The following is a 55911-nucleotide window of genomic DNA, read 5'->3' as shown; positions in this document are numbered from 1 at the left end:
GGATCGTGCTCGCGCGATCGGGGATCACCCGGGTCGCCGAGCCTTCGAACCGCGGATCGTCGACCCGCACACCCCTCACCTTGAGGGCGATGTCGGACCCGTTCGCGACGCGCACCTGCGCCTGCCGCGGCGCGACGTCGGCGCGCAGCTGCGCGAGCTCGACGGTCACCCCCTCCGGCAGGGTGGATGCGGGGTCGGGGCTCACAGCGGGCGGAAGGGTGGATGCGGGGTCGGGGCTCACCGCGGGCGGTCCGGCGCATCCAGAGAGCACGAGGCCTGCCGCCACCATCGCCCCCGCCGCGATGCGCCGGGTGCGCGCCGTGACCCGTGCCGTTCTCAGGGCCGCGGCGAGCTGTGCCCCCGGCGAAGCGGCCGGCCGCGGCATCCGTTCCGCCTTCCTGGGAACGGCACTCACGGCGGACATCACGGGGGCTCCGGCGGCTACCGCGTCAGCGTCTCGCGGGCGACGGTGAAATCGTCGAGCGCCACGGGATCGATCTCTACGCCGAGGCCGTGGCCTGTCGGCACGCGCACGTGACCGTCCTCGAGCACCGCAGGCTCAGTCACGATGTCACGCGTGTAGAAACGGCTCGACGCCGACACGTCGCCCGGCAGTGTGAAACCCGGGAGGGCGGCGAGCGCGGCGTTGGCGGCCCGCCCGATGCCGGTCTCGAGCATGCCGCCGCACCACACCGGCACTCCGGCGGCGAGGCAGCGATCGTGGATGCGGACCGCTTCGAGGTAGCCGCCGACCCGTCCCGCCTTGATGTTGACGACGGATGCCGAGCCCAGCGCCAGCGCGTCGGCCGCGGCCTTGTCGGACACGATCGACTCGTCCAGGCACACCGGCGTGCGGAGGCGCCGGGCCAGCGTCGCGTGGTCGACGAGGTCGTCCTCCTGCAGCGGCTGCTCGATCAGGAGGAGGTCGAAGCGGTCGAGCTCGGCCAGGGTGTCGGCATCCGCCAGCGTGTAGGCCGAATTCGCGTCGACCTGAAGCGGGATCGTGCCGAAGGCGTCGCGCACCGCCGCCGTATCGCCGACGTCGCGACCGGGCTTGATCTTGATCTTGATGCGCACGTACCCCTCGTCGAGATACCCGCGCACGGTGTCGACGAGGGCTGCGGGGTCGCGCTGGATGCCCACGGAGACCCCGCTCGGCACGCGGTCGCGCACCGCGCCGACGTACTCGCCGAGACTCCGGCCCTCGGCACGGAGGGCGGCATCGAGCACCGCCAGCTCGAGCCCGGCCTTCGCCATGCGGTGACCCTTGAAGGGCTCGAGCACTCCCGCGACGTCGTCGGGGGCGAGCAGGCCGGGCTCACGGACGGCACGGTCGCCCACGGCACCGTCGAGCAGCGCCGGCACGAGGAAGCGCAGCGCGACGTCCCACGCGCCCTGCGTGTACTCGCTGGAGTACAGCGGGTCGGCCTGTGTGACGATCTCGCCCCACCCGTCGCCACCGGACGTCAGCGCGCGGACGACGATCACCTCGCGCACCGTCTCGGTCCCGAACGACGTCGTGAAGGGGGCGACGAGCGGCAGGTGCAGCACCCGCAGCTCGAATCCTTCGAGGGCGACGGATGCCGCAGGCCGGGCGATGGGCATGCGCTCAGCGTACGCCCGGCCGCCGCCCCCACGGCGGCCGGGCGCACGGCCCTCAGCGGAAGCGCGGGTCGTTGCGCGGTGCGGTGTCGACCTTCAGCCCGAGCGCGTCGGCGATCTCGCCCCACGAGACGTACGCGAAGTTCGTGGCTGACGGGGTCAGTGGGCGAAGCGCGCGTCGACGACGTCGCGCCGGACCGGGATGTAGGTCGACCGTGCGATGCGGGGCCGACGGCGTCGGGGCTCCCGCGGTGCGGTGCGGTGCTCCGTGTGCCGCCACCCGTCGCCTAGGGCGATGATCAGTGTCTCGATGTGCTCGCGCATCTCTTCTCCTCGTTCCCACGAGAAGAGGCCCGCATGCCGGGGCTGATACGTCACACGTACCGCGTCCATGTCTTCACGGTACGAGGGGGTTCCGACATCCGGAATCGCGAAAGGGTAGATTTCCGCGCGCGCGGGCGTGAGGAAATCTACCCTTTCGCGATTCCTGACAGGTCAGGCGGGGAGCTCGGCGAAGGCGCGCACCGGGAACGTGCCGAAGCCCTCGACCGCGGGCGGGGCCGCGGTGAACCGCGCGCCGCGCGGCGGCAGTGCCGCAAGGTTCGTGAGGTGCTCCACGACGTGCACACCGGCGCCGAGCAGCAGGCTGTGCGCGGGCCGCTCACCTCCCGACTCGGTGTCGTCGATGTTGACCGAGTCGATGCCCACGAGCACCGCGCCGGCATCGACGAGCCACTGCGCGGCCTCGCCGGTGAGGTACGGCGCGCCGGTCCCGTACTCCGGCTGCCCGAACCACCGGTCCCAGCCGGTGTGCAGCAGCACGGCGGCTCCACGCACGTCACGATCGGCGAGCGTGGACGAACGGATGCCTCGGCGCCCGACATCCCACGCGTCCTCGAGGTGGAACACCTCGGCGCGAAGGCCGACGAGCGACGAGATGTCGAGGCCTGCCAGGTCGGGGCCGGCGGCGTACCGGTGGAACGGCGAGTCGAGGTACGTGCCGGTGTTGCCGATCATGTGGATGACGTCCATCGCGAACTCGGTGCCCGGCGCGTAGCGGGCACGCGAGTCCTCACGGGTGAGGTGGGGTGTGATTGTCGGCGCGGGGAGCCCCGGGTACGTCACGAGACCGGCCCGGATCGGATGGCTGAGATCCACGATGCGGGTCGACGAGCCGTAAGCTGCGGCATCCGGAACCGTCTCGACGCCGCGGCTGCCACGGTGCGCCTCCTCGACGACCCGAAGGCCGCGCAGCTCCACCTCGTCGACGAGCGCGAGCCCGAGGTGCACGATCAGCAGGCGCGCGATCTCGTCCTGCGTGAGCTCGGGCGAGGGCAGGTCGAGCCGGAACCCCGTGCCCGACAGGCCGCCCCCGTTGGCGAAGCGGATGTCGAAGTCGAAGTGCGCGCGGTACTCGGGTGCGGGAGGCATGGGCGAGAGCCTACGACTGCAGGGGTTGTTGCGCAGGAGATTCACGCTTCCGCAGGACGAAGTGGGCAGGATTCCGCCTGCGGAAGGGCAGTTCAGCTGCGGTGCGCCCGGCCGCGCCACCCGGCACCGCGGGGTGCCTCGCCGGCGGTGTGCGAACCGCCCGTAAGCGCGCCGAGGACCAGTAGCCGGTCGTCGTCCCGATGGCAACCCCGTGCGCGCTCTCCGAGCACGCTCGTAGCGTCGGGCGCATGGACACCTTCGACTTCGCCCCGCGGCACGCGATCGTGACCGCCTCGGACTCGGGCATCGGGCAGGCGACCGCGCTGGCATTGGCCGACGCGGGGCTCGACGTCGGCATCACGTGGCACAGCGACGAGGAGGGCGCCGAACGCACTGCCGCCGCCGTGCGCGAGCGCGGGCAGCGGGCCGAGGTGACGCGGTTCGACGCCACCAGGCTCGACGAGGTCGCGGGCACGATCGACGGGCTCGTCGAGCGTCTCGGCGGGCTCGACGTCTTCGTGAACAACGCGGGCGGCGGTTCGGGCGGACCGTTCCTCGAGGTCTCGATCGAGGACTGGCGTCAGGTCGTCGCCCTCAACCTCGACGGCGCCTTCGCCGGACTTCAGGCGGCCGCCCGGCACATGGTGCGCGCGGGCGCCGGCGGGCGCCTCGTCGCGATCACGAGCGTGCACGAGACGCAGCCGCGCGTGGGGTCGGCGGCGTACGTCGCCGCCAAGCACGGCCTCGGCGGCCTCATCGAGACCATGGCTCAGGAGCTCGGCGAGCATGCGATCACCGCGAACGCCGTCGCTCCGGGCGAGATCGCGACGCCGCTGACCGATCAGGAACCCGAGGACGCCGAGCGCACCCGCCGCCCGGGCATCCCGCTCGGGCGCCCAGGAAAGCCCGACGAGATCGCCGCGGTCGTCGCGTTCCTCGCGTCTCCGGCGGCCAGCTACGTGACCGGCGCGAGCTGGACCGTCGACGGCGGGATGCTGCAGATGGGCCCGCAGGCAGGTTCCCACCTGAAGAGCGACGAGTGGCGGAAAGGATGACCATGAACGCCCCTGACAACACCGACGAGACCGACGGCACCGGCATGACCGACGAGGAGAAGCGGCGCGACCAGCTGACCTCGGCACCGGACGCGGTGGAGTCCGACGCCGACCCGCGCATCGACGTCACGCACCGCGACGGCGTCACACGCATCGACATCCGCGACGACGCCGACGTGCGACCCGGCGACCCCACGAAGGAGCCACCCGGTCGTTGAGCGAGCGAAGCGAGACGAAACGTCTTCGGCGTGCTCGAGGCGTTTCGTCTCGCTCGCTGGCGCTCGCTCGCTCAACGACCGGGGATCGGAGTCCGCGCGCGCTCGCTCAACGACCGGGAATCGGAGTCCGCGCGCGCTCGCTCAACGACCGGGAATCGGAGTCCGCGCTCGCTCGCTCAACGACCGGGGATCGGAGTCCGCGCGCTCGCTCAACGACCGAGAACGAGCAGGTAGCCGCGCGCGTCGTCGAAGCCGCCGATCACGAGGCCTTCGGCCAGGTGCCCGGTGAGCTCTTCGCGTACCCGAAGGCGCCAGGATGCGGCATCCGTCGGCGCTTCGCGCCTCATCGCCTCGATGTCGTGCGGGATCCCGACCGACGCGACCACGCGGTCGTCGCCGGGTGTCGGCACGGGCGGCGCGGCGAGCGCCCACGACACCATGATGCGGTCCGTCTCGTCGCCGCGGTTGACGCCGTCGTCCATCGGACCGTAGTGGTTCACGAGGTACTCGGTGACGCGCGTGCCGAGCACCCGGAGGTTGAAGTGCGCGTTGCGGGCGACGAGCGGGTCGAAGGTCCAGGTGATGTGCCCGACCTCGCGGGAGAGCGCCCACTCCCGCTGATGCTGCTTCAGCACGCGGCCGAGCCCCTGAGACTGGTGGTCGGTCAGCACGCCGGTGATGTGGCTGTGCATCGAGCGCGCCGAGGGCACGGCGAAGAAGGCGACGGATGCCCCGACCATGCGATCCCCGTCGTACAGGCCGACCGCGTAGTTGCCGGAGTGCGCGAGGGCCCGCAGCAGGTTCGGCGGCATGCCGCCGCGGTCGCCGCCCCACACTTCGGCGAGCACCTCCGAGGCACGGTGGACCTCGTCGACGGTGTCGAGCGGGCGGATGTCGATGCCGGGCGGCGTCGCGGTCTCGGCCATCCCTTCACGGTACTCCGGTGCAATCAGACGTCGTTGCGCGAGCGAGGAACGCGGTCGTTGAGCGAGCTTGCGAGTCGAAATGCAGAGACGAAACGCCTGAGCGCGGCGCTGACGGCACACCCACGCGTTTCGTCTCGCTTCGCTCGCTCAACAACCGGATGCCGCGGCGCACCTGCCCCGGAGCCGATGCCCCGGAGCGCCGATAGCCTGAAGCGATGGGCACGGGTGATGAGGACGCGAGAAGAAGACTCACCCGGATGCCTCGGCAGGGCGCCATCGTCGCCGTCCTGGCGGTCGCGGGCCTGTGCTCGTCCTTCATGTTCACCCTCATGGTGCCCATCCAGTCCAAGCTGCCGGAGCTGCTGAACTCCAGCCGCGAGGACACGGCGTGGGTGGTCACTTCGACGCTGCTGGCGGCCGCCGTGATCACCCCGATCTCGGGGCGACTCGGCGACATGTACGGCAAGCGCCGCATCGTGCTCGTGCTCGTCGCAGTGATGGTCGCCGGCTCGGTCGTGGCGGCACTGTCGCCAGGGATCGTCGGCATCATCGTCGGACGCACGCTGCAGGGCGCCATCGTCGGCGTGGTACCGCTCGGCATCTCGATCATGCGCGACGTGCTGCATGAGGACCGCGTCGACTCCGCGATCGCCTTCATGAGCGCGACGCTCGGCGTCGGCGGCGCGCTCGGCCTGCCGATCAGCGCGCTCATCACCGAGCGCAGCGACTGGCACCTGCTGTTCTGGATGGCGGCCGGCCTCGGCGTCGTCGTGTTCGCGCTCGTCCTCTGGATCGTGCCGGTCAGCGTGCTGCGCACCGCCGGCCGATTCGACTACCTCGGCGCCGCTGGACTCGCGGTCGGCCTCATCGGCATCCTGCTGGCGATCTCGCGCGGCAACGAATGGGGCTGGGGGTCCCCGCCGGTGCTGGTGTGCGGACTCGGTGGTCTGGTCGTGCTGCTGCTCTGGGGATGGTTCGAGCTGCGCATCGACGAGCCGCTGCTCGACCTGCGGGTCGCCGCCCGGCCCGCGGTGCTGCTCACGAACATCGCCTCGGTGGCGATGGGGTTCTCGCTCTTCGCCTCGAACGTCGTGTACCCGCAGATGCTCGAGCTGCCCGTTGCGACCGGCGCCGGGTTCGGGCTGTCGCTGCTGGTCGCGAGCCTGATCGTCATGCCCTCCGGGATCGTCATGATGCTGCTGTCGCCGATCGCCGGTCGCATCGCGTTCCGCACCGGACCCAAGCTCCTGCTGCTGCTCGGCGCGCTCTCGCTGATCGCGGCCTACGGCTTCACGCTGCTGTTCTCCTCCGAGGTGTGGCACATCCTCGTCGCGAACATCCTCATCGGTGCCGGCATCGGCTTCGGGTACGCCTCGATGCCGATGCTCATCATGCGCTCGGTCCCGCAGAGCGAGACCGGCGCGTCGAACGGCCTCAATGCCCTGTTCCGCTCGCTCGGCACCAGCACCGCCGCGGCGGTCATCGGCGCGGTGCTGGCCACCTACACCGTCGACTTCGAAGGCGTCCCGGTCCCGACGACGACCGGCTTCACCCTGTCGCTGATCCTCGGCGGGGCCGCCGCGATCGTCGCCCTCGTGGTGGCCCTGTTCATCCCGCGCCATCACGCGCCCGAGGAGCGGCATCCGTCCCTCCGCGAGTGACCTCCTGACGTGCGCGCACCCGGCCGGGGTCGCGTAAGCGCCTGAGCCCGTCAGGACGTACCCGGGTCAGCCCCGCAGGCGCGCGAGGCGGAGGGAGTCCGGGGCGAGCCGCTCGGCGACGGCCACCGCCGACAGGATCGCGCTCTCGTGCGAGTCGGCGTCGGCGGTATAGAGCCCGGCGAGCGAGATCCCGTGGCGCCCCTGGAGCGGGCGCAGCCGCCGCTGGGCGTCGAAGTAGGCGGTGTCGATCAGGCCGTGCTCGTAGGTCGCGGTGGCATAGAGGGGCTCCGGAAGCACGTCGTCGTACGTGACCCAGCTCTTGAAGACCGGGAGCCCGCGCGCCGGATCCCAGATCGACAGCGAGCTGTGCGCGGCATCCGCGCGGATGTTCACCACCGACCACGCCGCCTCGTCGCGCGGCATCAGCCTTCGGTCACCGTGGATCGCGATCGTCGTCGTGAAGTAGTCGAACCTCGCAAGCTGCTGCGTCAGCTCGGCGACTTCGGGAAGGTGAGCAAGCAGCGCATGGGCTTGGCGGGCGCTGCACGCGAACACGAGATGGTCGAACGGATGCCGTACCCCGCCCGCCTCGATCCCGAGAGTGCCGTCGCCTTCCCGCGTGACGGACTCGACCGGTGAGCCGGAGTGCAGCGTCGCCCGCTCGAAGGAGGCGATGAGGGCCTCGACGTAGACGCGGAGTCCGCCCGGGATCTGGCTCTGTACCGGCGGCCGAAGACCCCTCGGGAGGTTGGCTCCGAGGTAGTAGAGCGCGTTGTAGGCCGAGAAGCGGCGGAAGTCGGCGAGGTCGACGCACCAGAATGCGAGCAGGAGCGGGAGCAGGAAGCCGTCGACGAACGACCGAGGCAGCCGCTTGCGCTCGATGTACTCCGCGATGGTGACGGTGGTGTCGTGCTCGGCGAGGAACGCCGGAATCCCGGCGAGGAACGATCGGAAGCGCAGCAGCCGGCCGATCGCTTCGGGACGCAACGACGACCGCACCGGACGCACCCCGCGGAACGGCGGCATCGCGGTCGGTCCGGTGCCGTCGCTGCCGGCCACGGTGAGGGTCGCCGGGTACGACTCGCGGCAGACCTGGAGCGCGTCGAGCAGCCGGTTGAAGGTCGCGTAAGCCGCACTCGGCGCGAAGAACTGGAAGCCCGCGTCGACGGGGATCCGCTGCCCGTCGACCTCGATGTCGACCGTGTGCGCATGACCGCCGAAGCGGTCGTCCCGCTCGAACAGCGTCACCTCGTGATCGCGCTCCAGCAGCCACGCGGTCGCGAGTCCCGCCGCTCCCCCGCCGATGATTCCGATCCGCATGTGGCGCCGTCCTGTGAGGGGTCGTGCTCAGACTAGGGCCCGAGGTGGGTCTATCGGCTCGTGCGCCCGGTCGCTAGCCTGACGTCACCGGGGCGACGGGAGCGGGCGATGAGCGGGCGTGATCAGGGCTTTCAGGACGACGACGGGACTCGACCCGGCAGTGGCGAGCCCGAGCAGGTGCCCGTAGGGCCGCCGGACGGCGCGACGGCGGCGGGCGACGCCACGAGGACCGGCACCGTCGCTGCGGCGAGCGGAACTGACGCAGCGGGAACCACCGCACCGGACGACGGGGCCGACCACGACGCGAGGTTCTTCGGACAGCCCTGGGCGCTCGCGCACATCTTCGGCGTCGAGATGTGGGAGCGGTTCAGCTTCTACGGCATGCAGGGCATCCTGCTCATCTACATGTACTACTCCGTCGCGGACGGCGGGCTCGGCATCCCGGAGGCGACCGCCACCGGCATCGTCGGCGCGTACGGCGGCACGGTCTACCTGTCGACGATCCTCGGCGCGTGGGTCGCCGACCGCCTGCTCGGCTCGGAGCGGGTGCTGTTCTTCAGCGCCTGGGTGATCATGGCCGGTCACATCGCGCTCGCCCTGCTCCCGAGCGTGTGGGGGCTCGGCGTCGGCCTCATCCTCGTCGCCGTCGGATCGGGCGGCCTGAAGGCGAACGCGACCGCGGTCGTCGGCACGCTCTACTCCCCGAAGGATCCGCGACGCGACGCGGGATTCTCGCTGTTCTACCTCGGCATCAACCTGGGTGCGTTCCTCGGGCCGATCGTCACCGGGTTCCTGCAGAGCAACGTCGGGTTCCACTGGGGCTTCGGCGCCGCCGCGGTCGGCATGGCGATCGGCCTCATCCAATACTCGTTCGGGCGCAAGCAGCTTCCCGCGTCGTCGCGTGTGGTGGCGAACCCCCTGCCCGCCAACCGCCGCGGCGTGATGATCGGCATCGGCGTCGCCGGACTGCTGCTCATCGTGGTGCTCGTGCTGACGGGCGTGATCCGTGCCGACAACCTCGCCGGCATCGTGATCCTCGTCACGCTCGCCGCGGCGATCGCCTACTTCTCCGTCATCATCTCCTCGCGCGCCATCACCGCCGACGATCGCTCGCGTGTCATCGGCTTCATCCCGCTGTTCGTCGTGAACGTCGGATTCTGGTCGCTGTACCAGCAGCAGTTCACGGTGCTGACGATCTACTCCGACAAGCAGCTCGATCGGACGATCCTCGGCTGGGAGATGCCGGTGTCGTGGGTGAACTCGATCAACCCGATCTTCGTGATCATCCTGTCGGGCGTCTTCGCCGCCGTCTGGACCAAACTCGGCGACAGGGCACCCTCAGCGCCGGTGAAGTTCTCCCTCGGCGCGATGATCATGGGCGTCGCCTTCCTGCTGTTCCTGCCGTGGGCGAACGGTGCGCCGAACTCCACGCCGCTCCTCGCGATCGTCCTGATCCTCCTGGTGTTCACGATCGCCGAGCTGTTCATCTCGCCCCCGGGGCTGTCGGTGACCACGAAGCTCGCGCCTCAGCGGTTCCACACCCAGATGGTCGCGCTGTACTTCCTCTCGATCGCCCTTGGCACCGCGATCGCCGGCTGGCTCGCGCAGTTCTACGACCCCACGAACGAGGTGCCGTACTTCACGATCCTCGGCGGCATCGCGATCGTGCTCGGCCTCGCGCTCCTCGCCGCCGCCAAGCCGGTGCTGAAGATGATGCGCGGCGTGCGCTGAGGCTCGGCGCCGCCGCGGAGTGACGCTGTCCAGGAGTTGCCGAACACGACCCGCTGCACCGCGCCGACGCACGCGATGTGCCGGGCCGCGGCGAGCGAGATCGGCTCGTCATCGTCGGGCCGGTGTGCGCGGCCGCGGCCGGTGGACAGGTCTTCCTCGCGCACTGACACCACCAGAGTGAGGGCGGCGGCGAGGTTCGTCATGCACCCATTCTGATGGGGGCCTCCGACATTTGAACCCCAGATCAAAGCTCTTTTCTCGCCTGTGGATAGCGCCGTCTGCACAGAGCGCACGACCGCCCTGTGGAGGAGGTGCGCGAGCTATCGGGCGATATCCGCCGGCGGTGTCACGATCCGCCGAGCTCGATCGCGTGGGTGCTGCGCCCCGGCGGGAGCGCGACGTCGACACCACCCGCGACGAGACGGGCCGTGACGCCGAACGGCACGTCGACGGTGACGGTCCCCACGCCCCCTCCGCGTGCCGTCCCCGCGGACCCCCCAAGCGCCGACCCCGCTGGCGAGTAGAGCGGAGCCTCCGGCCGCGTGCGCCCAGCAGCAGCGCCCGCCGTGCTCGTCCACTCCACAGCCAATCGGCCGAAGGGCGTGCCGACATGGGCGCGCACCTCGTCCACGCCCGCATCGAAATCGGGCTCGATCACCGCGGTGCGGTAGCCGGGCGAGGTGGAGCGGATGCCGGCGACCCGGCGGTACAGCCAGTCGTCGACGCTGCCCGGCGCGTAGTGGTTGAACGACATGGGCCGGATCTCGCCGTCCGGTGAGATCGCATCCCACGTCTCCCAGATCGTCGTCGCTCCGCGGTCGATCTCATAGAGCCACGACGGCATCTCGGACTGCCACAGCAGCGTGCGTGCGACGTCGGAGTAGCCGTTGTCGCACAGCACGTCGAGCAGGTACGGCGTGGAGAGGAATCCGGTGTCGAGCCGGTTCCCTCGCTTGCGGATGAGCTCCACGAGCCGCGCCGCCGTGCGGGCACGCAGCCCGGGCGGGACCATGTCGAAGGCGAGCGCGAGGACGTACACCCCCTGCAGGTGCACGGGGAGGACGCCGTCGGCGTCGATGTACTCGGCGGCGAAGGCCGCGCGCACCTCGGCAGCACGCGCGGCGAAGGCTGCGGCTTCCGCATCCCGTCCGAGAACCGCTGCAGCGCGCGCGGCGATCGTCAGCGTCCGCGCCTGGAACATCGGCGCGAGATACTCGCTGGTGAGCGCCGGGGCGATCCCGATCGCCTCGTGCACCGGGCGGCCCTCCATCGTGCTCGGAGTCAGCCAGTCTCCGAAGTGCAGGCCGGTGTTGTAGAGCGATGACTGCGCGCGCCTGCGCTCGTCCGCGAGTTCGGTGCCGGCGAGCGCCTCGGGCAGCTCCGCCGCGGCGGTCGCGCGCTGGTACTCGATCCAGCGGAGCATCGCTTCGTAGTTCTCCTCGAGCACGCGACGGTCTCCGGTGCGCTCGTACAGGGTCCACGGCACGATCGCGATGGCGTCGCTCCAGCCGGCCGCCGCGACGATCGAGCCGATGCCCTGCGCCGCGGCCGCCGCCTCGGCGTCGAACGGCGAGCGCGGCGAGAAGATCGGGATCCGCCCGTCGGGCAGCTGGTCGGCGCGCACGTTGTCGAGCCAGCGCGAGAGGAACGGAACGACCTGCGCGTTGTCGGTCGCGGTGCCGACGAACGCCTGGATGTCGCCCGTCCACCCGGCCCGCTCCCGCTGCGGGCAGTCGGTGGGCACCGAGAGGAAGTTGCCGCGCTGACTCCACACCACGTTCTCGTGCAGGCGGTTCAGGCGCGGATCGGATGACGCGAACGAGCCGGTCTGCTCCAGGTCGCTGGCCAGCACCACGGCGACCACGTCATCAGCGACGAGCGCGGCCGTCAGCCCGCTGATCCTCGCGTACCGGAAGCCGTGGAACGTGAACTCAGGCTCCCACTCCTCGGCGCGTTCTCGACCCCCTTCGCTGGCGCCGCCCGCGGCGACATAGACATCGGTCTGCTCCTTGTTGATGCCGACGATGTTCTCGAACCACGAGCCGTCGGCGGCGAGCGTCTCGGTGTGCTCGAGCACGATCTCCTGCCCCGGCGCCGCGTCGCGCAGCCGCAGCCGCAGGCGTCCGACGAGCACCTGGCCGAAGTCCACGATCGTGCCGTCCGCTGTCTCGACGAGGGCGACGGGAGCGACCTCGAGCACGCGGCGAACGGGCTCGCCGCGGAAGGGCACGAGAAGCCGGTGGTCGGCGCCGGCCTCGGCCACCGGCATCCATTCGCCGTCGTCGAATCCCGGACTGCGCCATCCCAGCGGCTCGGCACGGCGGTCGAAACGCTCGCCGACGAACAGGTCGGCGTACGCCCAGGGCCCCGTCGTGCTGCGCACGTCGGAGCACGATGCCACGACCTGCGTGGTGCCGTCGGCGTAGTCGATGTGCAGCTGCCAGATCGCCGACGTGCGGGTGCCGAACTGCGCGCTCGATCCGGTGAGACCGATGCGGCCGGCCCACCAGCCGTCGGCCAGCGCGACTCCGAGCACGTTCTCGCCCTCGGTCAGCGCCGCCGTCACATCGGACGACGAGAACGAGATGCGCTGCGCGTAGCTGTCGAAGCCCGGCGCGAGCACAGCGTCGTCGGCGCGGTGGCCGTTGACGAACGCCGAGTACACACCGCGAGCGGTGGCGAACAGCCGGGCGCGCACCGCGCCCGGGCCGACCTGGAACCCGTGGCGCAGCAGTTGCGGCGGCCGAAGTCGCTCCTCGGGCGGCGCCTCGGGGCCGAGCCCTCGGACCCAGTCCACGATGCTCCACCGTTCGACGACGGCCTCCTGCTGCGCGGGTTCGACCCATTCCGCCGACCAGTCCGCGGGATCGAGGAGGGACATCTCGAACGTCGACGCCGCCCACTCCGACCAATCGCCCTCGGACGACCTGCTGCGCACGCGCCATCGGCAGGCGCTGTTCGAGGCGAGCCGCTCCCCCGCGTAGGCGACGAGTCCGGCGTTCGAGCCGTCCACCGGACCGCTCGCCCAGACGACCCGTCCGCCGGTGGACACCTCCAGCTCGAAGGCGTCCTGGACGAGGTCGACCAGCCACGAGAACCGGGGCTCGCGGGTGCCGACGCCGATCGGCGCGTGCAGGTACTCGACGCGCAGGTCGTACGGGGTCATGGATCCTCGCAAATCTCGGACGCTTCAACGGGCTCATCGGCCAGGCGGTCGGGAGGTCGCGGCCAGGCGCCTGGGCGGTCAGTCGGCCAGCGGTCAGTCGGCGACGGTGAAGCGTGTGGTGAGCGTGCCGATGCCCTCGATCTCGCTCACCAGCACGTCGTCGGGCGTGAGGAACCGCGGCGGTGTGCGACGGTTGCCGATGCCGGCCGGCGTGCCCGAGAAGACGATGTCGCCGGGCAGCAGCGGGCAGACGGCCGAGAGCCGCACGAGCAGCTCGGGCACGTCGTAGAGCATCATCGACGTCCGAGAGGACTGCATGGTCTCGTCCGACAGGCGGCACGAGATGGCGAGGTCGTCGCGATCGGCGAACTCGTCGGGGGTCACCAGCCACGGCCCGGTGGGACCGAAGCCCGGGAACGACTTGCCGAGGCTGAACTGCGGCGCGGAACCCTGCAGCTGGGTGATGCGCTCCGACAGATCCTGGCCGATGGTCAGCCCGGCGACGTGATCCCAGGCGCTCTCGCGGTCGACCTTGTGCGCCTCGCGCCCGATCACGACGACGAGCTCGACCTCCCAGTCCACGTTGCCTTCAGGCAGCTCGACCACGGCCTGCTGCCCCACGATCGACGACGGGAACTTGGTGAAGGTGACGGGCATCGAGTCTGGCGGGTAGCCCGCCTCCGCGGCGTGCTCGGCATAGTTCAGGCCGATGGCGAACACCTGCCGCGGACGCGGCACCGGCGCGCCGAGGTCGGTGACGTCGAACGCGACGGATGCCGCGGGCGCAGCATCCGGAACCGTCTCAGCCCACTCCGCGAACGCCGGCCAGTCGTCGAACAGCGCCTGGGGGTCTGGGCCGAAGCGTCCGTCCGACGCGGTCTCGACGTCGACCGCGCCGCCGTCGATGACGAGGGCGGCGCGGCCGGCGAGGTTGGCGAGCCTCACCAGTCGACCCGCTGCGGAGCGGGCTCGCCGTAGCGGTCCTCCCAGCTGATCACCCGGTTGCGGAGCGTGCCGATGCCGGTGATCTCGGCCTCGATCTCGTCGCCGGGCTTGAGGTAGAAGTCGAACGGATTCGGCTGCACGGCGGCGACGCCCGAGATGGTGCCGGTCGTGATGAGGTCGCCGGCGGTGTAGGTCTGCGGCGAGTGGTACGCCACCAGGTGCGGGAACTTGATGCGGGTCTGGTTCGTGTTGCCCTGCTGGCGCACCTCGCCGTTGACCCGCAGCTGCATCGGCAGCTCGTGCATGTCGGGCACCTCGTCGCGCGTGACGATCCACGGGCCGATCGGGCAGAACGTGTCGATGGCCTTCGAGAACGAAAAGACGCCGGACTCCATCTCCTTGCGCTGGATGTCGCGCGCGGAGATGTCGTTGAACACCGTGAAGCCCGCGATGTAGTCATCGGCCTCGTCGGGGCCGAAGAACTTGCCGGACTTGCCGATCACGATCGCCAGCTCGAGCTCGTAGTCCATCTCCTTGGTCAGGTGATCGGGGTACACGATGTCGTCACCCGGGCCGATGATCGCGTCGACGTTCTGGAAGAACACGATGCCCTTGTGTACGGGGTGCGACCAGTCCACGGCGGTCAGCTCGTTGTGGTGGTCGGCGAAGTTGCCGGCGGTGTGGAAGAACTTCTTGGGGCGGATCGGCGCCTCGAGCCGGACGTCGGCGTACGCGAGGCGTTCACCGGTCTCGGTGACCTTGCCGCCGCGCTCGAAGTACTCGCGGGTCGAGGGCACGTCGAGCTCGATGACCACGCCCTCCTCGAGTTCCAGACGGCCCACGCGGCCGCCGTCGAAGGTGATGAGCTTCATTGGTTTCTCCTTGGTTCAGTGCGTTTCGTCTCGCTTCGCTCGCTCAACGACCGAAGGAGAGGGGGTGGGCCCGCGCTCAGGCGCCGACCATGTTGAATCCGCCGTCGGCGAGCATGTAGCCGCCGGTCAGATGGGCTGCCTCGTCGGTCGCGAGCCACAGGCAGGCGCCGGTGACGAACTCGGGCGGCGGGATGACGCCCATCGGCGTCTGCGAGAGCAGCACCTCGCGGCGGCCGTTCTTCCAGTCCTCGCGGTTCAGCAGCCGCTCGGTCTCCATGAATCCCGGCGCGAAGGTGTTGACGCGCACCGCGGGGGCGAACGCCTTCGCATACGACTTCGTGATGCCGAGGATGGCGTACTTCGCGGCCGCGTACTGCGGTGCGCGGGCGGAGCCCCGCACGATCACGGTCGAGCCGACCTGGACGATATTGCCGTGCCCCTGGTCCAGCATCCGCTCGCCGAACTCATGGGTCATGAGGAGCGTCCCCTTGACGTCGATGTCGATGACCGCGTCGAGGGCCTCCTGCGTGAGCTCGTCCCAGTTCATCTGCTCGCTCGAGACGTCGCCGACGTTGTTCACGAGCACGTCGAGAGTCCCGAAAGCCGCCCACACCTCGTCGGCCATGCGCTTGATCTGGTCCCACGAGCCGATGTCGGCCTGGACCAGGATGCCGTCGCTGCCCGCCTCGCGGATACGCTGCAGCGTCGCCTCGGCGCCCGCCTTCGACGAGCGGTAGTGCACGGCGACCTTCGCACCCTCCTGCGCGGCGCGAACGGCGATCTCTGCGCCGAAGCCGGTGCCGGCGCCGGTGACGAGCACGGTCTTCCCAGCGAAGCGCGGATAGATCTGCGGGTCGGTCATGGTGTCTCCTTCGTTCCGTCCCTCGACGAGCTCGGGGACCGGCAGTTGTCAGACGAGCGTGCGCCCGCCGTCGATGTACATGACATGGCCGGTGACGAATCCGGCATGACGTGAGGACAGGAAGAGCGCAGGGCCGGTGAGTTCGTCCGGGGTGCCGAGCCGGCCGGCGGGGACGAGGCTCTCCAGCTCCTCCCGCTTGCCCGGCTTGGACAGGTGACCCGCGGTCAGCGGCGTCTCGATGTAGCCGGGGGCGAGCGCGTTGACGGTGACCCCTGCGGACGCCCACTCGCGCGCCATGACGCGCAGCAGCTGATTGATGCCTCCCTTGGAGGCGGCGTACGGACCGTGCGAGTGGTGCGCGAGGAGCCCCGAGACACTCGACAGCGCGAGCACGCGACCGTGGCCCTGGCCGACCATGTGCCGCCCCGCGGCCTGGGCCAGGCCGAACAGCGACGACAGGTTCACGCGGAGGATGTGGTCCCACTCGTCCTCCGTGAACTCGAGGATCGGGCGGCGGTCGTTGACCCCGACGGCGTGCAGCAGCACATCGAGCCCGCCCAGCCGTTCGACGGCTTCGGCGACCACGCGCTTCCCCGCCCCGTGCTCGGTGAGATCCGCCTGGATCAGCTCGAAGGGCGAGCCGGTCGCCGCGAGCTCCGCGCCGATCGCGTCCAGAGCGCGCTGATCGCGGTCGACGACGGCGACGGATGCCCCGGCACCCGCATACGCGAGCGCGCAGGCGCCGCCGATGCCGCCGGCGCCGGCGACGAGCACGCGCGACCCGCCGAGCCCGAGCCAGTCCCCGTTCATGCGTTCGCCTCGGCGGCGCGCTCGTTCAGGAAGCGCGAGATGCGGTCCGCGGTGCGTGCGGCGGTGACGTCGCCGACCACGTTCAGGTATCCGTGGATCGCGCCGCGCTCCTTGACGTACTCGACGTCGACGCCGCTGCCGGCGAGGTCCCCGACGTAGGCCTCGGCCGACGGCCGCAGTTCGTCGCCCTCGCTGGCCACGACGAGCGCCGGCGCCGCTCCGCGCACACGGTGACCACCGGGGAATGCGTAGAGCTCGTCCGGCGACGCGCCGCCGAGGTAGTTCGCGTTGATCGCCCGCGTCGCCTCCGGCGGGAACCGCAGTGCGGGCGGCTGCTGCGCGAGGATCGCGGCGAGCTCGTCGTCCGGCTCGGGCAGCACCGCGTGCAGCACCGGGTACACGAGCACCTGCGCCAGCAGACCGGCCGCGCCCCGGTCGCGCAGCCGCAGCGCGGCGCCCGCCGCGAGATTGCCTCCGGCGCTCGCACCGCCGATCGCCACGGCATCCGTGCGCCCGCCGAACTCCGCCGCATGAGCGCGCGCCCAATCGAACGCCGCGACGGCCTGGAGCGACGCGACCGGATACGGCGCCCGTGCCCGGTCACCGCCGTACGACGCGATGAGCTCTTCCGGGGACGGCATCCCTTCGACCGGCTCGGGTACGGGCAGCGCCGGGATCGCGTCGGTCGGCGCGAGCGTGTAGTCGAGCGAGACGACGGTCGTGCCGCGGCGCGCGAGCTGCCGCGCCGTCTCATCGGCCTCGGGCATGTCGAAGTCGCCGAACATGAAGGCGCCGCCGTGGAGCCAGACGAGCACGGTGCCATCGGGCTGCGGTGCGGGATACACCCGCAGGCGGAAGTCGTGCTCCGCCGCGCTGAGTTCGACGTCCGTGATGGGAAGGGTGTCGGCCATGACACTTCTCTCAGGTGAGTTCATTGGATGAAAGTCAGTTTCGTCTACCGAATGTATGCTGATCGGAGCGGTCCGTCAAATGAAGGAGCACGATGACCGAGCGCCTGCCTCCGTTCCCACCCGGCGCCCTTGCCGGCGCACAACGCGAGCTGTACGACGCCATCACCGGCGGGCCGCGAGCCCAGGGGCCGCAGCACTTCGCGCTGACGCGCGCCGACGGCTCGCTGCGCGGTCCCTTCAACGCCTTCCTCTTGGTGCCCGAGCTCGGCGGCGCCCTGCAGGACGTCGGCGCGACGATCCGGTACCGCGGTGCGCTCAGCTCCCGCGCCCGGGAGATGGCGATCCTGCTCGTCGCCGCGCGGTGGGACAGCGACTTCGAGCGAGAGGCACATGAGGCCGTCGGGACCGCGGCGGGGCTCACGTCCTCCGAACTCGCCGCTCTGCGCGCCGGCGACACCTCGTCGTTCGCCGGCGACGAGGCCGCCGTGGCAGCTGCCACCCAGCAGCTGCTCGACGGAGACCTCGACGACGACGCCTGGCACGCGGCATCCGTCACCCTCGGCCCCGAGGTCGTGTTCGAGCTGACGGTGCTCGTCGGCTACTACGCCACGCTCGCGTTGCAGCTCCGCGTCTTCCGCGTGCGCCCGTGACATTGCAGCAGCCCTGACCAGCAGATACGGTTTCACACGATGAAAGCACCGGACGAGGCGCCCGCTACCGGGGACGGCGACAAGGCCCACAGTCGCTATCGCATCGAGGCCCTCGCGAAAGGCCTCGACGTCTTGCGTCTGTTCGACGAGTCGGTGACCTCGCTCAAGCTGCGCGAGATCTGCGATCGCACGGGCATCCCCATGCCGACCGCCTTCCGCGTCGTCGCGACGCTCGAAGAGGGCGGCTATCTCGAGCGCCTGCCCGACGGCAGCATCCGTCCCGGCGTCGCCGTGCTCCTGCTCGGATCGGCGGCGCTGCGCGGATCGAGCCTCGTCCAGCTCAGCGAGCAGCCGCTGCGTCACCTCGCCGAGGAGTCCGGCGAGACCGTGAACCTCGGCGTCCTCGTCGGCGACCAGGTGCTGTACCTCGCGCGACTGCGCAACTCCGATCTCGTCACCGCGAACATCCAGGTGGGCTCGACGCTGCCCGCCGCGTACACGTCGATGGGCAAGCTGCTGCTCGCCTACCTCAGCGACGCGGAGCTCGCCGCGACGCTGGCGCGCCACGATTTCGGAACGGATGCCGGCCCCAACGCCGCGACCTCGCTCGACCAGCTGCGCGAACGCCTCGCCGTGATCCGCGAGCAGGGCTACGCACTGCAGGACGAGGAGGTCGCCGCGGGCCTGCGGTCGGTGTCGGTGCCGGTGTTCGGCCGCGACGCGAAGCCCGCCGCGGCCATCAACATCGCCGTCGCCTCGTCGCGCCACGACCTCGCGTCGCTGCGCGGCCCGTTGCTGACCCGCCTGCGCGCGACCGCCGACGAGATCTCGCGGCTGCTGCGCGCGACCTGAGCGCATCGCCCTCACCCCGGCTGCGTGCGCGCGGTGACGCGCGCGACGAATTCGATGGCGCGGTCGAACACCGGCCCGGTGTCGTCGAGCCCCTGCCAGAAGTGCCGGCCGCCGTCGACCGGGTGGAACTCGACGTCGGCGCCGGCGGCGCGCAGCGCGCGGGCGAACGACGCGCTCTGCGCGAACGGCACGTGCTCGTCGTCGGTGCCGTGCGAGATGTGGAACGGCGGCGAGCCGGCATGCACCTGGGCGATCGGGCTCGCCTGGAGCGCGGCATCCGGGATCTCCGGCGCCGGACCGCCCAGCCAGCGGGCCTCGCGCGTCTCGGCCGGCGGCTCGCCGGTGTCGTGCTGCGCCAGGGCGATCAGGTCCGCGGGACCGAACCAGTCCACGACCCCGCCCACGTCGTCGCGGCCGAGCCCGGTGAGGGCGGCCAGCGTCGCGCCCGCCGACACTCCCCACAGTACGAGGCGAGAGGCGTCGACGCCGTGGTCCGCGCCGTGCGCGTGAATCCAGGCCAGTGCCGCCGCCACATCGTCCAGCTGCGCCGGGAACAGCGCCTCGCCGCTCAGCCGGTACTCGCACGAGGCGACCGCGAAGCCCGCCGCCACGATCCGGTCGAACGACTCCTCGACGCCGATCCCCGGCGTGAAGACCTTGCGGCTGCCGCGGAGCCACCCGCCGCCGTGCAGGAACACGACGACGGGGGCGTCCGCGGCCGGCGGAGTCCGCAGATCGAGCGACAGCGGTCGGAATCCGGACGGCTGTGCGAAGTCGATCTCGAGGATCGTGGACATGGCGCGGTCAGTCGCGGAACTGGAACTCGGGCATGAAGATCGTCGCGTACTTCTCCCCCGCCGCGCGCATCACCGAGAAGTCGGGCACGAAGATGCCCTGCGGCTCGGCCGCCTCGGTCTTCTGCCCGATGGCGTGGAAGAACCGCTCGAAGCCCGCGGTGCCCGCACCGAACACGGTCGTGGTGTTCTCGATCTTGAAGGCGTGGACGATCCCTGCCGGAACGTAGGCGAAGTCGCCGGTCGTCAGCGTGGTCTTGGAGTGGTAGCCGTCCTGGTCATCCATCCACACCGAGATCTCGCCGTCCACGACGTAGAAGAACTCGTGCGTCTTGAGGTGGACGTGCGCGGGGATGCGGTCGCCCTGACGCGCCTTCATGGTCCAGGCCCCGAACTGGTCGTCGGTCTCGTCGCCCGAGAGCAGGATCTCGAACAGCTGGTCGAAGACGAGGGACTTCTCGCCCTGGCCCTCGCCGAGGACGAACGGACGGGGCCCCGCGGGCAGGACACCGGTGAAGGCGACCTTGTCGGGGTCGTCGACGGGGAAAAGAGTCATGCTTACCTCCTCGTAAAGCAGTGCGTGCCGTTAGGCAGCCGGAACTGTCGGGCCATTCCGATCGGGTGTTCCGGACCTCTCCAGTCTCAGCAGGATGCCGGGAGGAAGGAAGTTCGACATCCCTACCCGGCGTTAGCCGCAGGCTAAGATCCGAGCATGGATGTGCCTATCCACGTGATCCGGTACTTCTGCGTGCTCGCCGAGGAGCTGCACTTCGGCCGGGCCGCGGAACGCCTCAGCATCACGCCGCCGTCGCTCAGCCAGCAGATCAGTCGCCTCGAGCAGCAGCTCGGCGTGAAGCTGTTCGACCGGAGCCCGCGCAAGGTCGAGCTGACGCCCTACGGCCGGGACCTGCTGCCCCTCGCCCGGCGGGTGCAGGACGACCACGACCAGCTGCTCGGATGGGCTCGTTCGGTGAAGCGGGACCGGGACGCCCCGGTGCTTCGGGTGGGCGTCGTCGCGGCCGGTGCGGGCACGCTCACGACCGCTGCCATCGCCGCGACCATGCAGGCGATCCCGCAGGCGAGGATCGAGATGCGGCGCCTGGGGTTCTTCGATGTCGCCGAGGATCTCGAGGCCGGACGGGTGGATGTGGTCTTCGCCCCGTGGCCGATGCACCTGCCCCCGCGTGTGCGCGCCGAGCCGCTCTGGCGCGAGGCGCGCGTCCTCGTGGTCCGCTCGGATCACCCGCTGGCGCACCGCGAGTCGCTCTCGATCCTGGAGACGGGCGACGAGGTGTTCGTCTCCGTCGCGAAGGGCGTGCCCGAGGTCGTGGACTGGTGGCTCGTGGATCCTCGCCCCGACGGCACCCGCCCCCGGCGTGGACCGACCGCCGACAGCGTCGAGGGTCTGCTCGAACTTGTCGCGGCGGGCGCCGGAGTCAACATCGCGGGCGAATCGGCGAGCCGGCACTACCGGCGTGAGGAGCTGGCGTTCATCCCGATCCACGACATCCAACCCGCCACGATCGTGCTCTGCAGCCTCACCGACAGCCTCAACCCCATGGTCAACGCGTTCCGCGAGACCGCGCAGGCGCTCTCACCCCTCGTCGACGCGACGTTCCACTGACCAGCAGCCGGGCCAGTGCCCTGCGGTCAGGCCACTGGCCGCGCTCAGGCGGTGGGCGCCGGGGCGGAGGCCTTGAGTTCCCGCCACGCCTCCCGACGGCGCGCCTGTTCGTCCGGATCGGGAACCGGCGACGCCGCCATCAGCACGCGCGTGTAGTGCTCGCGCGGGTTGCGCATCACCTCCAGCGTCGGTCCCTCCTCCACCACACGGCCGCGGTTGAGGACGACCACGCGCTGGGCGAGGAACTCGACGACGGCCATGTCGTGCGCGATGAAGAGATAGCCGAGGTCCTTGCCGGCCCGGAGGTCGGCGAGGAGGTTCAGCACCTGGGCCTGCGTCGACAGATCCAGAGCGCTCACGGCTTCGTCGCACACCACGAGCCGCGGATCGGTGACGAGCGCGCGGGCGATCGCGATCCGCTGGCGCTGCCCGCCCGAGAACTGGCGCGGGTAGCGGGCTTCCGACCCCGGCGCGAGGCCGACGGCGTCGAGCACCTCCTGCACGCGCCGGTCGCGTTCCGCCCGCGGCACACCCGCCACACGCAACGGCTCGGTGATCGCGTCGCCGATCGGGCGCCGCGGGTTGAGCGAAGAGAACGGATCCTGGAACACGGCCCGCAGGTCGCCCTGCAGGGCACGCCGCTGCGAGGCGCCCAGGCGGGTGATGTCGCGACCGTCGAACAGGATCCGGCCGCTCGTGACCGGCTGGAGGCCCAGGATGGCGCGCCCGATGGTGGTCTTGCCGGAGCCGGACTCGCCGACGAGGCCGAGGGTCTCACCGCGCGCGATCGTGAACGACACATCGTCCACGGCGGCCGGGCCCTTCCTGCCGTAGCGGACGACGAGGTTGCGCACCTCGAGAAGCGGGGTGCCGACGGCATCCCCTCGATCCTGCACAGTGCTCACAGGTCTCCCCCTCCGACGGCGACGGGCTGTCGCCATTCCTCCTGGCGGCCCAGGACCGCGTCCCGGCGGACGCAGCGCACGCCGCCCACGCCCTCGGCACGCGGCAGCAGCGGGATCGCCGTCAGGCACTCGTCGCGGGCGAAGCGGCAGCGCTGGGCGAACCGGCATCCGGTCGTCCACGATCCGGGCAGCGGGACCTGGCCCGGGATCGACGCCAGCCTCGTCGTGCCCTCGAACTCGACGATCGCATGCGGGTCCGCAGCCAGGAGCGCCATCGTGTACGGGTGCTCCGGTCGCACGAGCACGTCACGGACGGTGCCCGTCTCGACGATCTGACCGGCGTACATGACCGAGACGTCGTCGCAGAGGTCGGCGACGACGCCGAGATCGTGCGTGACCAGGATGATCGACATGCCCCGTGCCGCGACGAGACCGCGCAGCAAGGCGAGGATCTCGGCCTGGATGGTGACGTCCAGCGCCGTCGTGGGCTCGTCGGCCACGAGCAGCCGCGGCGAGCCGGCCAGGGCGAGGGCGATCGCGACGCGCTGCGCCATGCCCCCCGAGATCTGATGCGGATAGCTCTTGAGCACCCGTGGGACGTCGACGATTCCGACGTCTTCGAGGAGGCCTGCGGCGATCCGTTTCGCCTCGCGCGACGCTACTCCCCGCAGTCGCTTGACTGCGGCGCCGAGCTGCCACCCGACCGTGAACATGGGATCGAGAGCGCGACCGGGCTCCTGCGAGATGAAGGCGATGTCGTGACCGCGCACCTTGGCGAGGGTGCGCTCGTCGGCCTGGGCGAGGTCGGCCGCACCCCACTGGATGCGGCCGGAGCGCACGGCGAGGCCGGGCGAGAGCAGGCCGAGGATCGCGTACGACGTCACGCTCTTGCCGCAGCCGGATTCGCCGACGAGGCCCATGACGCGGCCGGGCTGCACGCGCAGGGAGACCCCCGTCACGAGCGCCGGCCCGCCCTCGACGCCCAGCACGAGGTCCTCGATGATGAGCTCACCGTCGGCGGCGGCGCGGGCAGGCGTGCGGTCGGTCAGATCCGGCGCGCTGGTGCCCATGTTGTCGGCCGGCAGCGCGGCGACGACCTCAGGCAGGTCGGCGGAGGTCTCCACGGGGAACAGCGCCGTCGCCTCGGCGGGGACGGAGGCCCCGGCACCCGCGGGCGACAGCGCGACGAGGTACTCGTCATCCGACGCGGTCTTCTTCTTGCGCCGGCGCAGCGCGACGAGCGGGGGCGGCGTGGCCGCGCCGCCCGAGAGCACATCGGCGAGCGAGTTCGCCGCGATGATCGTCAGAGCAAGCACCGCGCCGGTGGGCACCATCATCCAGGGCTGCTGGAAGATGAACCGGGCGGCCGTCTGGATCATGCCGCCCCAGGTGGGCTCGGGCGGCTGCGGGCCGAGGCCGATGAACGCGAGGCCGGCCTGCATCATGATGCCGACGCCGAAGAAGAGCACGAACTGCACGATCACCGTCGTGGACATGTTCGGGAGCACGTGGCGGAAGCTCGCCGCGGTCGGCCGCACGCCGTCGACCGCGGCGGCCTCGACGAACAGCTGCTTCTGCAGCGCCTTAGCCTGACCGAAGAAGATCCGGTAGAGGGCACCGAAGAGGAGCACGCCGAGGAGCGTCATGACGAGCGGCATGTTGGTGCCGACCGCCGCGATGAACGCGAGGATGATCACCGTCCCCGGCAGCGACATCACGATCTCGCTGACGCGGTTCATCGTCGCCTCGGCCCGCGGGCTGCGCACAGCCCACAGGGTGACCGGAACGGTGATGAGCACCGCGACGATCGGCGGGATGCATCCGATCGCGAGCGTCGATGCGGCCGCCGTCACGATGCGCGACAGCAGATCGCGACCGAGCTCGTCTGTGCCGAGGAGGTGCGCGGCGGACGGGCCCTGCAGCACGGCGGAGAGGTCCTGCTCGAGCGGCCCGTACCGCAGCCACAGCGGCGAGGTCAGCGATGCGACGACCAGCCCGATGAGCCAGGCGAGGGCGAGGACGGCGGTCGGCGACCGGAACAGCCGGTAGCCCTTCCGCCGCTCGGTACGGCGGATGGTGAGGATGGAGGTGGTCGAGACCGTCATGATGTGCGCAGTTTCGGGTCGAGGGTGCGGTTGAGGGTCTCGAGCACCACGTTGACGATGACGACGACGAGAGTCGCCACGAGCACGAGGGCCTGGACGAACGGCAGATCAGCCGAGCCGACGGCCGACTGCATCGCCTGCCCGATGCCGGGCAGCGCGAACAGGAGCTCGATCATGACCGAGCCGCCGAACAGGACGATGAACTGGACCGCGATCGTCGCGAGGATCGGCAGGCTCGCGCTGCGCAGGGCGTGCACGTAGATGATGCGCCCGCTCGGCGTGCCGACGGCGCGGAGGGTGCGGATGTGCTCCTGCGCGAGCGCCTCCGCCATCGAGGCGCGGGTCTGCCGGGCGATGAACCCGGCCGAGGTGATCGCGATCGTGAGCACGGGGAGCACGAGGGACTTGAACCACTTCTCGGGGCTGACCTCGAACGGGACGAAGCCCGTGGCCGGCAGCAGTCGCAGCTGCACGGCGAAGACGTACACCAGCAGGATGCCGACCCAGAAGGCGGGCAGCGACAGCATGACGCCGGTGAGCACCGTGATGAACCGGTCGACGGCGCCGCGGCGGACGGCGGCGATCACCCCGAGCACGATGCCGAGCACGGCGCTCAGGATCGTTCCCCCGGCGGCGAGCGCCGCCGTGACCGGCAGCCGCTTCGCGATGTCGGGGCCGATCGGGCGCCCGTCGATCAGAGACGTGCCGAGGTTCCCCTGCAGCACCTGCCCGACCCAGGCGACGTACTGCTGGATCCAGGGCTCGTACCAGCCGATGGACTCGTTGTAGGCGACCACCTGCTCGGGCGTCGCGGACTGGCCGAGCGCCACGCCCCCGGGCGTCGAGCCCGAGAGATGGACGAGCACGAACGCGATCCACGACGCGATCAGCAGCGTGAGCAGGGCCCAGGCGACGCGCTTCAGGACGAAGATGAGCATCGGAACTCCTCCTGACGGCGGTGCCGGCGGGATGAGCCCGCCGGCACCGCCATCGGATCAGGATGCGGGCTGGATCGTGGCCAGGATCGGGAAGGCCTCGGCGCCCGGGAAGGTGGGCTCTGCCACCTTCGCGGTGTTGTAGGCCCACGGTGCGAGCTGCTCGAACAGCGGGATGAGCCATCCCGAGTCGACGATCGCGCGGTTGAGGTCCTTCAGCGCCGCGGCCTGGGCCTCTTCGTCGCCCGTCGCCGCACCGTAGGCACCGGCGGCCGCCTGGATCTCTGGGTTCTCCGCACCGTGGAAGTTCGCGAAGCCGAACAGCACGCCGAACACGTTGCCGAGCGGGTTGGTCCAGGTCAGCGGCAGCGGGCCGCCGAGCGGCTCGGTCTGCACGACCGCGAAGATCTCCTCGGTCGAGGCCGCGTTCTTCAGCGTCATGTTCACGCCGATCGCCTCCCAGTACGGCTGCAGGGCCTCGAGATCGCGCTGGCTCGCGGACGAGATCGTGAAGGTGAAGTCGAACCCGTCGGGGTAGCCGGCCTCGGCGAGGAGGTCCTTGGCGGCGTCGGGGTCGTAGGCGTACTCCTCATCGAGCTCAGGCAGGTACCCGGGGTCGTCGGCAGGCAGGGCGTTCGCCGTCGGCAGCTCGCCGGGGTGCACGGCGTTGACGTACGCCTCACGATCGATGGCCATCGAGAGCGCCTGGTAGACGCGCGGGTCCGCCCACTGCGGGCCGAGGGCCCCGGTCTTGTCGAACGCGACGATGTTCTGGACGGTGCCGCCGTTCGCGACGAGCCCGACGCCGGCCGACTCGACCTGCGCCTGCGTGTCCGACGTGATGAACGCGAGATCCACCTCGCCCGAGATCGCCGCGTTGACGCGCGCCTGGGGGTCGAGGATCGGACGGAACTCATAGGAGTCGAACGGGTAGTCCGCTGCCGCGTCGTGGTCGTCCTTCTTCACGAGCAGGTACGAGTTGCCCTTGACGGTCGCATCCTCGTCGACGGTGAGCGGGCCGGAGCCGTCCGGCGTCGTGTCGAGGCTGGAACGGTCCGCGGCCCCCGTGGGGCCGACGATGGCGCCCGCGGGCAGCACGAGGTTCGCCTCGAATCCGGGCTGGGCTGCGGCGAAGGTGAGCGTGACGGTGTCGTCGTCGACGACCGTGACGTCCGAGATCTCGCTCTCACCGCCGGCGGCGAACCCGCTGTAGGCCGAGAGATCGGGATTGCCGCGGGCGTCGAGGTTCTCCTTGACAAGGTCGGCGCTGAGCGCGGTGCCGTCGTCGAACGTGGCGGTGGTGTCGAGGTCGAGCGTCAGCTGCGTCTGGTCCTCGTTGTACTCGAACGACGTGACGAGGTCGGGCACGACCTGACCTTCCTCGTCGAGGAGGAACAGCGAGTCGTAGATGCCCTCGTAGAAGAACCGCTGTCCGCTGCCGTAGCGCACGGGGTCGTAGCCGAGCGCGGCCTGGTCGGAGTCGAGGGCGATGGTGAGCTTCGACGTGTCGGCCGTATCTCCGCCGTCGCTGGATTCGGCAGCTCCGCTGCACGCGGTGAGGGTGAGGACGGTGGCGGCGACGGCCGCAATGACGGCGGCGCCGCGGATGGTGTGAAGGGACATCCTGATCTCCTGTGATCGGTGTGCTGCTGCGGACTTCGGTGTCGCGGATCGCCGTCGGGTGGCGCGATCCTTCGACCAAGGCTGACCCCGGACGACCCGTTTGGCCATTCGGATTCGCCTGCTCACCGTTAGTGAGCGCCTAATGTTGGCGATCTCCTGCGGATCCGCACAGTGAAACATACTTTTATTCAGTGAACAATTGTGGCAGGCTGAGGATGCCGAGAAAGGACTCGCCCATGACATCGCCCGTCTTCCCCTCCGACTTCCTGTGGGGCGTCGCCACCGCCGGACACCAGAACGAGGGCGACAACGTCCACAGCGACACCTGGTTCCTCGAGAACGTGACGCCCACCGTCTTCCAGGACCGCTCAGGCAAAGCGACGAACGGCTGGGAGCTGTGGGAGTCCGACCTCGACCTCGTCGCCGGACTCGGGCTGAACGCGTACCGCTTCTCCGTGGAGTGGGCGCGCATCGAACCTCAGGGGGGCGAGTTCTCGGACGAGGCGCTCGCGCACTACGAGGCTGTGATCGACGGATGCCTCGCCCGCGGCCTGGCGCCGATCGTGACGTTCAATCACTTCACGTCCCCGCACTGGTTCGCGGCGCGCGGTGCGTGGCTCGACCCCGAGGCGCCGGAGCTGTTCGCCCGGTACTGCGGTGTCGTCATGGACCGCTTCGGCGATCGGATCGCCCTCGGCGTCACCTTCAACGAGCCGGACCTGCCCGAGATGCTGACGTGGGCGCACCTGCCCGAGTTCGTCGCCGAACTGGAGCGCCAGACGCTCGAGGCTGCCGGGCGGGAAGCCGGCGTCGAGACCTACCGCGCAGGCAACGTCATGCTGCGCGAGGACTTCGCCGGCATGCGCGCCGGCATGACCGCCGGCCACCGCGCAGGCAAGGCGGCGATCAAGGCGCGTCGCCCCGACCTGCGCGTCGGCCTCTCGCTCGCGCTGGTCGATGACGTCGCCGGCCCCGGCGGCGAGGCGACGCGCGATCGCAAGCGCGCCGAGGTCTACGAGCACTGGCTGGAGCTCGCCCGCGACGACGACTTCGTCGGCGTCCAGAACTACGAGCGCATCGCGTACGGCCCCGACGGCCAACTCCCGCCGGAACCCGGCGCGAGCGTCAACGGCATGGGCACCGCGGTCGAACCCGATTCGCTGCGCGGTGCCGTCGAGTACGCCTACTCGGTCGCGCGCGTTCCGATCCTCGTCAGCGAGCACGGCGTAGGCACGCCGGACGACAGCATCCGTGCCGCGTTCATCGAGCCGTCGCTCGCCGGGCTGGCGCAGGCGATCGCCGACGGGGTGCCGGTGATCGGCTACTGCCACTGGACGCTCATGGACAACTTCGAGTGGATCTTCGGCTACGGCCCGCAGCTCGGGCTGCACAGCGTCGACCGGGAGACCTTCGAGCGCACCGCCAAGCCCAGCGCAGAGGTGTACCGCCGGCTCGTGGATCGGTTCCGCTCCGCAGGCTGAGAGTCCGTCGCGCCGGGGCGGCGCGACGGAACGGGGCCCGCGTGCGGAGCGGGCTGCGAAGGCATCAATGGCATCGATGCCCCGGATAACCGCATCGCTCTTCGCTGATCTCCCCGCACGGCCTTCAATGAAGGTGAGTCAAAGGAGATTCAATGACGAAGCCCAACCTCGAGGTCGCCCCGACGCCGACCCGACGCGCCGGAGCCTGGCAGGCCGCCCTCCTGCTGGCCGGCAGCTGCATGCCCGTGATGGGGTCGGTCCTCATCACTCCCGTCCTGCCCCAGCTCTCGGCGCACTTCGCAGAAGCGCCGGGTGCAGACGTACTGGTGCCGATGATCGTCGCCATCCCGGCGCTGATGATCGCGCTGTTCGCACCGTTCGCGGGGCAGATCATCGACCGCACCGGCCGCAAGACGCTGCTGGTCGTGGCGATGTTCGCCTACGCCGTGGCCGGCACCGTGCCGGCGTGGCTCGACAACCTGACCGGCATCCTGATCAGCCGCGCTTTCGTGGGGCTCTTCGAGGCGGCCATCATGACCGTCTGCACGACGCTCATCGTGGACTACTTCCACGAGGAGAACCGCCGCAACCGGTACCTCAGCCTGCAGACCGTCGCCACGACCCTCGGTGCGACGGTGTTCATCGCCCTCGGCGGCGCAGTGGGTTCAGCCGGCTGGCACGCGCCGTTCTGGATCTACGCCATCGCGATCCCGATCGCCGTGGCCATGGTGTTCTCGCTGTGGGAGCCTGGTCGCGGCGACTCGACCGACCTCCACGTGCCGACCGGCGAGAAGGCGCGCGTGCCGTGGCGCATCCTCGGCCTGCCGCTCGTGGTCACACTCTTCGGCGGCTTCACGTTCTACGTCATGATCATCGAGGTCAGCTACCTCGTCGTGGGCACGGGCGTCGCCGCCGATGACACGGCCACGATCGGCCTGGTCGCGGCGATCGCCTCGCTCGCCACCGCCGCCGGCGCCTTCACGTTCCCCCGCATCGCGAAGGCAGGCACGCGGCTCCAGCTGCCGCTGGCGTTCGGGCTCCAGGCCGCCGGCATGATCATCGTGTGGCTCTTCGGCGGCTTCGCCGGGGTGCTGATCGGCGCGATCGTCGCGGGCTACGGCTCCGGCATCCTGCTGCCCTCGCTCGTCACGTGGGTCGTCTCGCGGACCCGGTTCGAGGAGCGCGGCCGCGCGACCGGCTGGTGGACCGCCGCGTTCTTCTTCGGGCAGTTCGTCACGCCGCTCGTGATGGGCGCGCTCACCGCCGGCACCGGAGCGCCGCTGCCCGTCGCCGTGGGCATCGTCGGCATCGCCGCGGCCATCGTCGCGGTGATCCTCGCGTTCATCCTCCGCCGGCAGCAGCCGGCCCCGGTCGCAGGCGCCTGATCGACACGAGAGGGCCGGATCGTCCGTGGATGATCCGGCCCTTTCGTTCGTGCTCGCGGGAGTTCGCCGTCGGCAGCGGAAACCGCACCGACGGCGAAGGTCTCAGGCGGGGTCGATCTCCCGGCGCCGCAGACGCGCACGCGGGCGTGCGGGCGGCACTTCCGGCGCCGGCACCGCGAGGCCGACCGTGCCGATGAGCTCCCCGATGCCCTCCACGACCATGCGCACCTCGTCGCCCTGCTGCAGCGGCGGCGGCACGAGCCTGCCGTTGCGGCCCCACAGCTCGCCGAGGCATCCGCCGTTGCCAACCGTCCCGCTGCCCAGCACGTCGCCCGGCACCACGCGAGAATTGCGCGACGCGTAGGCGACGAACTCGGGGAACGGCCAGCCGGCGTTGGACACCAGGTCTTCGCCGATGAGCTCGCCGTTGACGTAGACCTCGGCGCGGATCGCAAGGAAGCCGTCGGCGTCGAGGAAGGGCTCGAGCTCGTCGGCCGTGACGATCCACGGGCCGAGCGAGGTCCCGAAGTCCTTGCCCTTCGCGGGCCCGAGGCGCACCTTCATCTCGCGGCCCTGCAGGTCGCGGGCCGACCAGTCGTTCATGATCGTGTACCCGAAGACGACGGATGCCGCGTCCTCGACGGTCAGGTTGGTCCAGCCGGTCGCCGAGCCATCGGTCGCCGCGTCCGACCCGCCGGTCGCTGAGCTTGTCGAAGCGCCCGCTGCACCGCCGATGACCACCGCGACCTCCAGCTCGAAGTCGAGCCGCTGGGTCACCGGTGGATGCAGCACGTCGCCGGGACCGAGGATCGTGTGCGGGTTCGTGAAGTAGAACGTGGGGGCCTCGTACCACTCGTCGGCGACGTGGCTCTTGCCTTCCACCCCCGCGCTCACCCCCTCGACGTGCTCCTCGAAGGCGACGAAGTCGCGGACGGATGCCGGCACCAGCGGCGCGAGCAGCCGCACCTCGGCGAGCGAGGCGCCGAGGTCGCCCTGGACGTGCGCGAACGCCGCGTGCGCGGCATCCAGTCCCCCGGCGAGGATCCCGGCGACGGTCAGACCGTCCGGGAAGCCGACGACGCGATCGTCCACGACGAACCCCTCGTCGACGGCACCGTCGTGACTCCAGCGGGCGATTCTCATTCGGGCGCTTCCTCTCGTGCGATGAGCGGATCAGGCATGGCACTCCAGCGGCTGGGCGCCGTTGTACTCGTACATGTCCTGCCAGGCGGCGGGGATGTCGGGCTGCCCGCCCTCCGCTTCGGCGATCGCGCGATGGAGGTTTCCCACGATCCGCTCCTTCTCCGCGAGTCCGGCGAACCGGCCCAGATCGAGCGTGCGCGCCGCCTCGAGCGGCGAGAGCCCGCGAACGCGCGCATCGGCCGCGGCGTCGATCAGGAACCGGAGGTAATCCGCGACGGGAGCGAACAGCTCCGGCCCGCCGACCGGCCCGTGGCCGGGCACGACGATCTCGGGCTGGAGCGACGCCATCTGCTCGAGGGCGCGCAGCCAGCCCACGGGCGATCCCGACAGCGCGAACGGGGTGCCGCCGTGGAAGACCAGGTCGCCGGTGAAGAGCACCCGCTCGGCGGGAAGCCAGACGTACGAATCCCCCGTGGTGTGCGCGGGCGTGCCCGGATGCCGCACCTCGATCCGTCGCCCTTCGGGCGCGATCGTCAGCGCGTCGTCGAACACGAGCGTCGGGATCCGCGGCGCGACATCCCCCTGCACGAACGGCGTGAAGATGTGCGGTGCCAGCCGGTGGGGCGCACGCAGATCGTCGGCGACCCGGCGGTGCGCGACGATCTCGGCATCCGGCAGCAGCGAAGCGCCGTTGCAGTGATCCGGATGGGAGTGGGTGAGCACCACCCGCCGGATCGGCGAGGACGCGACCTGTGCGGCCGCATCGAGGTACGCGCGCGTCCTCGCGGCCGTGGAGGCGACGTCGATGCTCGTCGCACCGCTCGGATCGTCGACCAGCCCGGTGTTGTTGATCATCCACCCGCCGTCGGGCTGGACGTACGCCCAGACTCCTTCCGCGAGCCGCTGCAGCTGCGGGGCATCGGTCATGCGTCGGTCTCCTTCGAGAAGCGCGGCAGCGTCAGGAGGATGACGGTGGCGACCACCATCATGCTCGCGGCCGTGATGAGGGGGATGTCGTAGCTGCCCGTGGCATCGAACGCGAAGCCGGCGGTGACCGGGCCGAAGGCGCTGCCGATCATGAACACGCTGTAGACGATGCTGTAAAGGGTGCCGAAGGCGCGCGGGCCGAAGTAGCGCGAGCTGAGGTACCCCATGAGGTCGATCTCGGCGCCGAATCCGATGCCGATGAGGAGCGCGGTCAGCGGGGCGAAGCTCGGGCCGGCCCACAGCAGGAGGAGGCACCCCAGCGCGGCAGCGAGGAAGAGGGGGACGGCGACATAGGTGGCGTAGAACCGGTCGAAGAGCCAGCCGATCAGCGGCCGGGCGATGACGGTCCCCACTCCGACCAGCGACGACAGGAACGCGGCCCGCACCGGATCGACTCCGGAGTCGATCAGCAGCGGAACGAAGTGGGGCACCATCGTCAACAGCGCCCAGCCGAGCAGGAAGAAGACGACGCACAGGCTCCAGAACGCCCGGTTGCGCAGGGCGGTCGCGACCGTGAGTCCCGGCAGTGTGGAGCGGTCCACCGCCGCGACGGTTGCCGGTGCGCTGAGGCGGGCGAAGAACACGAGGACGAACGGCAGCGCACCGAGCAGCGCCATCGTGAGGTACGCCGCGCGCCAGCCGTTGTCGGCGATCACGATGCCCATGAGCGGTGGCAGGAACAGACCGGCCGCGCCGAGCCCGCCGGCGACGATGCCCAGGGCGATGCCGCGGCGACGGTCGAACTTCTCGACGACGGCCTTGGAGTACGTCACGGCCGAGGTTCCGGCGCCCAGGATGCCGGCGAGCGCGTAGAACGCGAGGAAGGTCGCCAGGCTCGTGGTGAACAGGCCGATCATGACGAGCATGAGCACGAAGAGCGGGATCGAGATGATCGCGACGCGCTTGACGCCGAACCGGTCGAGGAATCGGCCGACGAAGGGGAGCGCTGCCGCCAGCCCGAGCGAGCTCATCAGGGACGCGAGGTTGATCTCGCCCCGCCCCCAGCCGAACTCCGCCTGCAGCGGCACGACCATCGTGCCCAGGATGTAGCCCAGCGAGCTGAGGCCCACCGCCGCGCCGAACGTGCTGAACACGAGCGTCGGCCATCCGCGGCGGAACTCGCCGGATGCCTTGGCCTGGGATGGGCTGGGTGACGTGATGGTCTCGGCCATGAGGGTACTGCTTCCTTCAACGGTGAAGTCGGATGCCGCGCGTCCGCGTGCGACGTTCCATGGTTTCAACGGCGTAGTATTCATGCAATCTGCAATCGGGCATGCGTGGTATCCACACCATGGATAGGAAGGCGACGTTGGCGACGTTCGATCTGAACCTGCTGCGTCCGCTCCTGGCGCTGCTCGAAGAGCGGAACGTCACGCGCGCCGCCGAGCGGCTGCATCTGAGCCAGCCCGCCACATCGGCCGCGCTGGCCCGGCTGCGCCGGCACTATGACGACGATCTGCTGGTGCGCGCCGGTCGCACGATGCAGCTCACGCCGTTCGCGCGGGATCTGCTTCCGGCCGTGAGTCGCGCCGTGCGCGAACTGGAGCCGGTGATCGACCGGAAGGAGTCCTTCGATCCCACCCAGACAGAGCGGCGCTTCGTCATCGGTGCGACGGACTACATGACGGCGATCCTTGCGGGGCCCCTGCTGCGGACGTTCTCGGAGATGGCCCCGCGCGCGTCCGTCGATTTCGTTCCGCAGCCGGAGCGCGACGGAACGCTCAGTCCCTACAGTCGGCTGGACGTCATCGTCGGGCCGGTCGGGTTCAACATCCCGGGAGACAGCCAAGCGCTGTTCACCGATGACTTCGTGCTCATCGCCGATCCCGGGAACGCCGCGCTGTCCTCTCCGGAGCCCAGCATCGCCCGCCTGTCGGAGCTGCCGCACGCCATCGCGTACCTGAACGACCCCGACCACGACAACATGCAGGACGTCCTCCGCAAAGCCGGCATCGATCACGTCGTCGGCGCGCGGCTGTTCGGTCTCGCCTCGCTTCCGCTGCTCGTGTCGGGCACCGAGATGGTGGCGCTCGTGCCTCGGATGCTGGCCGCGAAAGCGTCGCGCACCCTCCACCTGGCGATCTTCGAGCTGCCCGAGGGAATCACGATTCCGATGAGGGAGTGCGTCTACTGGCACCCCCGCGACGAGGATGACGCAGCCATCGTCTGGCTGCGCGAGGCGCTGATGCGCACCGTCCCCACGCTGTCGCGCGAGCCCAGCGGACCGCTGCCGAAGCGCCTCCGCATGACACCCTGACGATCGGATCAGGCGCCGCCGTCCCCTGCGCGGGAACCGCCCGTGCACCGGGCGTGCCTCATGCCGGCACCTTGGTCGCGAGGAGCGCGTCGGCGTTGCCGCCGAGGATGCGCTGGGTGAGCTCGGCGGGCAGGCCGGCGCCGCGCACGAAGGAGACCGGGTCGTCCAGGCCCATGTCGAAAGGGAAGTCGCTTCCCAGCAGCACGCGGCCCGCGCCGGCCACCTCGACCAGGTGCCGGAGCGCGACCGGGTCGTGCACGACGGTGTCGAACCAGAGCTTCTTCAGGTAGCTCGACGGCTCGTGCACGCAGCCGTGGGCCTCGGGTCGCACGCGCCACGCGCGGTCGGATCGGCCGATCGCGAACGGCAGGTAGCCGCCGCCGTGCGCGGCGACGATCTTGAGGCCCGGGTGGCGGTCGAGGACGCCCGCGAAGATCAGGTGCGACAGCGCGACGGCGTTCTCGGTGGGCTGGCCGACGGTGTTCGACAGGTAGAACCGGTCGAGCCGTTCGTCGAGGCTGCAGCCGAACGGGTGCAGGAACACGACGCACCCGAGCTCGGCCGCACGCGCCCAGAACGGCTCGAGTCGTTCGTCCGACAGTTCGACGTCGCCGGCGAACGACGAGATCTCGACGCCGGCGAGCCCCCGCCCGAGCACGGCGTCGTCGAGATACTCGACGATCCGCGACGGATGCTGCAGTGGCACAACTCCGAGCCCGGTGAGCCGGTCGGGTGCCTGCGCGACGTGCTCGGCGATGAGGCGGTTGGTCTCCATGGCCACCCACACCGCAAGACCCTCAGGCGCCCACGGGTAGAAATGGTTCGGGGATACGCTGACCCACTGCCGCTCAACGCCCTGCGCATCCATCGCGGCCAACCGTGCGTTCACGTCGGTGAGCTTCGGGATGCGCGCGCCGACCATCGCCCCGGAGGCCTGCAGGCTCTCGACGCCGTTGCGGCGACGCTCGAGGTCGGCGGCCTCGGCCACGCCCTCCGGCGCCCGCCGCTCCACCTCCGCATGCAGCGCAGGCAGGAGAAGGTGGGCGTGGACATCGGTGACCGCGGTGCGGGTGATCGCTCCGGCTTCGCCGGCGCTCATGCGGGCTGCGCCATCTTCTGTGCGATGCCGAAGATCAGCCCGCCGGCGTCCGCGTCGCGGTTGCCGTCGATCTGCCACTGGCCCAGCTGGACGGATGCCTCCACCACCGCGGTCGCACGCGGCAGCCGTCGTGCGTGGAACTCGTCCCACAGCCCTTGGTCCACGGCGTCGCGCGAGGTGAGCAGCTCGGTCAGCACGAAGGCGTCTTCGAGGCCCTGCGCCGCGCCCTGGGCGATCGTCGGCGGGCACGAGTGCGCGGCATCCCCGATGATCACCACCCGTCCGCGGTTCCACGGCTCGGTCACGATGTGCTGGGTGAACCAGGTGTAGTTCGCGCGCGCTCCCTTCTCGAGGTCGGCGCGGATGGCGTTCCACGGCCCGCCATACGCACGCGACTCCTCGAGCATGATGCGCGTGGCTTCTTCGTCCGAGACGGCGAAGCGGTCCTGCGCCTTCTCGACGAGGAAGGCGTACATCGTGTCGTCGCCGGTCGGCGTGTAGCCAGCGATGTAGACCGGGCCGCCGTAGTACAGCTCGCTGCGCACGACGTCGGCGGGGCGCGAGACGAAGGTGCGCCAGATGCCCATGCCGGTCGGCTGCGGCTTCTCGTCGATGCCGATGAGCTCCCGCACCGTCGAGTGCAGACCGTCCGCGCCGATCACGAGGTCGTACTCCTCCGCGCTCTCGCCGTCGACGACCACGCTCACGCTGTCGCCGGGGCCGGTCTCCAGCGCCGTCAGCTTCACGCCGAAGCGCACGTGGGCGCCCGCCTTCTCCGCATGGGCCAGCAGGATCTGCGCGAGCGCGGGCCGCGGCATCCCCATCGCCGCCGGATAATCCGGCCCGCCCGTCTTGACGTCCGGGAGCTCGGCGACGATCGGCGCAGCCGGTCCGGGCGCGCGCAGGTTGAGGCCCTCGAAGGGATAGCCGGCAGCGCGGATGTCGTCCCACGCGCCCAGGGCGTCGAAGACGCGCAGGGCGTTGCCCTGCAGCGAGATGCCGGAGCCGAGCGCGCTGAGCTCGGGCTTCGCCTCGAAGACGTCGACCTCGACGCCCGCCTTCGCGAGCTGGATGGCGGCGGCGAGGCCGGTGACTCCGGCGCCGATGACGGCGACCTTGCGTACGGCGGTCATGTCAGAACCTCTCTGTTCTTCAGGATGGTGTGCGGGTCAGAGGATGGCCACGGGGCGGATCGGCGAGCCGAAGCCCTCGCGGCGGGTGCGCCGGTGAGCCGCCGCGCGCGCGGCGATCTCAGCCTCGGGGTTCCGGCGGTCGAGGTCGGCGGGGTGCTCGGAAGGCGTGCTCACGCGAAGCCTCTTGTGCCTGCGGTCAGCATGTCCCGATTTCGATCGATTGCGGTGGGCTGAACCAATCGGAATCGGGACACGATGGGCAGAAAGTGGGACATCATCGGGCGGCCGCGGGATCGGCGACGGGATCCGCGACGCAGCGGACCACCTGGGTGCCCAGACCGGCGATGGTGCCCGTCATGACATCGCCGTCGCGCAGGAACCGCTTCCAGTGCTGGCCGTTGCCGGCAGGGCTGCCGGTGAGCAGGATGTCGCCCGGCAGCAGGGGCATGGTCTGCGAGGCGCCGGAGATGAGAGCCGGGATGTCGAACAGCAGGTCGCTGGTCGAGGCATCCTGCATCACATCGCCGTTGAGCTCGAGCCGCACGGCGAGGTCCGAGCCGTCGACGAACGGCGCCGGCACGAGGAAGGGTCCGGTGGGCAGGAAGCCGGGCGCGTTCTTCGCGCGGTACCAGTCGGTGCCGATCTCCTTCATGTCCTTGCGGAAGACGAGGTCGCGCGTGGTGATGTCGTTGGCGATGGTGTACCCCGCGACATGGTCGAGCGCCTCCTCGCGAGAGACGCGGAACGCCTCGCGGCCGATCACGACGGCGAGCTCGAGCTCCCAGTCGTGCACCTCGCTGTAGGCCGGCAGCGCGAGCGGCACGTCGTCGCCGACCACACACGCGGGCAGGCCGATGAAGAAGTACGGCTCACCGTTCGCGGCACGGTCGTCCATCATCTTCGCCGCGGACTCACGCGCCTCCTCGGGCGTGCGATCGCTGTTGTTCGTGAGCCCCGCCGCGACCAGCTCGATCACGTGCTGCCGGTAGTTCGCACCGGTCTGCAGCACCTGTCGCGGCTCGACCGGCGCCGTCAGGGTCACGTCGGCCAGCGGCATCCATCCGCCCTCGGCGTTCTTCGCGAGCGTCGCCAGCCGGTCCCAGTCGGGGGCGGCGAGGAAGGCGTTCAGTCCGGGCGCACCGAGGTCGTCGGAGGCGAGCGGGCGGATGCGGTCGCCGGCCACGAGGCCCAGGCGCACACCACCCTCCTCCCGGTAGCGGGCGAGGGCGAAGGGGGCTTCGGGTGCGGTCGACGTCGTCGTCATGTCTGCTTCCTGGGGGTTCGAATGGTGCGACCGGGGCGGCGCGATCGGCCGCGCCGCCCCGGCCGGGTCTCAGCCCTGGCCGTGTTTGGCGTAGGGGTTGAAGAGCGCTTCCTTGATCTCGTCGGGCACGCCCTCCTCGGTCGCCGACGGACCGTCGGCGGGCGGGAACGACTCGGTCATCGACATCGGCATGGCGCTGTTGCGGTAGAAGTTGTTCGAGCCCTGCGACGGCCGCCAGGTGTTCGGCTCCCAGTCGGGAACGTAGTTGCGGTAGCCGCCGGTGTTCAGCTCGATGCGGAGGGTCGACGGCTCGCGGTAGTACAGGAAGTTCTGCTCCCCGATGCCGTGGATCGAGGGACCGTACTCGATCGGGTAGCCGTTCTCGCCCAGGACGTCGGCGGCGATGAGCAGCTCCTCACGGGTGTCGACCCAGAAGGCGTAGTGGTTGATGCGTCCGGCGCGGCTCGAGCCGTCGAGCACGACGCCGAGGTCGTGCGACTTCTCGTTCGTGGTGAGCACCGAGAACACCGAGATCGGGGCCTCGTCGAGGACCGTGCGCGCCATGATGCGGAAGCCGAGCACGTCGTTGTACCAGGCCGCGAACGCGTCGACGTCGCTGCACGCGATCGTGACGTGGTCGAGCTGGCGCGGCGCGCCGGCGACCTTGCTGCGCCGCGACGGGCGGTCGGGGTAGATCGAGGCGGACTCGCCCGCGAGCGCGTTCGCGTCGGTGGCGTGGTGGCGGGTGACATCCCAGTGGAGCGTCATCGAGTGACCCCACGGGCCGGTGAAGCGGTACGCGCGGCCGATGTGCGGCACGGCGTCGAGCCATTCGCCCTCGACGCCGGCGGCCTCGATGCGGCGGGCGGCCTCCTCGAGCGCCTCGGCGCTCGAGGTGCGCCAGGCCATCGTGTCGAGGGCCGGCTCGTCGCCGGGCACGACCACGACCGAGTAGGCGTAGTAGTCGCCCCAGCAGCGCAGGTACACGGCGCCGTCGATGCGGTCGACCTCGACGAGGCCGACCTGGTTCTTGTAGAACTCGACGGATGCCTCGACGTCCGGCGACGTGATCGCCACATACGACAGGTGAGACAGGAGTTTGATCATCTTCGATCCCTTCAACGACTTCGGTGTTCCCTGGACCACTCTCGCCGCGGCCAGGTCATCCAGCAACGCGATATCGACTATCCCCTGCATAAATCTCGTGGATACACTGATCCCAGCGTCCCAAACCGAAGGAACACATCGCCGTGTCCGACCGACCGCTGCTCTCCCGCCTCGACCTCAACCTGCTCGTCGCCCTCGACGCGCTCCTCACCGAGCGCAGCGTGACCCGCGCGGCCGAGCGCCTGCACCTCAGTCAGCCCGCGCTGAGCGCGTCCCTCGCGCGCCTGCGCACCCACTTCAACGATCCGATCCTCGCGCGACGCGGCAACACCTACGAGCTGACCCCGTTCGCCCTTCATCTCGCCGACCACACGACGGCGGCGCTGGAGGCCGCGCGCCGGGTGTTCGAGAGCCAGGCGACGTGGTCGCCCGAGGAGTCCACGCGCGAGTTCGCGATCTACGGCTCGGATTACGGTTTCGTGACGGTCGGCAACGTGGTGTCGCGGCTGGCGGAGGAGCGCGCCCCCGGCGTGCGCTTCCGCTTCATGCTGCACAACCCCGCCATCGTGGATGACGCGGCCGCGCGCCTGCGCTCGGTCGACGGCATCATCATCCCGCACGGGCCGCTCTCGGAGCTGCCCTACGCCGACCTCTGGCACGACGACTGGGTGGCCATCGTGGCCGATTCCAACGACGCCGTGGGCGACGTCCTGACCCGTGAGCAGCTGGGCGAACTGCCCTGGGCGATGACGTACCAGTCGCGCTCGGCGTTCACGTCGGCGGCCAGACAGGTGCAGCAGCTCGGCATCGAGCCGCGCATCGAGGTCGTGGTCGAGAGCTTCCTCTCCATGACGCACTTCATCGTCGGCACCTCGCGCGTCGCCATCATCCAGGCTGCCATCGCGCCCCTGGCCCTGCGCGCCGGGGGCGTGCGCGTGGTGGGGTTGCCCTTCGACCCGACGCCCCTGACCAATGCGCTGTGGTGGCACCCGGTGCACGGCCGCGATCCCGAACATGCCTGGATGCGCGACCTCTTCGTCGAAGCGGGACGGATCGTGGATGCCGGAGCCCACGTCCCCGACCGCCCGCTGACCTGAGCCACGGCTGAGCCGCGGCGGCGGCCGCGCGGGACCGGCGTCCCGTCCTCCTCGCTCAGCGCGGATCAGCGCACGCCGGCCGCCTCCTCCCCGACGCCGGGCCCGACTGCGGCGCGCCGCGCGGCGAGGGCCGCACCGACCGCGGTGAATACCGTGGCGATCAGCACCACGACGGCCGAGACCGCCATGTTCGACGTCGGCCCGTAGGTCGCGGCGAGCTGACCGCCCGCCCACGAGCCGCCGGCGATCCCGACGTTGAACAGCACAACGATGGATGCGCTCGCGAGGTCGCGCAAGCGATCGGATGCCGCGCGCATGAGCGCCGTCTGGATGAGCGGGAACATCGCGCCGGTGCCCGCGCCCCACAGCGCCAGGGCGACGACCATGACGGGCGTGACATGCGGCAGCAGCGCAAGGGCGGCGTAGGCGGCGACGAAGACGAGGAGGGTCGCGCTCAGCGCCGTCCGCGGGAACCGGTCGGCGAGGGTGCCGGCGACCGCCACGCCGGCCATCCCGGCTGCGCCGAAGACGAACAGCAGCACGCTCGCCCAGCCGTCGGCGATCCCCGCCGACTCTGCGAGGTACGGCCGGATGTAGACGAAGGCGAGGAACTGCGCGAGGCCGATGAGCAGGCCCGCGAACCCGAAGGCGAGGAGAGGCGGGAGGGAGCGGTCGTTCCGGAGCGGCGCGCGCTCGGCCGCCGGCACCGGGGCCACGACCGATCGGGGCAGCCTGCGGTACACGACGACCGCGAGCAGCAGCATCCCGATGCCCATCGCCGCGAACGAGACGCGCCAGCTGGTCAGCTGCGCCAGAGCGGTCGCGACCGGGAGGCCCAGGACGGTGGCCGCCGTGCCGCCGCCCGTGACGAGCGCCAGCCCGCGCCCCAGCTGCACGCCCGACAGCAGCGAAGACGCGTACACGATCACGATCGCCCAGAACACGCCGTGCGCGATGGCGGCCACCACCCGCGTGCCGAATGCGAACTCGTAGCTCGGAGAGAACGCGGTGGCCACGTTCGCCAGCGCGAACACGGCGAGCGAGGTCGCCACCACGACGCGGCGGTCGATACGGCGGGTGGCGCGGGTCAGCGGAATGCTCGTGCCGATCACGACGAGGGCCCACACCGACACCAGCAGCCCGATGCGCAGCGGGTCGACGCCCAGATCGGCGGCCATCTCGGGCATGAGTCCGGCGGGCAGCGACTCTGCGGTGACGGTGACGAAGACGCCGAGTGAGAGCAGGAGCAGCGGGCCGAGGGGGAACCGCTCGGCCGTGGGGGAACGAGCGGCGAGGGTGGACGTGGTCATGCACCGAGGCTAAACTTTGACATCAATGTCAATGTCAAGCTTTCGTGCCACACGAATCGATCCGAGAGGCAGGACAGCGTGAAGATCGGCGAACTGGCGGAGCGCACCGGCATCCCGCCGAGGATGCTGCGGTACTACGAAGAGCAGGGTCTGCTGGCGTCCGAGCGGTCGGCGAACGGCTATCGCTCGTACGACGAGGCGGACGTCGAGCGTGCCACCCGCGCACGCGGGCTCGTGCAGGCGGGCCTCACGACGCGGCTCGCGAAGGTCGTGCTCGACGTCGAGCGGCAGTGCGCGATGGCAGCGCCGACGTGCTCGCGGGAGCTGGCCGAGATGCTCGCGACCGAGCTGGCCGCCCTCGATGAGCGCCTCGCCTGCCTCACGAAGAGCCGCGACGCCGTCGCCGAGTACCTCGAACTCACCCGCAACGGCGACCTGCTGCGCGGCGGGGTGGCGGCGTAGCGGCATCCTTCCCGCCGTCGCGACGCCCGACGTCCGGTGGCTCAGGGCTCGAGGGTAAGAGATGCCGCGATGGGCGGGATCTGCTCGCGCAGGCGCATGACCCCGCGCACGTGCTCCTGCAGGCGCACATCCTCGGGCAGCGCCGGGGTCCACTGCGGAACCGGCCGAGCGACGCCATCGGCGCCGGGCACGACGAACACGCTCAGGCACTGGGTCGTCAGCATGCGCTCCGCCGGCGTGCGAGGATCGGCCGTCCACACCTGCGTGCTCAGGTGCATGCTGTGCCGGCTGGTGTGGACGATGCGCGCGTCCACATCCACGAGGTGCCCGATGACGACGGGCGCGAGGAAGTGGATGCCGCCGGAGTAGACACCGACCGCCCCGCTGGCGTCGGCGTCCGCCGGCTCGAGTGCCGAGGAACGAGGAGTGCCGAGACCGTCCTTCGCCCACGCCGCAGCGCACGCGTAGCCGGCCTCGTCGATCCACCGCATGACGGTGCCGCCGTGAGCCTTGCCGCCGAAGTTCACGACGCCCGGCGGGGCGAGGAAGCGGAGCGTGGTGCGCGGCGCCCCCGACGCGTCCGTGTACTCCTGCGCCAGCATGAGCCGCTTGATCTCGGCGCGCGACTCGATCCGTTCGAGCGCACCGTCGGCGAGCTTGTGATCCGACCGCGAGACCGGCTCCCACGCGGGCACCTCGGTCGGCCGGCCGTCCTCGCCCTTCGCGACGAAGACGAGGATGCACGTCGTCGCCGGTGTGTAGGCGCGCTCATTCACCCGCGCCGACGAGACGGTGACCACCACGTGCATGCTCGTGCGGCCGGTGTACACGATGCGCGCCTGCACCTCGATGAGGCTTCCCGGGGCGATCGCCCGTCGATGGCGGACATTCCCGACGTACGCGGTGACGCAGTAGGCGCCCGCCCAGCCGACCGCGCACGCGTAGCCGGCCTTGTCGATCCACTCCATGACGCTTCCGGCGGCGACGGATCGTCCGCCGGCGGCGGTGTCGGAGGGGACCGCCATGAACCGCAGCGTGATCCGGTCGTCACGACCCGCTGCACGGGTGGGCGTGGCGGCGTTCATGCCGTCAGGGTATTGGCCGCCGCATCCGCTTGTCGCCTGTGGACCTGCGGATCCGGTGCCAAGAAGCGGCGATCCTTCGCACAGGGCAGAATCGAACGGTGCCCGCCTCACCCAACCTGAAGCCCGACCACGCCTGCCTCATCGTGCACGGCAGCGACCGGCCCGGAATCGTGGCCGCCGTCTCGGCGATGATCACGCGCATCGGCGGCAACATCGTCGCGTTCGACCAGTACTCCGACGACCCCACCGGCGGGGCGTACTTCCAGCGCGTGGTGTTCCACCGCCCGGGCTTCGCCGCCGACCGTCCCGCCATCGAGGCCGAGATCGCGCAGACGCTCGCCGGATTCGAGCTCGAGTGGTCGCTCACCGACCAATCGGTGCCCAAGCGCATGGCGATCCTGGCCTCTAAGCAGGACCATTGCCTGCTCGACCTGCTGTGGCGTCACCGCCGCGGCGACCTGCCCGTCACGATCCCGATGGTGATCTCGAACCACACCACCTCAGCCGAGGATGTCCGCTCGTTCGGGGTGCCGTTCTTCCACGTGCCGGGCGTTCCCGGGCCCGACAAGTCGGCCTCCGAGGCGAAGATCCTGGAGCTGCTCAGGGGCAACGTCGATGTCGTCGTGCTCGCGCGCTACATGCAGATCCTGTCGGGCGACTTCCTGTCGCAGCTGGGCGTGCCCGTGATCAACATCCACCACTCGTTCCTGCCCGCCTTCATCGGCGCGGAGCCGTACAAGAAGGCCAAGGAGCGCGGCGTCAAGCTCATCGGCGCGACGTCCCACTACGTCACCGACGACCTCGACGAGGGTCCGATCATCGAGCAGGACACCGTGCGGGTCACCCACGCCGACTCCGCCGCCGAGCTCGCCCGTCGCGGCGCCGACGTCGAGCGCCAGGTGCTCTCGCGCGCCGTGCTGTGGCACGCCGAGGACCGCGTCATCCGCCACGGCAACCACACGATCGTGTTCTGAGGCGTTGCGCTTCCCGCCCCACGGTTGCAGCGATCAGACCAGGCGCAGCTCGGCGTCGATGGCCGCCGCGGTCCGCTGCAGCGGCGGCAGGTACTGCGCCACGACGTGATCGACGCTGTCGCGGGTCGCGCTGGTCGAGACGTTGACCGCCGCGACCACGTCCCCACGGCGATCGTGCAGCGGCACGGCCACCGAGCGCAGGCCGGGCTCGAGTTCGCCGTCCACCAGCGCCCAGCCCTGCTCGGCCACCCGTGCCAGCTCGTCACGCAGCGCGCCGGGGCTCGTCAGGGTGCGGTCGGTGAAGGCGTGGAGTGCGGATGCCGCGAGCAGCGCGTCGCGCTCAGCAGCCGGCATCCCGGCCAGCAGCACGCGTCCCATGGACGTCGCGAAGGCGGGGAACCTCGTGCCGATCGTGATGCGCACGCTCATGATGCGGCGCGTCGGCACGCGCGCGATGTACACGATCTCCTCGCCGTCGAGGACGGCCGCCGACACGCTCTCGTCGACCTCGCGCGACAGCCGCTCGAGATGCGGCTGCACGATCTCGGGGATCGACAGCGCTGACAGGTAACTGAAGCCCAGTTCGAGCACCCGCGGGGTGAGCGCGAATGTGCGACCGACGCCCGACCCGTTCGCCGGGACGGTTGACGCGCGCACGTAGCCGAGCTCTTCCAGTGTGCGCAGGAACCGGCCCGCCGCGGCACGGGTGATGCCGGCTCCTCGCGCGACCTCGCTCAGCGTGAGTTCGGGATGCTCCGCGTCGAACGCGCGGATCACCGCGAGCCCGCGCGCAAGCGATTGGACGGTGTCGGAGCGCGGCGACGCGTCCGTGGGCGAGGCCTCGGCAGCGTCGCTCATTCGCCGTACTCCTCGAGGGCGGAGCGGACGTCGGTGCGCGAGAAGTCGTCGCCCACGAAAAGCAACGGCTCGTCCGCCGCGGAGGCGAGCGCGTAGCTGTACGCGTCGGCCAAGTTGAGTCGCGCCGGATGCCGCGAGCCTCTCCCATAGTCACGGTAGGCGTCAGCGGCGATGTCCGCGTGCGCTTCATCGAACGCCACGATCTCGACATCGGCCTGGGCGAGGAGTGCGTGCAGCCGACGCAGCCCGATGGGTCCGACACTCGAGGTCACGACGATCCGCGTCTCGACGAGGACGGGCGCCGACATCCGCGCCGGATACGTCAGCAGCAGGCGGAGCAGTCGCTCGTGCCCGTGCTCGCGCTTCAGAACGGCGACGACGGCCGAGGTGTCGACGATCACCGGGGAAGACCCAAGTCGTCGTACATCTCATCTTGTGCTCGCGCCAACGCCCGCCATTGAGCGGGCGTCGTCTCCGCGTGCAGTTCATCGAGGATCCGCTCCACCGCCGCACGCCGTCGTTCGATCTCCGTGGAGGAGAACTTCGGTGCAGGGCGATGGCCTCGCGTCGTCGCATCCGTCCGGAGCTCGTCCAGGCGCCGGCGTACCGCATCTTCCACCGCACTCGTCTGACTCATGCCGGTGAGCTCGGCGAGCTCGCGCACGAGCGCGTGCGTGCGCTCGTTCTTGATGTTCAGACTCATCCGCCGATTCTACCCTGGTAGAGCCTGCCGATCTACCCGTCTACCCGTGCTTCGCATCGCGAGACTTCACAGATGCCATCGAATTCGAGCTGAGAGTGTGCATTCGTGAAGTTTCGACCAGCGGCGCGCGTCAACGCTCCAGCACGACGGCAAGGCCCTGCCCGACGCCGATGCAGATGGCGGCGACGGCCACCCCGCCGCCGCGCCGACGCAGCTCGTGCGCGGCGTGGCCGATGATGCGCCCGCCGGAGGCGCCGAGCGGATGGCCGATCGCCAGTGCGCCGCCGTGCACGTTGAGCTTGTCGGGATCGAGCTCGGGCCAACCGGCCAGGCACGCGAGCGACTGCGACGCGAACGCCTCGTTGAGCTCGACGAAGTCGACGTCCGCCCAGGTGCGACCGGCGCGCGCCAGCGCCTTGTTCGCGGCTTCGATCGGCGCGATCGGGAACTGGTCGGGGTCGACGCCGTGAGCGGCCCGCGCGGTGATGCGGGCGAGCGGCTCGCCAGGCAGCGCACCCTCGCGGGCGAGGAGCACGGCGGACGCGCCGTCGTTGATCGGCGACGAGTTGCCGGCCGTCACCGTTCCCTCGCCGTCGGCCGCGAACAGCGCCTTCAGCCCCGCGAGCTTCTCGACCGAGGTGTCGTCGCGGATGCCCTCGTCGCGGGCGAGCTCCGCCCCTGGCACCTGCACGATCTCGCCGTCGTAATGCCCTGCCGCCCATGCCTCGGCGGCGAGCCGGTGCGAGCGCACGGCGAACTCGTCCTGCGCCTCGCGCGAGATGCCCCACTCGCGCGCGATGAGCTCGGCGGACTCGCCGTTCGAGATCGTCCACTGCTTCGGCAGCTTCGGGTTGGTCATGCGCCACCCGATCGACGTGTTCCACATCGTCTGGTTGCCCACGCTCGGCCACGGCCGCGGGGACTTCTCGACGACATACGGCGCGCGGCTCATCGACTCGACGCCGCCCGCGAGCACGATGTCGGTGTCACCGGCCTCGATCGCACGGGATCCCTGGATCACCGCCTCGACAGACGAGGCGCACAGCCGGTTCACCGTGACGCCCGTGACGGATGTCGGAAACCCCGCCAGCAGCGCACCCATGCGCGCGACGTTGCGGTTGTCTTCGCCTGCCTGGTTCGCATCGCCGAAGATGACGTCGTCGATCCGGGCCGGGTCGAGGCCGGTGCGCTTGACCGTCGCCTTCATCACGATCGCGGCGAGGTCGTCGGGCCGCACGCCCGACAGGGCACCGCCGGCGCGCCCGAACGGCGTGCGGACGGCGTCATAGATGTGGGTCGCCATGTCAGTTCTCCTCCCGGATGCTGCGGGTCGCGGCATCCGCTGTCTCCGATGCATCGGTCAGTTCCAGTCCGGTGAGCTCGGCGAGGAGCTCGACGGTGTTGTCGCCGAACGCCTCCCGCACCGCGAAGCCGTCGGGAGTGACGTCGAAGACGGCGCGGTCGGTGTACACGCGGGTGACGCACCCGACGCCGGTGAGCGGATACGTGCACGCCTCGACCAGCTTGGACTCCCCGGTCTTGGTGAGCAGGTCGGTCATGACGTAGACGTTCTTCGCGCCGATCGCGAGATCCATCGCGCCGCCGACGGCGGGAATGGCGCCGGGCGCCCCCGTCGACCAGTTGGCGAGGTCGCCCGCCTGCGACACCTGGAACGCACCGAGCACGCACACGTCGAGGTGACCGCCGCGCATCATGCCGAACGAGTCGGCGTGGTGGAAGTACGCGGATCCGGCGAGCGCGGTGACCGGCTGCTTGCCGGCGTTGATGAGGTCGGGGTCGATCTCGCCGGCGGCCGGCGACGGTCCCATTCCGAGCATCCCGTTCTCGGTGTGGAGGATGATCTCCTGGTCGTGCGGCAGGTAGTCGGCGACGAGCGTCGGCGCCCCGATGCCGAGGTTGACGTAGGAGCCCTCGGGGATGTCCTGCGCGATGCGCGCCGCGAGCTGCTGGCGCGTGATGCGCGTGGCGGGCGTCGTGGACTCTGTGGCGCTCACTGGTCGCCCTCCGCTCCGGTCGCTGAGGCTGTCGACGCGTCCGCGAGGGCGCGCCCTTCGATGTCCACGCCCCCGACGAAGGCGCCGTCACGCAGCCACGCGCGCTCCCCCACGGCGACCACGCGGTCGACGAAGATGCCCGGCGTGACCACCGTCTCGGGGTCGAGCGACCCGAGCGGCACGATCTCGTCGACCTGCACGATCGTGGTCGAGGCGGCGGCGGCCATGATCGGACCGAAGTTGCGCGCTGTCTCTCGGTAGATCAGGTTGCCCCAGCGGTCGGCCCGGTACGCGCCCACCAGCGCGACATCCGCCTTGATCGGGTACTCGAGCGCATAGGTGCGCCCGTCGATCTCGCGGAGCTCCTTGCCGTCGGCGAGCTGGGTGCCGACGCCGGTCGGCGAGAAGAACGCCCCGATGCCCGCGCCCGCTGCCCGGATGCGCTCGGCGAGATTGCCCTGCGGCACCAGCTCGAGCTCGATCTCACCGGCCCGGTACAAGTCGTCGAACACCCACGAGTCGTGCTGACGGGGAAAGGAGCACACGATCTTTCGCACGCGCTTCTTGGCGAGGAGGGCTGCCAGCCCCGTGTCGCCGTTGCCCGCGTTGTTGTTGATGATCGTGAGGTCGCCGGCACCCTGGGCGATGAGGGCGTCGATCAGCTCCACGGGCTGCCCGGCGCGCCCGAAGCCGCCGATCATGATGGTCGCTCCATCACGGATGCCGGCCACGGCGTCCTCGACGGAGCCCACGGTCTTATCGATCATGCGATCCCCTCCTGTTCGCTCTGCGAACAGTCGTCCGTTGTGCGGCCAGTCTACCGCACCACGCCCGGGTGCGGTATCCGTTCGCGTGTCACGAAACGTGGCAACGGGCACGCCCGTAGCCGCGCGTCGTGACAGCCGAACCCGACGCCGCCGGAGAGGGACGCGGAGGCCGCACCCGGGTCGGGGTGCGGCCTCTCTGTGACTGCGGCGATCTGCGTTGGTCAGCGCCGATCGCGGTCGCCCAGGAACTCGCCGGGCTTCGTCGGCACGAAGGCGGATCCGCTCTCGTCCAGCGACGCCGCGAGGCGGTTCATGAGCTCGGCCGACTGACCACCCCAGTGTCCGCTCTCGACGCGGTCCATCAGCGTCTCGATGCCGGCCGCGATCTCGGCCGGCGTGAAGACGCAGTGCCCGACGTGGTCGACGAAGTACTGACGGAGCAGGTTCTGGTCGCCCGCCGCGCGGACGTCCTCGGCGTACTCCTGCTCGACCTGCACCGGGGCGAGGATGTCGTCGAGCGTGTGGAGCGACAGCACGGGCATCTGCAGATCGCCGGTGAGACCCGACGACGCGCGCAGCGTCTCGACAGATCCCGGGTCTGCGGCGACGTCGGCTGTCTGCGTCAGCGCTGCGAGGTCGGCCTTCAGGTCCAGACCGGCCTGCCGGTACAGCTCCTGGACGAGCGTGCGGTCCGCGGACTGCGCGAAGAGCTTCGCGTAGTCGACGCCGACGTTCCACGTCGCGTTGCCACCCGCGGTCGACTCGATGTCGAAGCGCCCCGGCGTGACGAACCCGATGGTGTCGACCAGCTGCGCGTAGAGCGACTGCTGCGCCACGGCGGGATCGGTGGGAGCGTCCGCCGCGAGCACGCCGTCCGAGAGGTGGAACAGGGCGGCGGCGAGGGCGATCCGCGCACGCCCCTCGGGCGTCTGCTGGCCGGCCTCGACCGCCGCAGTCAGTGCCGACGATGCCGCGAACGCATCGGGAAGCGTGGCGTAGCCCTCGATGTCGATCTCCTGCGCGGGGGCCAGCAGCTGGTCGATCGCGTGCGCACCGTCGAGCTGGTAGTTGTTCAGGTCGACGCCGCCCTCCATCAGCCCGCAGGTGGGCATCGCGCCCTCGATGACGTCGCCCGCGGATTCGGCGATCCGGCCGGTGACGAGGCCGCCCATGGAAGTGCCGTACGCCAGGATGTGGTGGGGATCGAGCCCGGTCTCATCGAGCATCGCGTCGAGCGACTGCAGCTGGTCGTCAACGGCGGTGGGAACCGCCCATCCGCTCGCGGCGTACGACGAGCCGACGAGCGCGTAGCCCTGCTCGAGCAGCAGCGCCTTCGTCGCCTCATTGGGAGCGACGGATGCCGGGTTCCCGGGGACGAACGAGGGCCGGTAGCCGTGACTGTAGAGCAGCACGGTGCCGTTCCAGTCCGAGGGAACCGAGGCGAGCCAGGTCGTTCCCGTGGGGAGCGAGCCGGAGTAATCGACCGGGGCGGCTGCGACGGCGGGCGGGGCGACGAGACCAGCGGAGAGCAGCGCGCCGGCGGCGACCGCTGCGACTCCGAGGACGCGGGTGCGTACGTGCGGGGACATGGGGGGTCCTTCCGTTGTCATCATCGACAGGGACTCCGACATCGGCGACGGAGCTAGGACCAATTATCAAGTTTCCTGATGATGAGTCAATGGGTCAGGGCGATTGCTCGAGCGCGCGCCGAGCATCCTGCAGCCATCGGCCGAGCGCCGAGCGCTCCGTCGACGACAGTCCGGCGAACGCCTCGGCCTCGATGCGGTCAACGTCACTCCGGCATGCGGCCAGCAGCGCGGTGCCCGCCGCAGTGAGCGAGATCGTCATGCGCCGGCGGTTGTCGGCGTCGCGCACGCGCTCGATCAACCCGGCCTCGCCCAGGGCGCGCACGATCCCCTCCATCGCCTGCGCCGACACGAACGCGTGGCGGGCGAGCTGAGCGGAGCTCATACCGGGATGCTGCTCCAGCACCGTGAGCGCCGTGTACTGGGTCACGGTGATGCCGTGGGGTCGCACGACGGCATCGAGGCGCCCGCGGACCGCCAGTTCGACCTGCTTCACCTGATAGAGGATGCGGGGCGCGTGCTCGGCCGTCATGCGGTCCCCGGGTCCGTCATGCGATGAAGCATAGGGGGTCCCACGGGGGACCGACGTCTCGCGCAGTGCCGCGGCATCCGTTCGCGGGTCGCGAAAGGTGTCTTCATGCGGGCGCAGCGGCGTGTCGTGCCATGCGAACGGTCAGGCGGACTCGGCGAAGACCTCACTCGCGATGCGGAACGCGGTGTTGGCGGCGGGGACCCCGCAATACAGGCCGGCCTGCAGGATCACCTCCTTGATCTCGTCGACGGTCAGCCCGTTGCGCAGCGCCGCCCGCAGGTGCATCGCGAGCTCTTCGTGGTGCCCGAGCGCGATGAGCGCCGTGAGCACCGCCACCGACCGAGATCGCCGATCGAGACCCGGCCGCGACCAGACATCGCCCCACGCGACGCGGGTGATGAAGTCCTGGAAGTCGGCGGTGAGCTCGGTCGTGCCGGCGACGGCCCGGTCGACGTGCGCGTCCGACAGCACCTCTCGCCGCACGGCCATCCCCTGGTCGTAGCGCTCCTCGTCGGTGAGGCCCTCCCCCTCCGGGCGGCTCATGCGGCACGCTCCCGGGCGACGGTGTCGAAGAACGCGCGCAGCGCCGCGGCCGTCGCCGCCGGGTCGTCCGCAGGAGGCAGGTGCGCGGCATCCGCGATCCCGGTCGCCTCGCCGTGCTGCACCCCGTCGGCGATCTCGCGAGCGGATGCCTCGGGCGTGACGCCGTCGTGATCGCCCCACACCGCGAGCACCGGGGTGGCGATCTCGCCGAGCCGGTCGCGCACGTCGAAGGCGGCGAGCGCTTCGCAGCACAGTGCGTAGCTCTCGTCGTCGGTGTCCTGCAGGACGTGCAGCATGCGCCCGGTCAGGTCGGGATCTCGCGCGATGGTCCCCGGCGCGAACCAGCGCTGCGCCGACCCGACGACGAGGCTCGACGTGCTCTGCGCCCGCACCTGCGCGGCCCGGTCATGCCAGCCCTGCGGCGCGCCGATCGCCGCGCCGGAGCACAGGATGGCTGCCGCGCCGATCCGCTCACCGTGGCGCAGCAGCAGCTCGAGGCCGACGCACCCGCCCAGGGACACGCCGGCGTAGAGGATCGGGCCGTCGACCGCCGCGGCGACGGCATCGGCGAGGTCTGCCATCGTGAACGGCTCCGTCGCCGCCGGCGCGGCGCCGTGGCCCGGCAGGTCCCAGGCGACGACGCGATAGTGCTCGGCGAGCGCCGGGATCACCCGCTCCCACAGCATCGTCGAGGTGCCGAGCGACGGGCCGAGCACGAGCGTCGGCGCGCCGGCGCCTGCGCCGCTTCCGGCGCCCGAGCCGCTACCGGTGCCTGAGCCGCTACCGGTGCCTGCGCCGCTTCCGGCGCCTGAGCCGCTCCCAGCGCCTGCGCTTGTCGAAGGGCCCACGGGCGCGCTGACGGCGATGGCGGGAAGGGTCACGGGTTCTCCTCCTGGTCCGGAAGCGGGGTTGGGGGCGCGTCACGTCCGTTCGGGGCGTGCGCCGCGCGCCCCGAACGCCCGTCGTGCGCCCCGAACCGGGGACCGACGTCGGCGCCGGTCCGGCCGGAGGGCCTGACCGCGTCGTCGACGAGGGCTCCGGCGAGGCCGGTGTAGTTCGCGGGGTCGAGCAGGTCGGCGACGAACGCCCCGGGCGTCGCACCGCGCTCAGCGGCGAGCGCGGCGATCTCGGGCGTGCCGGCGAGCGTCGACGCCAGGTCGCCGCCCGCGGCGGCATCCGACACCAGCCGCGAGACGCGCTGCGCGCCGAGCGCCGGGCCGAGCACGAGCGAGAGCCGCTCCGCCACGATGAGTCCGCCCGTCGCGGCCAGGTTCCGCGCCACGGCGTCGGTGTCGACGTGCACGTCGGCCACGAGCGCAGCGGCGTTCGCCGTCGCACCCAGCGCCAGCCGCAGGAGTTCCCGGAGCGTCGGCCATTCCGCGTGCCAGGCGCCGTCGGGCCGCTCGTCGGCGGCCAGCGCCGAGGCGAGGTGCAGCGTCGCGCCAAGCTGCGGTGCACGCAGCGCGGCCGAGCGGATGAGCACGGATGCCGCGGGGTTGCGCTTCTGCGGCATCGCCGACGACCCGCCGCCCGAGCCCTCGGCCAGCTCGCCGATCTCGGTGCGGCTGAGGGTGGCGACATCCCCGGCGATCTTGCCCACGGCGTCGATCGCCTGCACGAGCGCGTCGCCGAGCTCGGTGACCGGCCAGCGCGTCGTGTGCCAGGGCGCGTCGGGCGCCGCGAGTCCGAGCTCGCGCGCGAACGCGGCGGGAAGGTCGACCGCCACGTCCGGCCCGGCGATCTCGGCGAACGACGCCAGCGTTCCCGCCGCGCCGCCCAGCTGTGCCGGAAGCCGGTGCTCCACCTCTTCGACACGCTCCTTGGCACGCGCGACGCCCCGCAGCCACCCTGCGGCGCGCAGGCCCACGGTCGTCGGGACCGCGTGCTGCGTCAGCGTGCGAGCCGCCGCCACCTCGTCGCGCCGTGAGCGGGCCAGCGAGCGCAGCGAGACCTCCGTGTGCGCGAGCGCGGCGACGACCTTGCTGGTCGCCGTCCGAGCGATGAGCATCACGGCGGTGTCGACGATGTCCTGGCTCGTCGCGCCGCGGTGCACCCAGGTGCGGGCGTCCTCCGACACCCGCTCCTTGAGCCGCGCGACCAGGGGGATGACGGGATTCCCGCCGGACACGGATGCCGCAGCCAGCGCCGTCAGAGCCACGCCGTGCTCGGGGCATCCACGCAGTCCGCCCTGCCAGCCGAACTCCGTCTCGATCTCGTCCACCGCGTCCGCCGGCGCGATGCCGACCTCGCGATAGGCCCTGGCCAGCGCGACCTCGGCGGTGACCAGCGCGTCGAGGTACGCGGCATCCGTCACCGTCTCGTCGTGACCCACGGTCACCGGCGAGAGCAGGCCCTCATCGAGTGGGGGCCGGTCACGGTCAGAAGGCAAGGAACACGGTCTCCTTCTCGCCCTGCAGGTGGATGTCGTGGTGCAGGTTGCCATCGGGCAGGCGCGTCGCGATGAGCGTAGCGCGCTCGTCATCGTCGAGCGAGGACAGCAGCGGATCGGCGGCGAGGAGTTCCTCGTGCTCGGGCAGGTAGACCCGGGTCACGAGCTTGTCGGGCAGGCCCCGGGCGAAGACGACCACCGAGTAGAACGGGGCGCCGCCGTCGACCGGACCGGGGTTGCGGGTCCAGAACTCGTAGCGGCCGACATCCGTCGTCGCGGCGCGGCCGAAGCCGGTGAACGAGTGGTCGTCGCGGCGGAACGCGCCGTGCGCGCGCGGGATGTCGCCGTTCTCGTCGGCGCTCCAGATCTCGACGACCGCGTCGGGGATCGGCGCACCGCCGCCGTCGAACACCGTGCCGCCGAGCACGATGGCGCCGGGGCTGTGCGGGAAGACCACCTCGTGCTTCTTCGGATAGTCCAGGCCGAAGGCGAAGAACGGACCCACCGTCTGCCCGCCGGTGGCCTCATGGGTCTTCGGACCCAGGTCGCGCTTCACGCGCGCGCCCTGCTGGTCGAGCTCGTCGGCGGCCATCAGTGCTCTCCTTCTTCGGGCTCGAACCAGGTGGCGTCGGGGCCGTCGACGACGATGTCGAAGCGGTAGCCCATCGAGAACTCCGGAACCGACAGGTCGTGGTCGTACAGCCCGATGAGCCGGTCGCGGTCCTTCTGCCGCCAGATGGTGTTGTAGATCGGGTCGAGCGGAAACAGCGGGTCGCCTGGGAAGTACATCTGCGTCACGAGGCGCTGCGTGAATCCCGAGCCGAAGATCGAGAAGTGGATGTGCGCCGGACGCCACGCGTTCACGTGGTTCTTCCACGGGTAGGCGCCGGGCTTGATCGTCGTGAACTTGTAGAAACCGTCGTCGTCGGTGACGGTGCGGCCGGCGCCGGTGAAGTTCGGGTCGAGGGGTGCGGGATGCTGGTCGCGCTGGTGGATGTACCGGCCAGCGGCATTCGCCTGCCAGAGCTCGACGAGCTGGTTGCGGACCGGCCGGCCCCAGGAGTCGAGCACGCGGCCCTCGACGGTCATCCGCTCACCCTGCGGCTCGCCGAGGTGCTGCAGCGTCAGGTCGGACTCGATCGCGGCGACATCGCGCTGACCGAAGGCCGGCGACCACAGCTCGATGGTCTCGGGGTCGACGAGCTTGGGGTTCTTCGTCGGGTGGCGCAGCAGGGTCGAGCGGTACGGCGGGAAGTCGTGCAGGCTCATGTTGAGCCTCTCCCCCGCCTTCTCTCGGCGCGCGGCGGCGGCGTGGTAGTCGACGATCTCCTGAGTGATCTCGCGCTGCGTCAGCTGGTCGGGCGACGCCAGCAGCGACTCGGGCGCTGCCGCGTTCAGGCTTCCCCCGGCGGGCGGCGCTGCGGCGTGCTGCTCGAGCACCACCGATGACGAGAACGCCTCCTCGTCCCGGGGATCGGGCTGGGTCGCGGTCATGAGGTCTCCTTCGACGACTCGGGTGGTCCCAGGTTCGCACCGCCGGGTCGGGTGCGCGTCGCAGATTCCCACCCAGTGGGAATGACGGATGCCGCGGCTCGCGGCATCCCTCTTCCATCGGGGTTTGGGGCGCGAATCGTCCGTTCGGGGCGCGAAACGCGCGCCCCGAACGCACGGCATGCGCCCCATACCGGGGCGACCGCGGTACGGCATGCCGGACGGATGCCGCGGCCGCGGCATCGGTCCCGCTCAGTTGTGTCGGAGGTCGTGGTGGAGGTCCTTCGCGGCCTGCACCACGAGCGGACCAAGCCGGCGCTCGTCGGCGCGCTCGAGGTGCACGACCAGGCCGAGCGCGGTGGGCGGCAGGCCGTCGACGCGGGGCAGCGCGGCGGCGACCGAGACGTTGCCGAGGGTCATCTCCTCGCGGGTCGTGGCGTAGCCGAGCGCGCGGGTGCGGGCGATGTCGGCGCGCAGTTCGGGCTCGGTCGTGATCGAGTTCACGGTCTCGCGCTCGAGCGGCGCCCGGAAGTACTGCCGCAGCCAGCTCTCGTCGCGCGTCGCGAGCAGGGCCTTGCCGACGCCCGTCACGTGCAGCGGCCCGCGCCCGCCCATGCGGCTGAGAGTCGGGATCGACTGGCGTCCGGTCAGGCGCCCGACGTACAGCGCGCTCGTGGTCTCAGGGGTGGCGCCATCGAGCACGGCGAGGTGCACGTTCTCGCCGGTCGCCTCATACAGACGCACCATGTGGGGCAGTGCCGTCTCGCGGAGCCGCAGCGACAGCGGCGAGAGCTCGCCGAGCTCCCACAGCCGCGGACCGATGGCGTACGTGTGGCCGGGGCCTCGCGTCAGCAGCCCCTGCGTCACGAGGGTGGCGAGCAGCCGGTGCAGCGTCGACATCGCGAGCCCCGTGCGGGCCGCGAGCGTGGCGGCGGTGACGGCCGGCTCGTCGTCGGTGAAGCACCCGAGCACGCGCAGCGTGCGCTCGAGCACGCCCTCGCCGTCCGCCATGGATCCTCCCCCGCCCGACGTTACTCCGCGGCCGCGGTCGACGATGCTCGGGGCGAACCGAGGGCTCCTCCCGGTCGTCCGGGGAGCTCGGTCCGACTGGACGCCACCCCCCTCCCGGTCGTTGAGCGAGCGAGGAACGAGCGAGACGAAACGCCTGCACCCGGCGTATCCGTTCGGCTCGAGGCGTTTCGTCTCGGTCGCTGGCGCTCCCTCGCTCAACGACCGGGAACACCG

Annotated in this window: 55 protein-coding genes (1 of these 55 only partly in view); 13 read left to right on the top strand and 42 right to left on the bottom strand. The window is 70.7% G+C overall.

All coding sequences use genetic code 11. The features are described from left to right. The 4 genes from B2K11_RS03700 to B2K11_RS03685 form a co-directional block, all read right to left on the bottom strand. On the bottom strand, positions 1–385 hold the 5' portion of the coding sequence (locus tag B2K11_RS03700; protein WP_204259997.1) for a hypothetical protein. It extends 593 nt beyond the left edge of the window; 385 of the gene's 978 nt are visible here — the first part of the coding sequence; it begins with the start codon at positions 383–385; its stop codon lies off the left edge, out of view. Between the two features lie 56 nt (positions 386–441). After that, complete coding sequence (gene menC / locus B2K11_RS03695; protein ID WP_163616931.1) at positions 442–1605, bottom strand: o-succinylbenzoate synthase; 1164 nt, start codon at positions 1603–1605, stop codon at positions 442–444. A gap of 156 nt (positions 1606–1761) precedes the next feature. Then, the gene (locus B2K11_RS03690) at positions 1762–1995 is read right to left on the bottom strand and encodes a hypothetical protein (RefSeq protein ID WP_163616930.1); all 234 of its coding nucleotides are present in this window, start codon (positions 1993–1995) and stop codon (positions 1762–1764) included. Between the two features lie 102 nt (positions 1996–2097). Further along, positions 2098–3033, bottom strand: a complete 936-nt coding sequence (locus B2K11_RS03685; protein WP_163616929.1) for a cyclase family protein — start codon at positions 3031–3033, stop codon at positions 2098–2100. A gap of 248 nt (positions 3034–3281) precedes the next feature. On the opposite strand from B2K11_RS03685, the gene B2K11_RS03680 reads away from it, so the two are divergent. Both B2K11_RS03680 and B2K11_RS03675 read left to right on the top strand, forming a co-directional pair. Next, positions 3282–4088, top strand: coding sequence for an SDR family oxidoreductase (locus B2K11_RS03680; protein WP_163616928.1), 807 nt, complete (start codon positions 3282–3284; stop codon positions 4086–4088). Positions 4089–4090: 2 nt separating this feature from the next. Next, positions 4091–4306 carry a hypothetical protein gene (locus B2K11_RS03675; RefSeq protein WP_163616927.1) on the top strand — a complete coding sequence of 72 codons (216 nt, stop codon included), beginning with the start codon at positions 4091–4093 and terminating at the stop codon, positions 4304–4306. 209 nt (positions 4307–4515) lie between these two features. Here B2K11_RS03675 and B2K11_RS03670 read toward each other — a convergent pair whose 3' ends face one another. Further along, complete coding sequence (locus B2K11_RS03670) at positions 4516–5232, bottom strand: GNAT family N-acetyltransferase (protein WP_163616926.1); 717 nt, start codon at positions 5230–5232, stop codon at positions 4516–4518. Positions 5233–5489: 257 nt separating this feature from the next. Here B2K11_RS03670 and B2K11_RS03665 point away from each other — a divergent pair, with 257 nt between their 5' ends. Continuing rightward, on the top strand, positions 5490–6893 hold the full coding sequence (locus B2K11_RS03665) for an MFS transporter (RefSeq protein ID WP_163616925.1): 1404 nt from the start codon (positions 5490–5492) through the stop codon (positions 6891–6893). 66 nt (positions 6894–6959) lie between these two features. Here B2K11_RS03665 and B2K11_RS03660 read toward each other — a convergent pair whose 3' ends face one another. Beyond that, positions 6960–8213, bottom strand: coding sequence for an FAD-dependent oxidoreductase (locus B2K11_RS03660; protein ID WP_163616924.1), 1254 nt, complete (start codon positions 8211–8213; stop codon positions 6960–6962). A 108-nt stretch (positions 8214–8321) separates the two neighbouring features. On the opposite strand from B2K11_RS03660, the gene B2K11_RS03655 reads away from it, so the two are divergent. Beyond that, a complete protein-coding gene (locus B2K11_RS03655; RefSeq protein ID WP_163616923.1) occupies positions 8322–9944 on the top strand; it encodes a peptide MFS transporter in 1623 nt (540 codons plus the stop codon). 346 nt (positions 9945–10290) lie between these two features. Here the strand turns inward: B2K11_RS03655 and B2K11_RS03650 are convergent, their stop codons facing one another. From B2K11_RS03650 to B2K11_RS03625, 6 genes are all read right to left on the bottom strand, one after another. Beyond that, a complete protein-coding gene (locus B2K11_RS03650; RefSeq protein ID WP_163616922.1) occupies positions 10291–13110 on the bottom strand; it encodes a family 78 glycoside hydrolase catalytic domain in 2820 nt (939 codons plus the stop codon). 93 nt (positions 13111–13203) lie between these two features. Next, on the bottom strand, positions 13204–14055 hold the full coding sequence (locus B2K11_RS03645; RefSeq protein WP_163616921.1) for a fumarylacetoacetate hydrolase family protein: 852 nt from the start codon (positions 14053–14055) through the stop codon (positions 13204–13206). Further along, a complete protein-coding gene (locus B2K11_RS03640; RefSeq protein WP_163616920.1) occupies positions 14052–14927 on the bottom strand; it encodes a fumarylacetoacetate hydrolase family protein in 876 nt (291 codons plus the stop codon). The genes B2K11_RS03645 and B2K11_RS03640 overlap by 4 nt, the downstream gene beginning before the upstream one ends. A 76-nt stretch (positions 14928–15003) precedes the next feature. Next, positions 15004–15789, bottom strand: a complete 786-nt coding sequence (locus B2K11_RS03635) for an SDR family NAD(P)-dependent oxidoreductase (protein ID WP_163616919.1) — start codon at positions 15787–15789, stop codon at positions 15004–15006. 48 nt (positions 15790–15837) lie between these two features. Further along, positions 15838–16599 carry an SDR family oxidoreductase gene (locus B2K11_RS03630; RefSeq protein ID WP_163616918.1) on the bottom strand — a complete coding sequence of 254 codons (762 nt, stop codon included), beginning with the start codon at positions 16597–16599 and terminating at the stop codon, positions 15838–15840. Then, complete coding sequence (locus B2K11_RS03625) at positions 16596–17510, bottom strand: alpha/beta hydrolase fold domain-containing protein (protein ID WP_163616917.1); 915 nt, start codon at positions 17508–17510, stop codon at positions 16596–16598. The genes B2K11_RS03630 and B2K11_RS03625 overlap by 4 nt, the downstream gene beginning before the upstream one ends. 92 nt (positions 17511–17602) lie before the next feature. Here B2K11_RS03625 and B2K11_RS03620 point away from each other — a divergent pair, with 92 nt between their 5' ends. Both B2K11_RS03620 and B2K11_RS03615 read left to right on the top strand, forming a co-directional pair. Next, positions 17603–18160: a carboxymuconolactone decarboxylase family protein gene (locus B2K11_RS03620; RefSeq protein ID WP_163616916.1), complete on the top strand. Its 558-nt coding sequence runs from the start codon at positions 17603–17605 to the stop codon at positions 18158–18160. A gap of 39 nt (positions 18161–18199) precedes the next feature. Then, the gene (locus B2K11_RS03615) at positions 18200–19012 is read left to right on the top strand and encodes an IclR family transcriptional regulator (protein ID WP_163616915.1); all 813 of its coding nucleotides are present in this window, start codon (positions 18200–18202) and stop codon (positions 19010–19012) included. 11 nt (positions 19013–19023) lie between these two features. On the opposite strand, the gene B2K11_RS03610 is transcribed toward B2K11_RS03615, so the two are convergent. Together B2K11_RS03610 and B2K11_RS03605 are read right to left on the bottom strand one after the other, a co-directional pair. Further along, on the bottom strand, positions 19024–19809 hold the full coding sequence (locus tag B2K11_RS03610) for an alpha/beta hydrolase (protein WP_163616914.1): 786 nt from the start codon (positions 19807–19809) through the stop codon (positions 19024–19026). Positions 19810–19816: 7 nt separating this feature from the next. Beyond that, the gene (locus B2K11_RS03605; RefSeq protein ID WP_163616913.1) at positions 19817–20362 is read right to left on the bottom strand and encodes a quercetin 2,3-dioxygenase; all 546 of its coding nucleotides are present in this window, start codon (positions 20360–20362) and stop codon (positions 19817–19819) included. A gap of 156 nt (positions 20363–20518) precedes the next feature. Here B2K11_RS03605 and B2K11_RS03600 point away from each other — a divergent pair, with 156 nt between their 5' ends. Next, entirely contained in the window at positions 20519–21430 is a 912-nt protein-coding gene (locus tag B2K11_RS03600) for a LysR family transcriptional regulator (protein WP_163616912.1), read from the top strand. A gap of 44 nt (positions 21431–21474) precedes the next feature. Here the strand turns inward: B2K11_RS03600 and B2K11_RS03595 are convergent, their stop codons facing one another. Genes B2K11_RS03595 through B2K11_RS03580 form a run of 4 tightly spaced genes read right to left on the bottom strand, consistent with a single transcriptional unit; the run spans position 21475 to position 26998 of the window. Next, complete coding sequence (locus B2K11_RS03595; RefSeq protein WP_239525682.1) at positions 21475–22335, bottom strand: ATP-binding cassette domain-containing protein; 861 nt, start codon at positions 22333–22335, stop codon at positions 21475–21477. Next, positions 22332–24440 carry a dipeptide/oligopeptide/nickel ABC transporter permease/ATP-binding protein gene (locus B2K11_RS03590; protein ID WP_163616910.1) on the bottom strand — a complete coding sequence of 703 codons (2109 nt, stop codon included), beginning with the start codon at positions 24438–24440 and terminating at the stop codon, positions 22332–22334. The genes B2K11_RS03595 and B2K11_RS03590 overlap by 4 nt, the downstream gene beginning before the upstream one ends. Further along, on the bottom strand, positions 24437–25378 hold the full coding sequence (locus tag B2K11_RS03585) for an ABC transporter permease (protein ID WP_163616909.1): 942 nt from the start codon (positions 25376–25378) through the stop codon (positions 24437–24439). Before B2K11_RS03585 ends, B2K11_RS03590 begins: the two co-directional genes overlap by 4 nt. A 57-nt stretch (positions 25379–25435) precedes the next feature. Further along, positions 25436–26998 (bottom strand): ABC transporter substrate-binding protein, encoded by a 1563-nt coding sequence (locus B2K11_RS03580; protein WP_163616908.1) that lies wholly within the window; start codon positions 26996–26998, stop codon positions 25436–25438. Between the two features lie 236 nt (positions 26999–27234). Between B2K11_RS03580 and B2K11_RS03575 the strand changes: the two genes are divergently transcribed. Next, the gene (locus B2K11_RS03575) at positions 27235–28479 is read left to right on the top strand and encodes a family 1 glycosylhydrolase (RefSeq protein WP_163616907.1); all 1245 of its coding nucleotides are present in this window, start codon (positions 27235–27237) and stop codon (positions 28477–28479) included. 152 nt (positions 28480–28631) lie between these two features. After that, positions 28632–29864, top strand: a complete 1233-nt coding sequence (locus B2K11_RS03570) for an MFS transporter (protein WP_163616906.1) — start codon at positions 28632–28634, stop codon at positions 29862–29864. Between the two features lie 102 nt (positions 29865–29966). Here the strand turns inward: B2K11_RS03570 and B2K11_RS03565 are convergent, their stop codons facing one another. From B2K11_RS03565 to B2K11_RS03555, 3 genes are read right to left on the bottom strand one after another with little or no spacing between them, the layout of a single operon-like run. Beyond that, a complete protein-coding gene (locus B2K11_RS03565) occupies positions 29967–31007 on the bottom strand; it encodes a fumarylacetoacetate hydrolase family protein (RefSeq protein ID WP_163616905.1) in 1041 nt (346 codons plus the stop codon). A 30-nt stretch (positions 31008–31037) separates the two neighbouring features. After that, positions 31038–31934 carry an MBL fold metallo-hydrolase gene (locus B2K11_RS03560; protein ID WP_163616904.1) on the bottom strand — a complete coding sequence of 299 codons (897 nt, stop codon included), beginning with the start codon at positions 31932–31934 and terminating at the stop codon, positions 31038–31040. Then, positions 31931–33166, bottom strand: coding sequence for an MFS transporter (locus B2K11_RS03555; protein WP_163616903.1), 1236 nt, complete (start codon positions 33164–33166; stop codon positions 31931–31933). The genes B2K11_RS03560 and B2K11_RS03555 overlap by 4 nt, the downstream gene beginning before the upstream one ends. Before the next feature lie 137 nt (positions 33167–33303). Between B2K11_RS03555 and B2K11_RS03550 the strand changes: the two genes are divergently transcribed. Beyond that, positions 33304–34251, top strand: coding sequence for a LysR family transcriptional regulator (locus tag B2K11_RS03550; RefSeq protein WP_163616902.1), 948 nt, complete (start codon positions 33304–33306; stop codon positions 34249–34251). Positions 34252–34309: 58 nt separating this feature from the next. On the opposite strand, the gene B2K11_RS03545 is transcribed toward B2K11_RS03550, so the two are convergent. The 5 genes from B2K11_RS03545 to B2K11_RS03525 form a co-directional block, all read right to left on the bottom strand. Further along, entirely contained in the window at positions 34310–35350 is a 1041-nt protein-coding gene (locus B2K11_RS03545) for an amidohydrolase family protein (protein ID WP_163616901.1), read from the bottom strand. Then, a complete protein-coding gene (locus B2K11_RS03540) occupies positions 35347–36483 on the bottom strand; it encodes an FAD-dependent oxidoreductase (RefSeq protein ID WP_163616900.1) in 1137 nt (378 codons plus the stop codon). The genes B2K11_RS03545 and B2K11_RS03540 overlap by 4 nt, the downstream gene beginning before the upstream one ends. Positions 36484–36519: 36 nt before the next feature. Next, positions 36520–36657: a hypothetical protein gene (locus B2K11_RS03535; RefSeq protein ID WP_163616872.1), complete on the bottom strand. Its 138-nt coding sequence runs from the start codon at positions 36655–36657 to the stop codon at positions 36520–36522. A 100-nt stretch (positions 36658–36757) separates the two neighbouring features. After that, positions 36758–37747, bottom strand: a complete 990-nt coding sequence (locus B2K11_RS03530) for a fumarylacetoacetate hydrolase family protein (protein WP_163616899.1) — start codon at positions 37745–37747, stop codon at positions 36758–36760. A gap of 69 nt (positions 37748–37816) precedes the next feature. After that, positions 37817–38854 carry a VOC family protein gene (locus B2K11_RS03525; protein WP_163616898.1) on the bottom strand — a complete coding sequence of 346 codons (1038 nt, stop codon included), beginning with the start codon at positions 38852–38854 and terminating at the stop codon, positions 37817–37819. A 143-nt stretch (positions 38855–38997) separates the two neighbouring features. Between B2K11_RS03525 and B2K11_RS03520 the strand changes: the two genes are divergently transcribed. Next, positions 38998–39951: a LysR family transcriptional regulator gene (locus B2K11_RS03520; protein WP_163616897.1), complete on the top strand. Its 954-nt coding sequence runs from the start codon at positions 38998–39000 to the stop codon at positions 39949–39951. Between the two features lie 65 nt (positions 39952–40016). Here B2K11_RS03520 and B2K11_RS03515 read toward each other — a convergent pair whose 3' ends face one another. Beyond that, positions 40017–41261, bottom strand: a complete 1245-nt coding sequence (locus B2K11_RS03515) for an MFS transporter (protein ID WP_163616896.1) — start codon at positions 41259–41261, stop codon at positions 40017–40019. A 78-nt stretch (positions 41262–41339) separates the two neighbouring features. On the opposite strand from B2K11_RS03515, the gene B2K11_RS03510 reads away from it, so the two are divergent. After that, on the top strand, positions 41340–41723 hold the full coding sequence (locus B2K11_RS03510; RefSeq protein ID WP_163616895.1) for a MerR family transcriptional regulator: 384 nt from the start codon (positions 41340–41342) through the stop codon (positions 41721–41723). Positions 41724–41764: 41 nt separating this feature from the next. Here B2K11_RS03510 and B2K11_RS03505 read toward each other — a convergent pair whose 3' ends face one another. Next, on the bottom strand, positions 41765–42808 hold the full coding sequence (locus tag B2K11_RS03505; protein ID WP_163616894.1) for a hotdog domain-containing protein: 1044 nt from the start codon (positions 42806–42808) through the stop codon (positions 41765–41767). 98 nt (positions 42809–42906) lie between these two features. Here B2K11_RS03505 and purU point away from each other — a divergent pair, with 98 nt between their 5' ends. Further along, positions 42907–43782 (top strand): formyltetrahydrofolate deformylase, encoded by an 876-nt coding sequence (gene purU, locus B2K11_RS03500; RefSeq protein WP_163616893.1) that lies wholly within the window; start codon positions 42907–42909, stop codon positions 43780–43782. A 33-nt stretch (positions 43783–43815) separates the two neighbouring features. On the opposite strand, the gene B2K11_RS03495 is transcribed toward purU, so the two are convergent. The 14 genes from B2K11_RS03495 to B2K11_RS03430 all read right to left on the bottom strand — a co-directional run bounded on the left by B2K11_RS03495 (position 43816) and on the right by B2K11_RS03430 (position 55677). Next, positions 43816–44640, bottom strand: a complete 825-nt coding sequence (locus B2K11_RS03495; protein ID WP_163616892.1) for an IclR family transcriptional regulator C-terminal domain-containing protein — start codon at positions 44638–44640, stop codon at positions 43816–43818. After that, a complete protein-coding gene (locus B2K11_RS03490; RefSeq protein WP_163616891.1) occupies positions 44637–45041 on the bottom strand; it encodes a type II toxin-antitoxin system VapC family toxin in 405 nt (134 codons plus the stop codon). Before B2K11_RS03490 ends, B2K11_RS03495 begins: the two co-directional genes overlap by 4 nt. Beyond that, positions 45038–45343, bottom strand: coding sequence for a type II toxin-antitoxin system VapB family antitoxin (locus B2K11_RS03485; protein ID WP_163616890.1), 306 nt, complete (start codon positions 45341–45343; stop codon positions 45038–45040). Before B2K11_RS03485 ends, B2K11_RS03490 begins: the two co-directional genes overlap by 4 nt. A gap of 130 nt (positions 45344–45473) precedes the next feature. Beyond that, entirely contained in the window at positions 45474–46646 is a 1173-nt protein-coding gene (locus B2K11_RS03480; protein ID WP_204259996.1) for a thiolase family protein, read from the bottom strand. 1 nt (position 46647) lies between these two features. Further along, positions 46648–47358, bottom strand: a complete 711-nt coding sequence (locus tag B2K11_RS03475) for a 3-oxoacid CoA-transferase subunit B (protein ID WP_163616888.1) — start codon at positions 47356–47358, stop codon at positions 46648–46650. After that, on the bottom strand, positions 47355–48125 hold the full coding sequence (locus B2K11_RS03470; protein WP_163616887.1) for a 3-oxoacid CoA-transferase subunit A: 771 nt from the start codon (positions 48123–48125) through the stop codon (positions 47355–47357). The genes B2K11_RS03475 and B2K11_RS03470 overlap by 4 nt, the downstream gene beginning before the upstream one ends. A gap of 221 nt (positions 48126–48346) precedes the next feature. Next, complete coding sequence (locus B2K11_RS03465; protein ID WP_163616886.1) at positions 48347–49714, bottom strand: prolyl oligopeptidase family serine peptidase; 1368 nt, start codon at positions 49712–49714, stop codon at positions 48347–48349. A 94-nt stretch (positions 49715–49808) separates the two neighbouring features. Beyond that, positions 49809–50243, bottom strand: coding sequence for a MarR family transcriptional regulator (locus B2K11_RS03460; RefSeq protein WP_163616884.1), 435 nt, complete (start codon positions 50241–50243; stop codon positions 49809–49811). 141 nt (positions 50244–50384) lie between these two features. Then, a complete protein-coding gene (gene pcaC, locus B2K11_RS03455) occupies positions 50385–50786 on the bottom strand; it encodes a 4-carboxymuconolactone decarboxylase (protein ID WP_163616882.1) in 402 nt (133 codons plus the stop codon). Further along, complete coding sequence (locus B2K11_RS03450) at positions 50783–51667, bottom strand: alpha/beta fold hydrolase (protein ID WP_345770751.1); 885 nt, start codon at positions 51665–51667, stop codon at positions 50783–50785. Before B2K11_RS03450 ends, pcaC begins: the two co-directional genes overlap by 4 nt. Next, positions 51664–53175: a lyase family protein gene (locus tag B2K11_RS03445; RefSeq protein WP_239525681.1), complete on the bottom strand. Its 1512-nt coding sequence runs from the start codon at positions 53173–53175 to the stop codon at positions 51664–51666. The genes B2K11_RS03450 and B2K11_RS03445 overlap by 4 nt, the downstream gene beginning before the upstream one ends. After that, positions 53165–53767: a protocatechuate 3,4-dioxygenase subunit alpha gene (gene pcaG, locus B2K11_RS03440; RefSeq protein WP_163616878.1), complete on the bottom strand. Its 603-nt coding sequence runs from the start codon at positions 53765–53767 to the stop codon at positions 53165–53167. The genes B2K11_RS03445 and pcaG overlap by 11 nt, the downstream gene beginning before the upstream one ends. Next, on the bottom strand, positions 53767–54669 hold the full coding sequence (gene pcaH, locus B2K11_RS03435; protein ID WP_163616876.1) for a protocatechuate 3,4-dioxygenase subunit beta: 903 nt from the start codon (positions 54667–54669) through the stop codon (positions 53767–53769). The genes pcaG and pcaH overlap by 1 nt, the downstream gene beginning before the upstream one ends. A gap of 249 nt (positions 54670–54918) precedes the next feature. Continuing rightward, a complete protein-coding gene (locus tag B2K11_RS03430) occupies positions 54919–55677 on the bottom strand; it encodes an IclR family transcriptional regulator (RefSeq protein ID WP_163616874.1) in 759 nt (252 codons plus the stop codon). Positions 55678–55911 lie beyond the last annotated feature (234 nt).

The organism is Microbacterium sp. B35-30 (assembly GCF_010634855.1).
Classification (GTDB): Bacteria; Actinomycetota; Actinomycetes; order Actinomycetales; family Microbacteriaceae; genus Microbacterium.
This window is presented reverse-complemented; position numbering and strand designations above follow the sequence as displayed.

Coding starts and splice junctions, on each gene's coding strand:
- menC (WP_163616931.1), bottom strand. CDS start 1,605: ATGCCCATCGCCCGGCCTGCGGCATCCGTCGCCCTCGAAGGATTCGAG.
- B2K11_RS03690 (WP_163616930.1), bottom strand. CDS start 1,995: ATGGACGCGGTACGTGTGACGTATCAGCCCCGGCATGCGGGCCTCTTC.
- B2K11_RS03685 (WP_163616929.1), bottom strand. CDS start 3,033: ATGCCTCCCGCACCCGAGTACCGCGCGCACTTCGACTTCGACATCCGC.
- B2K11_RS03680 (WP_163616928.1), top strand. CDS start 3,282: ATGGACACCTTCGACTTCGCCCCGCGGCACGCGATCGTGACCGCCTCG.
- B2K11_RS03675 (WP_163616927.1), top strand. CDS start 4,091: ATGAACGCCCCTGACAACACCGACGAGACCGACGGCACCGGCATGACC.
- B2K11_RS03670 (WP_163616926.1), bottom strand. CDS start 5,232: ATGGCCGAGACCGCGACGCCGCCCGGCATCGACATCCGCCCGCTCGAC.
- B2K11_RS03665 (WP_163616925.1), top strand. CDS start 5,490: ATGCCTCGGCAGGGCGCCATCGTCGCCGTCCTGGCGGTCGCGGGCCTG.
- B2K11_RS03660 (WP_163616924.1), bottom strand. CDS start 8,213: ATGCGGATCGGAATCATCGGCGGGGGAGCGGCGGGACTCGCGACCGCG.
- B2K11_RS03655 (WP_163616923.1), top strand. CDS start 8,322: ATGAGCGGGCGTGATCAGGGCTTTCAGGACGACGACGGGACTCGACCC.
- B2K11_RS03650 (WP_163616922.1), bottom strand. CDS start 13,110: ATGACCCCGTACGACCTGCGCGTCGAGTACCTGCACGCGCCGATCGGC.
- B2K11_RS03640 (WP_163616920.1), bottom strand. CDS start 14,927: ATGAAGCTCATCACCTTCGACGGCGGCCGCGTGGGCCGTCTGGAACTC.
- B2K11_RS03635 (WP_163616919.1), bottom strand. CDS start 15,789: ATGACCGACCCGCAGATCTATCCGCGCTTCGCTGGGAAGACCGTGCTC.
- B2K11_RS03630 (WP_163616918.1), bottom strand. CDS start 16,599: ATGAACGGGGACTGGCTCGGGCTCGGCGGGTCGCGCGTGCTCGTCGCC.
- B2K11_RS03625 (WP_163616917.1), bottom strand. CDS start 17,510: ATGGCCGACACCCTTCCCATCACGGACGTCGAACTCAGCGCGGCGGAG.
- B2K11_RS03620 (WP_163616916.1), top strand. CDS start 17,603: ATGACCGAGCGCCTGCCTCCGTTCCCACCCGGCGCCCTTGCCGGCGCA.
- B2K11_RS03615 (WP_163616915.1), top strand. CDS start 18,200: ATGAAAGCACCGGACGAGGCGCCCGCTACCGGGGACGGCGACAAGGCC.
- B2K11_RS03610 (WP_163616914.1), bottom strand. CDS start 19,809: ATGTCCACGATCCTCGAGATCGACTTCGCACAGCCGTCCGGATTCCGA.
- B2K11_RS03605 (WP_163616913.1), bottom strand. CDS start 20,362: ATGACTCTTTTCCCCGTCGACGACCCCGACAAGGTCGCCTTCACCGGT.
- B2K11_RS03600 (WP_163616912.1), top strand. CDS start 20,519: ATGGATGTGCCTATCCACGTGATCCGGTACTTCTGCGTGCTCGCCGAG.
- B2K11_RS03590 (WP_163616910.1), bottom strand. CDS start 24,440: ATGACGGTCTCGACCACCTCCATCCTCACCATCCGCCGTACCGAGCGG.
- B2K11_RS03585 (WP_163616909.1), bottom strand. CDS start 25,378: ATGCTCATCTTCGTCCTGAAGCGCGTCGCCTGGGCCCTGCTCACGCTG.
- B2K11_RS03580 (WP_163616908.1), bottom strand. CDS start 26,998: ATGTCCCTTCACACCATCCGCGGCGCCGCCGTCATTGCGGCCGTCGCC.
- B2K11_RS03575 (WP_163616907.1), top strand. CDS start 27,235: ATGACATCGCCCGTCTTCCCCTCCGACTTCCTGTGGGGCGTCGCCACC.
- B2K11_RS03570 (WP_163616906.1), top strand. CDS start 28,632: ATGACGAAGCCCAACCTCGAGGTCGCCCCGACGCCGACCCGACGCGCC.
- B2K11_RS03565 (WP_163616905.1), bottom strand. CDS start 31,007: ATGAGAATCGCCCGCTGGAGTCACGACGGTGCCGTCGACGAGGGGTTC.
- B2K11_RS03560 (WP_163616904.1), bottom strand. CDS start 31,934: ATGACCGATGCCCCGCAGCTGCAGCGGCTCGCGGAAGGAGTCTGGGCG.
- B2K11_RS03555 (WP_163616903.1), bottom strand. CDS start 33,166: ATGGCCGAGACCATCACGTCACCCAGCCCATCCCAGGCCAAGGCATCC.
- B2K11_RS03545 (WP_163616901.1), bottom strand. CDS start 35,350: ATGAGCGCCGGCGAAGCCGGAGCGATCACCCGCACCGCGGTCACCGAT.
- B2K11_RS03540 (WP_163616900.1), bottom strand. CDS start 36,483: ATGACCGCCGTACGCAAGGTCGCCGTCATCGGCGCCGGAGTCACCGGC.
- B2K11_RS03530 (WP_163616899.1), bottom strand. CDS start 37,747: ATGACGACGACGTCGACCGCACCCGAAGCCCCCTTCGCCCTCGCCCGC.
- B2K11_RS03525 (WP_163616898.1), bottom strand. CDS start 38,854: ATGATCAAACTCCTGTCTCACCTGTCGTATGTGGCGATCACGTCGCCG.
- B2K11_RS03515 (WP_163616896.1), bottom strand. CDS start 41,261: ATGACCACGTCCACCCTCGCCGCTCGTTCCCCCACGGCCGAGCGGTTC.
- B2K11_RS03505 (WP_163616894.1), bottom strand. CDS start 42,808: ATGAACGCCGCCACGCCCACCCGTGCAGCGGGTCGTGACGACCGGATC.
- B2K11_RS03495 (WP_163616892.1), bottom strand. CDS start 44,640: ATGAGCGACGCTGCCGAGGCCTCGCCCACGGACGCGTCGCCGCGCTCC.
- B2K11_RS03485 (WP_163616890.1), bottom strand. CDS start 45,343: ATGAGTCTGAACATCAAGAACGAGCGCACGCACGCGCTCGTGCGCGAG.
- B2K11_RS03480 (WP_204259996.1), bottom strand. CDS start 46,646: ATGGCGACCCACATCTATGACGCCGTCCGCACGCCGTTCGGGCGCGCC.
- B2K11_RS03470 (WP_163616887.1), bottom strand. CDS start 48,125: ATGATCGATAAGACCGTGGGCTCCGTCGAGGACGCCGTGGCCGGCATC.
- B2K11_RS03465 (WP_163616886.1), bottom strand. CDS start 49,714: ATGTCCCCGCACGTACGCACCCGCGTCCTCGGAGTCGCAGCGGTCGCC.
- B2K11_RS03460 (WP_163616884.1), bottom strand. CDS start 50,243: ATGACGGCCGAGCACGCGCCCCGCATCCTCTATCAGGTGAAGCAGGTC.
- pcaC (WP_163616882.1), bottom strand. CDS start 50,786: ATGAGCCGCCCGGAGGGGGAGGGCCTCACCGACGAGGAGCGCTACGAC.
- pcaG (WP_163616878.1), bottom strand. CDS start 53,767: ATGGCCGCCGACGAGCTCGACCAGCAGGGCGCGCGCGTGAAGCGCGAC.
- pcaH (WP_163616876.1), bottom strand. CDS start 54,669: ATGACCGCGACCCAGCCCGATCCCCGGGACGAGGAGGCGTTCTCGTCA.
- B2K11_RS03430 (WP_163616874.1), bottom strand. CDS start 55,677: ATGGCGGACGGCGAGGGCGTGCTCGAGCGCACGCTGCGCGTGCTCGGG.